Genomic DNA, 55,941 nt, shown 5'->3' with positions numbered 1-55,941 from the left:
TCGCCGCGAACCAGAACCTGAAGGCCGCGGCTGCACGTGTCGAGGAAGCGCGCGCGGCGACGCGTTCGGCGCGCTCGCAATGGTTCCCGCAGGTCGGCGCCGGCTTCGGGCCGACGCGCGAGGGGCTGTCGTCGGCGTCACAGTTCCAGCCGCAGGGCACGGGGCCGACCAACGCGACGCTGTGGCGCGCGCAGGGCACCGTGTCGTATGAAGCCGACCTGTTCGGCCGCGTCGGCCGCAACGTCGAGGCGTCGCGTGCCGACCAGGCGCAGAGCGAAGCGCTGTTCCGCTCGGTGCAGCTCGCGCTGCAGGCGGACGTCGCGCAGAACTACTTCGAACTGCGTCAGCTCGATTCCGACCAGGACTTGTACCGCCGCACGGTGGAGTTGCGCGAGCAGGCACTGAAGCTCGTGCAGCGCCGCTTCAACGAAGGCGACATCAGCGAGCTCGACGTGTCGCGCGCGAAGAACGAGCTGGCGACCGCGCAGGCCGATGCGGTCGGCGTCGCGCGGCGGCGCGCGGCGTCCGAGCATGCGCTCGCGATCCTGCTCGGCAAGGCGCCCGCGGATTTCGCGTTCAAGGAAACGCCGATCGTGCCGGTCGCGGTGAAGGTGCCGCCGGGCCTGCCGTCCGCGCTGCTCGAGCGCCGTCCGGACGTGTCGGCGGCCGAACGCGCGATGGCGGCCGCGAACGCGCGGATCGGCCTCGCGAAGTCGGCGTACTTCCCGAAGCTCGACATCACGGGGGCATTTGGGTATGAAGCGTCGACGCTCGGCAACCTGTTCCTGTGGTCGAGCCGCACGTTCCTGCTCGGGCCGTTCGCCGGTACCGCGCTGACATTGCCGCTGTTCGACGGCGGCCGTCGTGCGGCCGGTGTGCAGCAGGCACGCGCGCAGTACGACGAGCAGGTCGCGAACTACCGGCAGCAGGTGCTCGTCGCGTTCCGCGAGGTCGAGGACAATCTCGCCGACCTGCGCCTGCTCGACGACCAGATCCGCGCACAGGATGCGGCCGTCAACGCGTCGCGTCGCGCGGCGACGTTGTCGCGCACGCAGTATCAGGAAGGCGAGGTTGCGTATCTCGACGTGATCGACAGCGAACGCTCGGTGCTGCAGTCGCAATTGCAGTCGAACCAGTTGACCGGCGCGCAGGCCGTGTCGACCGTGAACCTGATCCGCGCGCTGGGCGGCGGATGGGGGCCGGCACCGACGGCGGTGGGCGATGCGGCGACGGGCAAGGCGGAGGTCGCTGCGCGGTGATGCACCGGCCCGAGACGGGCCGACTTACCGGGTAGTCGATCGAAGAACCCCGATCCGTGGCGACGCGGATCGGGTTTTTTATTGGCGGTCAGTCAGGGCGGTCAGGCCTGTTGCTCCCGTCTGTGCGTTCCGCGATCACCACCGCGTAGCGGCCGACTGCATCGGCGATGCGCTGCGCCAGTTCCGGATCGCGCACCGCGCGCGCGAGCGTGACGCCGCCCGACAGCAGCGCAAGAAACGCGATGGCCCGATCGTCATCGGGCGGGTTATCCATTCCGGCCGACACTTCGTCAACGATCTGCCGCAGTGCCTGCTCGTAAGCGTCGCGCGTTTCGTCGTCGGCGCGCATCACTTCCGGGGACAGGCTCGGCAGCGCACAGCTTTCACCGAGCTCGCAGGTGCGTCGCGGGCCGAGGTAGAACGACACGAACGGGCGCCGCCAGCGCGCGCCATGCTCGGCCTTGAACGTCGCGACGCCTTGCCGGAGCTGGGCGAGGCCATCGAGGACGACCTGCCGGAACGCTTCGCCCTTCGTTTTGAAATGGCCGTAGAACGCGCCGTTGGTGACGCCCGCCGCCTTTGTCAGCGGACCGATGCCGGAGCCGCCATACCCCTCCTCGCGGAACAGCCGGCTCGCGGCTTCGAGGATGCGCGTACGGGTTTCCTGCTTGTGCTCGACGGAATAACGCATGACAGGCTCGCTTCAGAGCGATCACTCTTTATCTTGCATAGAGAGCGATCAGTGTCTAATGTATAGAGAGTGACTGATATTTATATCACGTCACCTGACCGATGACCTGACCAGGAGAAAGTGCGATGCCGATTACGCTGACAGTATCCGAAGGGGTTTTCACGCCGGACGACGAGGGGGCGGTGTTTGCCGAGTTGACCGATGCGCTGCTGGACGTCGAGGGGCTGACCGGGAATGCGTTCCTGGCGCCGAACGTGGTGGGCACGCTCAACGTGCTGCCGCGACACCGGACCTTCGTGCATGGGCGCGCGGAGCCTGCCGCGTTCGTCGAGCTGAAGTTGCCCGCCGTGGCGCTCGTGGCGCCCGAGCGGCAGCGGCAATTCGTCGAACGGGCGACGGCGATCGTGCTGCGCCGGGCCGGCGGGCGGCTGACGGCCGCGCAAGTGTGGGTGAATGTCGTTCATGCGGTCGACGGCGGGTGGAGCATTGCCGGGCGCCGCTACGACAACGCGGCACTCGTCGATTCGATCCAGCGTGCGGCTGCTGCTGCGCTCTGATCGCAACTAACGGTCAAGCCGTCCGGTGTTGACCGACGGCGTGGCGGCGCTCGCCGCCACGCCGCATTCGCACCCCGGTGCCGCGCGTGTCGGTTCGCGTCAAAATTACTTGAACAAACGCATCCCGGCGACCTTCGAGGCCGTGACATCGAAAGTTGCCGTGTACTCGCAATCGGCGGCGTGCCCCGACCGCTCGATCAGGCAGTCGGCGAAATCGGCCTTCGCCGATGCCACGAAAGTGCGAAGCGCTTTTCGCACTGTGTCCGCACCTTCAACGACCAATTCCTTGGTCGCGATCATCGAATCGATAATGTCCTTCATCTGCTCACGCTCGACACCGTAGCAGCGACCGAGTACCCAAACGACCTCGACCAGCGCGACCTGCGAAACGTACCCCGGCCGTTCGGCCGAAAGGCTCTCCATCAGCGCTGTCGCCTTCTTCGACTGCACGACGTCATCCTGGGCGAAGTAACGAACCAGCACGTTTTCACATCCAGCCCAATCATCGCGCGGATGCTCCCTGCTCGGCGATGGCCGGGTTCATCTCTTCGAGCGACACCGGTTTCGAGGGCTTCCTCACGATGCCCTTGAGCGACGCGAGCGAGCGTGTGGCTGGATAGACCTCGTACCGGCCCGTGGTCTCGTTGTAGCTGAATTCGATCCGGTCGCCGGACCGCAAGCCAAGCCGATTCCGCACGTCGACGGGAATCGTGACTTGGCCCTTCGAAGTGATGGTTGCAGTGGTCATGGTGATGGCTCCAATTTTCCCTGCTTTAAGGTAAGGGAATGGGAAAGACAAGGTGGAGCACGCAGGTGCTCCGTGGACCAACTGGCCACGAGATCGGTCGGCGTCACTCGCCGAGGTCGATCGTGGCGACAGCATCTAGCTACTCGCGTTCGGACGCCGCCGCCACGAACGGATACCCCCTAATTTTCGTCACCCGCCACCCGCAGCGCGCGAACCAGTTCGCTCGCCGCCTTGCCGAGCCCCGTATGCTTCGGCCGCCGCAGGTACACGGGCAGCGGCAACCCGTTGCGGATGTTCGCGAACACGAGCGGCGCGAGTTCGCCGTCGGCGACGTATCGGCCGATCATGGATTCGGGCAAATTCGCCCAGCCATGCCCGGCCTTCACGAGCGCGATCGCGGTGGCCATGTCGGTCACCTTCCACGTGCGGTTGCCGATCACCGGCCGCACGTCGGTGAGCGGCCGTTCGGGATCGGCGATCACGATCTGCCTGAAGCCCGACAACCGCTCGATCGCTTCCGGTTGCGCGCATTCGGCGATCGCCGGATGGCTCGGCGCGGCGACCGCGACGAGCGTCTCGGTCCACAGCGCGTGGATCTGCTCCTGCGGATGCAGGTCGAGCCCGCCATACGCGACACAGAGATCGACGGCGCCGCGATGCAGCGCATCGATGATCACGTCCTGCGGCGCCGTGACGATGCTGATCGCGAGCGCCGGGTATTTCGCGGCGACGGCCGTCAGCGCGCGGGCGACGGGCGTGCCGTCGAGTTCGGCGGCGAGGCCGAGCCGCAACGTATCCTCGACGCCTTCCGACAGGTGCTGCGCATGCGCGCGCAGCGCGTGCAGCCGCTCGGCGATCGAGCGCGCGTCGGGCAGCAGCGCCGCCATCGCGGCGGTCGGCGTCGGTTCGCGCGTGCCGCGGTCGAACAGCACGAGGTCGAGCTCGGCCTCGAGGTTCGCGATCGCCATGCTGATCGCCGACGGCGTGCGGCCGAGCGCCCGCGCGGCCGCGGAAAACGAGCCTTTGTCGATGACGGTCAGCAGCATGTCGATGTGGTCGCTGGTCAGCATGCACTGGCCTCCTGTCAGAAAAATTGAAAGGACCTGACTTTTGCGGACGCGCTACCCGCTGATAGTCTCGCCACCTTGTTCGATAGAAGGTGGATGGTCATGCAAGGGTGGAAGAGACGCATAGTCTACGTCGTGATGTTCGAGGTGCTCGGCATTCTGATCGCATCGTCGGTGCTCGGCATGCTGAGCGGCGCGAGCGTGGCGGCGAGCGGCCTGCTGGGCGTGATGATCTCGACGACGGGTGTCACCGTCAATTTTGTGTACAACCTCGTGTTCGAGGCTTGGGAGCGCAGGAGTGCGGCGACGACGCGCACGGTCGGACGCCGTGTGGTGCATGCGATCGGCTTCCAGGTCGCGCTCGTGACGTTCCTGATCCCGCTGATCGCGTGGTGGCTCGACGTGTCGCTGCTGCAGGCGTTCCTGTACGACGCGGTGCTGATCGTGTTCTTCCCGATCTTCACGTTCACGTACAACTGGGCGTTCGACAGCGTGTTCGGGCTGCCCGATGCGGTCACGCGCAAGGCGGAGCCGGAGCCCGCCGCGTGGTAAGCCGTGCTGAAGGAATTGCGCAGGCAGGCAGATTGACGGAACGGACGCGCCGGTCACGCACGGCGGTTGATGAAGCGGCGATGCGGCACGGATCCGCATCGTCGTTGAACAGCGAGGAGAACGGGCGGCGCGGAAACCGCCCGCGAGCGTTACGCGGCGACGAACTCGTGCACGAAGCGGTTGAACACGGCGGGGCTCGCGGCGTTCATCCCGTGCGATGCGCCGGCGACGGTCTGCCGTTGCGCATTGCCGATCCATTGCGACAGCGTGTCGACGTTGTTGCGGAACATCTTCGGGCTGCGCTGGCCGTCGATCAGCAGCGTGCGGCATGCGATGTCGCCGGCCGTGTGCTGCGAGTACGCGGGCAGCGGGTCGCGCAGCTGCTTCGGCAGCGTGCTCGCGTTGTCGATCGCCATCGTGCGGAAACGCGACGTGCTCTTCTTCCATGCGCCCGGCAGGCTCACGGAATCGACGAACATCTCGAGGCCCGATTCGACGTCGCCTTGCCCGATCAGGTTCACGGCCTGCGTGCGCAGCGCGATCGCGGCGGCCGGCAGCGCGGCTTCGCGCACGCCCGGCTGTTGCAGCGGGCCGCCCGGATCGGCGAGCGTCAGCGATTCGACGAGATGCGGATGCTGGCGCGCGACGTTGAACGCAACGCTGCCGCCGCGCGAGTGGCCGACCAGGTGCACGGGGCCGAGGTCGAGCGCGTCGATGAATTCGGCGAGCTCGTCGACGTGGTTCTGCCAGCTGAACTCGTCCTGGATGCCCGCTTCGACGGCCGGCCAGTAATGGCTGAGGCTCGGCGCGATGCAGCGGTAGTGGGCCGACAGCGACGCGAGCTGCGGATCCCAGTAGCGGTAGTCGCACAGCGAGCCGTGCACGAACACCATCGGCGCGCCGCTGCCCCGCTCGACATACGGCAGGCTGATGCCTGACGAAAGCGTCGCAAATTGCAGGTCGGGGTTCGCGAGCACGGACGGCTCGATTCGCATGTTCATGACTGAAAGACTCAAAGGTGCGTCAACACGACGCAACTATGCATCACGGCGACCTGCAAGGAAAACGCATAATTTTCATCGTGACGATCAATTTTATTGATGGCTCGGCCGGAAACCCTTGTCGTGAGGGGACGGGTGTCGATGCTTTCAATCATCTGACGATTGGTCGAGGCGCCGGAAACGCCGGAAAAGGGCGTCCGGCGACCTGCGCATCCGCGCATGGCACCTTTGGAAAACGGGAAGCAGGTACGCGAGCCGCCGAAAGCGGCCCGCGCGTCAGCGCACCGTCAACGCGGGCGCGGTCTGAAGCACGACGGGGAGGTCGTTGTCGGTCGCGAACTGCATCGCGAAATCGAACGCGTCCGCACACACGGTGCGCAATTCGTCCGACACGAACAGGCATTTGACGTTGCCGTCGACGACGGGCATCGCGAGCCGCGACAGCGCGCACGGATAGCCGGGCCGCCGTTCGCCGACGAACAGCGTGATGACGCCCGCGAGGCGTTCGGGCCAGTCGCTCGGGCGGAAGGTTTTCTGCGCGTGCGTGACGCCGCGGATCAGGTGGCCAGTGACGCGGCCGTGTTCGGTGATGTCGATGCGATCCATGCTGGAGTGCGTGTCCTCGTTCGCGTCATTCGCCGCCATCGGCCGCCGCGTCGCCGCGCGCGGGAATCCGCAGGTTGCGCAGCTTGTGATAGAGCGTTTTCTTCGGCATCCCGAGCGCTTCGCTTGCGTCCGCAACATTGCCGTTGTGACGCTGCAGCATGTCCTCGATCAGCATCCGCTCGAAATACGCGAGCTGCTCCGCGAGCGTGCCGCCCGCGGCCGGCGTGCCGCCGGACGACAGCAGGCTGTCGCCGGTCAGCCCGAGCACGAAGCGGTCGGCCACGTTCTGCAGCTCGCGCACGTTGCCGGGCCACGCGTGCGTCATCAGTTCGGACACCTGTGCAGCCGTGACGACCGGCGCCGGCTGCCCGAAGCGGCGCGCGGCCGCGAGCACGAAATGCTCGAACAGCAGCGGCACGTCCTCGCGCCGCTCGCGCAGCGGCGGCAGTTCGATCTGCGCGACGTTGAGGCGATACAGCAAGTCCGCGCGAAAGCGGCCGTCGGCCGCGAGCTCGGCAAGATCGGCCTTCGACGCGGCGACCACGCGGCAGTCGACCGGAATCAGCTCGTTCGCGCCGAGCCGCTCGACCACGCGCTCCTGCAGCACGCGCAGCATCTTGACCTGCAGTGGAATCGGCATCGTCTCGATCTCGTCGAGGAACAGTGTGCCGCCGTCCGCCCATTCGATCTTGCCGATGCGTTTCTTGATCGCGCCGGTGAACGCGCCGGCTTCATGGCCGAACAGTTCGCTCTCGAAGACCTGCTCAGGCAGGCCGCCGCAGTTCAGCGCGACGAAATGCGCGTCGCGCCGGCCGCCGAAGTCGTGCAGGCTGCGCGCGATCAGTTCCTTGCCGGTGCCCGTCTCGCCGGTGATCAGCACCGACACCGACGTATCGGCGAGGCGCAGGATCTTCTTGCGCACGTCGGCCATCGCGGGCGACTTGCCGAGCACGAACGCCTCGATGCCCTGCCAGTTGTTCAGCGCCGCGCGCAGCCCCTGGACCTCGAGCGTCAGGCGGCGCTTCTCGACCGCGCGCGCGACGCGCCCCGCGATCACGTCCGACGAGAACGGCTTCTCGATGAAGTCGTACGCGCCGACCTGCATCGCGCCGACGGCCGTCGAGATGTCGGCATGGCCGCTGATCAGCACGACCGGGATCTGCGCGTCGATGGCCATCACGCGATCGAGCAGCTGCAGCCCGTCGATGCCCGGCATCCGCACGTCCGACACGATCACGACCGGCGCGCCGGGCGCGACGTGATGCAGCGCGTCGGCGGCCGACGCGAACGCGTCCACTGCGAATCCGGCAAGCGCGACCGCCTGCTCGACGCCGATCCGGACGTTTTCATCGTCCTCGACGACCAGCACCCGAATCTCATCTTCCATGCTCTGTCCTTTGCAGCGTGGCCGCCGCGAATTCGATACTGAACTGCGCGCCGCCTTCGTCGCGGTTCGTCGCGGCGATCTTCGCGCCGAACGCCTCGACGATGCGCGACGTGATCGCGAGGCCGAGCCCGAGGCCCTGGCCGCGCGGCTTGGTCGTGACGAACGGCTCGAACAGATGCGGCAGCACGTCGGGCGCGATGCCCGCGCCGCTGTCGGCCACCGTGAAGCGCACGCGGCCGGCTTCGTCCGGCCCGGCGGCCTCGATGACGATACGGCGCACGCTCGCGTCGTGCACCGCGTCGAGCGCATTGCCGAGCAGGTTCACGATCACCTGCTGCAACTGGCTCGATTCGGCCGACACGGCGGTGCCCGGCGCGATGTTCACGTCGAGCTGCACGCCTTCGTCGCGGATCCGCGCATCGTAGATGAGCCGCGCATGCGCGACGGCCTCGTTCAACGACACCGCGACGCGCTCGACGTCCGGCTTGCGCGCGAAGGTCTTCAGCTCGCCGGTGAGCACCGCCATGCTGTCGACGAGCTTGCCGATCCGTTCGAGATTGGCGAGCGCCGGCGCGGGCTGGCCGCGCTCGAAGAACGTGCGCGCGTTGTCGCACAGCGTGCGGATCGCGACGAGCGGCTGGTTCAGCTCGTGCGTGAGGCCGGCGGCCATCTGCCCGAGCACCGCGAGCTTGCCCGCATGCACGACTTCCTGCTGCGATGCGCGCAGCCGCTGCTCGGTGCGCTCGCGCTCGACGATCTCGCGCTGCATCCGTTCGTTCGCGGCCGTCAGCGCGGCCGTGCGCTGCGCGACGGTCAGCTCGAGCTGGTCGTTCGCGCGCCGCAGCGCGTCCTGCGCGTTCAGCCGCGCGACGATCGCCCGGCGGCGCTGGATCGCGTAGCCGGCGAGCAGCGCGGCGATCAGGAACGCGCCGGTGACGAACACGAAGGCCGTCTGCTGCTGGCGCCGCGCGCCCGCGATGTCGAGCAGCACCATCAGAGAATCGCCGGCCTGCGGCGCGGGGCGCGACATCACGAGATAGCGCGTGGTGCGGCCGCTGTGGCGCGTATCGGGGAAGGTGCCGAACCACGCGGCCGCGCTGCGGTCGCCGATATGGCGGTACGGCAGCGCGTCGACCGTGCGGCCCGCGTATTGCCGCGACGCCTGGATGTCGCGCTGCTGCTGCGCGGTGATCGGGCGCAGCGCGGTGAATTTCCAGGCGGGTTCGGTCGAGATCACGACCACGCCGTTGCTGTCGACGACCATCGCGGCGACGCCCGGCGCGCGCCACGCCGATTCGAGCGAATCGACGCTGATCTTCACGGCGGCCACGCCGATCGGCACGCCTTCGTCGCGCACCGCGCTGGCGAAGTAGACGCCCGGCACGCCGGTGTTGGTGCCGATGCCGAAGAAGCGGCCGCTGCCGCGCGCGAGCGCGTCCTTGAAGTACGGCCGGTACGACACGTTGGTGCCGACGAAGCTGAGCGTCTCGTTCCAGTTGCTGGCGGCGATCACGTCGCCCTGCAGGTCGATCACGTCGACCGCGCCGCTGCCCGCGTCGCGGTTCACGGCTTCGAGGTAGGTGTCGACCGTGTGCACGAGTTCGGGAGCGTCATGCGGCGCGGCTTTCAGCATCGTGCGCACGCCGTCCTGCCGCGCGACCAGGCCGGGCAGGATCTCGAAGCGGCCGAGCTCGCTCTTCAGGCTCGACGCATACAGGTCGAGCCGGTGCGCGCCGGTTTCCTCGAGCGCGTCGATCGCGCGTTCCCACGCGAAATCGACGGCCGCGGCCGCCACGCACACATACAGCACGCCGGCCGATGCCCAGCCCCACCACGGGATGCCCTTGAAGCTCTTCTGCACGTTCGCCCTCATCGAAGCCCGCAATCGTCCGCACGGCGTGACGCCCGAAACGACACCCCGAACGACGCGCGCCGCGCGCCGGCTGGGCCGGCGGCGGCGCGTGCGAAGCGGCCTGCGCGACGGTGCGCGCGGCGGCGCGTCATCCGAAGTGGGCGACCAGGATCAGCGTGACCGTGACGACGATCGCGCCGCCGATCCGCGTCGCGATCTGCGCGAACGGCATCAGCTGCATCCGGTTCGCGGCGGTCAGGATCGCGACGTCGCCGGTGCCGCCTTGCCCGCTGTGGCAGGCGTTCACGATTGCGGTGTCGATAGGGTACATCTTCATCAGGCGGCCGACCACGAAACCGGTGCCCATCAGCGTCGCGACGGTCGACACGATGGTGACGACGTTGACGATCGTGAACGCGGCGGTCAGCTTGTCCCACGGCGTCATCGCGACGCCGATCGCGAACAGCAGCGGGTACGTGACGGCGGTCGAGAAGAACTTGTAGACGACGAACGCGCCTTCCTGCAGCGGCGGCGACACCGCGCGCGCGAGCTTCACGAGCACCGCGAGGAACAGCATCGCAACCGGCGCGGGCAGGCCGAACAGCTTGTGCGCCATCAGGCCGACCAGGTACAGCGTGATCGCGGTGATGCCGGCGCCCGCGATGTGCGAAACGTCGACGTGGCCGCGGATTTCCTCGTTCTCGGGCGTCATGTCGCCCGATTCGCCGACCTGCAGGCGGCCGTTGCCGGTCAGGTGCGGGAAGCGCTTGCCGAGCATGTCGAGCGCGCCCGACAGGATGATCGCGGTCAGGCTGCCGAGCATCACCGGCGGCAGCACCATCGCGAACATTTCGCCTTGCGGCAGGTGCATCAGTTCCGAATAGCCGATCGACAGCGGAATCGCGCCTTCGCCGACGCCGCCGGCCATGATCGGCACGACGATGTACAGCAGCGTGTGGCGTGCGCCGAGGCCGAGCGCGGTGCCGACCGCCGTGCCGACGATCGCGGCCGCGACCGAGCCGGCCGCGAGCGGGATGAAGATCTTCACGAAGCCCTGGATCAGCACGCGGCGATCCATGCTCAGGATGCTGCCGACGATGATCGACGCGATGAACAGGTACAGGAAGTTGGTCGACTTCGTGAACTCGACGGTCAGGTTCAGCACCGGCTTCGGCAGCACGTGGTAGTACGTGAGCGCCGACGGCACGAAGGTCGCGAAGATCGCGGCCGCGCCGATGTTGCGCAAGAGCGGCAGGCGCTTGCCCAGTTCCGCGCAGGTGAAGCCGAAGAACGCGAGCACCGCGATCGCCATCGAGATCTCGCCGGGCACCTTGCCGGTCACCGAGAAGCCGACGATCAGCGCGAGCAGGATGAAGTAGACGGGCAGCGGAATGATGCCGATGCGGATTTCCATCAGTTTCCACCAGCCTTCCGGCCAGAAGCGCGCGCGCGGGGCGGCGACGGCGTCGGAAACCGGCTCCGGATGGGACGGGGTATGGATAGAGGTCTGCAAGACGTGTCTCCTGATGTTGGTATGCCTGCATGGCTTCGCGGCATCGTGTGCCGTCTATTACGCAACCCCCGTGCCAGAAATCCGGCCTGTCGGAATATTTTTAATGCATTGATTTATAAGGGGTTTGTTTCGTCTGCGGAAAGGGAGTCCCGGCCCGCTGGCCGAGATTTCGGAATTCGCGCGGCGCCCAGGCCGAGATTTCGGCCTGGCGGCCGGCCGGGCAGCCGGTCAGGCCGCCGATCCCGCATGGCCGCCCGCCATATCGCCGCGCGCGATTTTCTTCGCACAATCGCTTCGTAGACCGCCCCCGCGCCGCTCTCTATCATCGGCTGATCTTTTCCGATGCGTTTGACCTCTGTCCGGAGAACGCCCGTGCGTTCGCCGCGGCGTCGCTCATCCATCGATACCGTCTTTGGACAGGAGAGTGGTTTCCATGCTGCATGCCGTTTTTTCCGCCCGCTTTTCCGCCGGCCGCATCGCGCGCCTGCTGGCTGCCGCCGTGCTTGGCGTCGCCTTGCTCAATGGCGCGCACGCGGACACCGCGCCGCTGAAGGTCGGCATCTCGACCAGCCCGCAGATCGAGGCGCTGAAGGTCGCCGCGAAGGAAGCGAAGGCGCAGGGGCTCGACGTGAAGATCGTCGAGTTCACCGACTGGAATACGCCGAACGCGGCGCTCGCGAACAAGGACATCGACGTCAACTACTTCCAGCACATCCCGTTCCTCGAGAACGCGAACAAGCAGGGCGGCTACAACTTCGTGTCGATCGCGCCCGGCACGATCATGAAGATCGGCCTCTATTCGAAGAAGGTGAAAAGCTTCAGCGAGCTGAAGGACGGCGCGAAAGTCGCGATCGCGAACGATCCGGTGAACGGCGGGCGCGGGCTGCTGTTGCTGCAGCGCGCGGGGCTCATCACGCTGAAGCCGGGTGCCGACTACCGCGCGACGACGCATGACATCGTCGCGAACCCGAAGCACCTGAAGATCATCCCGCTCGAAGCGTCGCAGCTCGCGCGCTCACTCGACGACGTCGATCTCGCGCAGGGCTACCCGAGCTTCATCAAGCTCGCCGGCACGACCGACCCGAACAGCGCGCTGCTGTTCGACGGCACCGAGAACAAGATCTTCGCGATCCAGTGGGTCGTGCGGCCGGACAGCGTGAACGATCCGCGCATCCGCAAGTTCATCTCGATCTATCAGCACTCGCCTGCGGTGCGCAAGGCGCTCGACAACGCGTTCGGCTCGCTGTACGCGATCGCGTGGTGACGGAGGCGGGCATGACGACGGCGAACCGCAAGAAAATCCTGCTCAACGCGTTCAACATGAACTGCGTCGGGCACATCAACCACGGGCTGTGGACGCATCCGCGCGACCGCTCCGCGCACTACACCGATCTCGACTACTGGGCCGACCTCGCGAAGACGCTCGAACGCGGCAAGTTCGACGGGATCTTCCTCGCGGACATCGTCGGCGTGTACGACGTGTTCGGCGGCGGCCCCGACGCCGCGCTGCGCGAATCGGTGCAGGTGCCGGTCAACGATCCGCTGCTGCTCGTGCCCGCGATGGCGCAGGTCACGCGGCACCTCGGCTTCGGCGTGACCGCGAACCTCACCTACGAGCCGCCTTACCTGTTCGCGCGCCGCATGTCGACGCTCGATCACCTGACGAAAGGGCGCGTGGGCTGGAACATCGTCACCGGCTATCTCGATAGCGCCGCGCGCGGGATGGGCCTCGCGCAGCAGATCGGCCACGACGACCGCTACGAGCGCGCGGACGACTACATGGACGTCGTCTACAAGCTGTGGGAACAGAGCTGGGACGACGATGCGGTGATCCGCGACGCGCAGGCGCGCGTGTTCGCGCAGCCGGGCAAGGTGCGGCGCGTGAAGCACGACGGGCCGTTCTATTCGATCGACGCGATTCATCTGAGCGAGCCGTCGCTGCAGCGCACGCCGGTGCTGTACCAGGCCGGTTCGTCCGCGCGCGGCGTCGAGTTCGCCGGCCGTCACGCGGAATGCGTGTTCGTGAACGGGCAGAGCAAGGCCGCCGCGCGCGCGGCGACACTCGACATTCGCGCCGCCGCCGCACGGCAGGGCCGCGACCCGGCGTCGATCAAGATCTTTGCCGGCGTGAGCGTCGTGACGGCCGAGACTGAATTGCTTGCCCGCGAGAAGTTCGACGAGTACCGGCGCTATGCGAGCGCCGAGGCCGGTCTCGCGCATTTCGCGAGCTCGACCGGCATCGACTTCGCGAAGTACGGACTCGACGAACCGATTTCGTACGTGAAGACCGATTCGATCCAGTCGGCCGTCGACGCGATCTCGCGCAAGAGCACGACCGGCACGTGGACCGTGCGCCGCATGCTCGAACAGATGTCGCTCGGCGGCCGCTATGCGCCGATCGTCGGCTCGCCGTCGCAGGTCGCGGACGAACTGCAGTCGTGGATCGACGAGACCGGCATCGACGGCTTCAACCTGACGCGCACCGTGATGCCCGAGTCGTTCGAGGATTTCGTCGACTGGGTCGTGCCCGAGCTGCAGAACCGCGGCGTCTACAAGGAAGACTACGATCCCGCGCCGACGCTGCGCGAGAAGCTGTTCGGCGCGGGCCCGCGCCTGCCCGCGTGGCATACCGGCGCGCAGCACCGGCCGGGCGCCGCCGTGCACGCCGAATCCGCGCATCCCGCGCATGTCTGAACGTGACGGAGCGAAGCGATGACGCAATTGTTCGATACGCTGGGTTTCATTGAGACGTCGGCAGTACGTGCGGGAGCCGAGGCAACGGCACATGACGAAGCGGCCGCGTCGGCCGAATCGACCCGCGCCGGCGCCGCCGTATCGCTGGAGCAGGTCGGCAAGGTGTTCGCGACGCCGCGCGGCCAGGCTGCCGCGCTGCGCGACGTGACGCTCGACGTGCGGCGCGGCGAGGTTTTCGGGATCATCGGCCGCAGCGGCGCCGGCAAGTCGACGCTGCTGCGGCTCGTGAACGGCCTCGAGCGGCCGAGCTCGGGCCGCGTGCGCGTGCAGGGCGTCGACGTCGGCGCGCTCGACGAGAACGGGCTCGTCGCGTTGCGGCGCCGCACCGGGATGGTGTTCCAGCATTTCAACCTGCTGTCCGCGAAGACGGTGTTCGAGAACGTCGCGCTGCCGCTGAAGATCGCCGGCGTGCCGAAGGCCGAGCGCGTGCGCAAGGTCGAGGCGCTGCTCGACCTCGTCGGGCTCGCCGCGAAGCGCGACGCGTATCCGGCCAGCCTGTCGGGCGGGCAGAAGCAGCGCGTCGGCATTGCCCGCGCGCTCGTGCACGATCCGGAGGTGCTGCTGTGCGACGAGGCGACGTCGGCGCTCGATCCCGAGACGACGCAGTCGATCCTCGCGCTGCTCGCCGACATCAACCGTCGCCTCGGGCTGACGATCGTGCTGATCACGCACGAGATGGAAGTGATCCGCGCGGTGTGCGACACGGTCGCGGTAATCGAGCAGGGCGAAGTCGTCGAAACGGGCCCCGTGTGGCGCGTGTTCGGCGATCCGCGCCACGGCGCGACGCGCGCGCTGCTCAGCACGCTCGTGCACGACCTGCCGGCCGAACTGGCCGCGCGCGTGCAGCCGTTGCCGGCACAAGCCGCGTTGCCTGAAGGCGCGCAGGTCGTGCTCGACGTCCGCTATACGGGCGAGAGCGGCGGCGAGCCGGATGTCGGCGCGCTTGCAGTGACGCTCGGCGGCTCGGTGCGGTTCCTGCACGGCGGGATCGAGCGCATCCAGGGGCACGCACAGGGGCGGCTCGTGATCGCGGCGGCACTGCGTGCGGACGACGCCGGCCAATCGACCGCCCGCGGCGGCGCGGTTGCCGCGCTGCTCGAACGCGCGCGTCGCCACGCGAATCACGCGGAGGTGCTCGGCTATGTTTGACCTCTGGTGGCCCGAACTGCTCGACGCGATCCGCGACACGTTGTCGATGGTCGCAGCGTCGGCCGTGATTGCCGCGCTGATCGGCATCCCGCTCGCGGTGATCCTCGTGACGACCGCGCCCGGCGGCATCTACGAGCGGCGCGGCGTGAACGCGGTGCTCGGCGCGCTCGTCAACGTGTTCCGCTCGACGCCGTTCATCATCCTGCTCGTCGCGCTGTTGCCGTTCACGCGCGTGCTGATCGGCACGACGATCGGCGTCTGGGCAGCCGTCGTGCCGCTGTCGATCGCCGCGATCCCGTTCTTCGCGCGGATCGCCGAGGTGAGCCTGCGCGAAGTCGACCGCGGGCTGATCGAGGCCGCGCTCGCGATGGGTGCGAAGCGCCGCCACATCGTGTGGCACGTGCTGCTGCCCGAAGCGCTGCCCGGCATGCTCGGCGGCTTCACCATTACCGTCGTCGCGCTGATCGGCTCGACGGCGATGGCGGGCGCCGTCGGCGCGGGCGGCCTCGGCGATCTCGCGATCCGCTATGGCTACCAGCGTTTCGACACCACCGTCATGGCGACTGTGATCGTGATCCTGATCGCGCTCGTCTCGGCCGTGCAAATCACGGGCGACCGCCTGGTCCGACGCGTGACCCGGCGTACCTGAGCGACGCCACAAGCGTCTGCTCGCTTCATTCATGATCCTGAGAGAAAGAAACCTATGACCTTGCCCATCGGCGCGCCGCGCGAATGGAACGGACAATTCGAGGAAGCGCTGTTTCTCGACGTGGCGCGACGCCATCGTCCTGACTTCCCGGCGAAGCTCGCCACGCCGCCGCGCGAGCCGCGCAACGACGACGAACTGGCCGCCGTCGCCGACTACTACACGAAGATGGCGTCGCATGACCTGTTCATCGTGCAGGTCGTCGCGAAGGCGATCGACACGCTGTTCCGCGACGATCCCCATTTCCAGCTGATCCTGTCGCGCCAGCTCGGCGACGACGGCGCGCACGCGGTGATCGGCCGCGAACGCGTGACCGAACTGACGGGGCGTGATCCGCTGCCGGAAGTCGACCGGCTCGTCGCCGCGCACTGGGCGCGCATCGGCGACATCGCGGTGCGCGACATGGCCGGCTTTCTCGCGTTCGAATGGCATTACGAGCTGCACATCCTCGCGAAGCTGTGGATCCAGCGCAAGACCGGCCGCATCGGCGATTCCGCGATGCGCGAGCACGGCGAGAACCGGATCCGGCCGGACGAGGAATGGCATCGCGTGCAGATCGTCCAGTGGTGGTTCGACACGCTGAAGGCGCTGCCGGCAGCCGAGCGTGACGCGTTGATCGATCGCGTGATCGCGGCCGACGAGGAAACGCAGGCGCGGCTCGACGGTTACCTGCACGACGAGTACGCGCATACCGCACACGTGTTCGGCGCGGATATCGCCGAATACCGCGCGATCTACGACGACTGGCGGCGCGAGATCCTGTCGCGGCTGACCGGCCGCACGCTCGACGCGCTGGTGCCGCTGTCGGGTGAAGCGGTTGCGCAGGAAGCCGTCGCATGAACGATCCACGCGGCCCGGCGACCTTTGCGCCCGATACCGATGCCCCGGCCTTCGACCACGTCGCGCTGGCGCGCGCGATCGACGCGTTGCGCACCACGGCCGCCGCGCGCGACCGCGCGGGCGGTCATGCGGCGCAGGAGAAGCAGTGGCTCGCCGATGCGGGCCTGCTGACGCTCGCGGTGCCGCGTGCGTTCGGCGGGCACGAAGCCGCGTGGCCCGAGACCTACGATGCGATCCGGCAGATCGCGCGCGTCGACAGCGCGCTCGCGCATCTCGTCGGGTTCCAGTGCCTGCAGGTGGTGAGCGTCGACGTGTGGGGCAACGCCGCGCAGCGCGAGCGCTACCTGCGTGGCACGGTCGAGCAGCAATGGTGGTGGGGCAACGCGGTCAATCCGCTCGACACGCGGCTCGTGGCCACGGCCACGCCTGACGGCGGCTACCGGCTCGATGGCGTGAAGGGCTTCTGTTCGGGCACGCGCGGCTCGCAGCGGATGACGGTGTCCGCGCACGATCCGGACACCGGCCGCACCGTGTTCGGCGTGGTGCCGACCGATCGCGCGGGGATCACGGTCAACGAAGACTGGGATCCGATCGGCCAGCGCCAGACCGACAGCGGCAGCGTGCGCTTCGACGGCGTGACGCTTGCGGCGGACGAGGTGCTGCACCGTTCCGAGACGCCGCCGACCCCGCGCGCGACGCTGCGCACGCTCGTGTCGCAGCTCGTGCTGACCAACCTGTTCGTCGGGCTCGCGGAAGGCGCGCTGGCGGAAGCGCGCGACTACGTGCTGAAGCATGGCCGCCCGTGGATCCAGTCGGAGGTCGCGCAGGCGAGCGACGATCCGTACACGCTGCAGCGCTTCGGCGACATGCGGGTGCGGGCGATCGCCGCGGCGGCGCTGGCCGATCGCGCGGCCGCCGCGTTGCAGCGTGCCTGGGCGCGGCAGGATGCGCTGACCGCCGACGAGCGCGCCGAGGTGGCGCTCGCGGTATCGGAGGCGAAGATCGTCGCGCAGCGCGCGGCGCTCGAGAACGGCGAGGCGCTGTTCGACGCCTGCGGCGCACGCGCGACAGCCGCGTCGCTCGGCCTCGACCGCTTCTGGCGGAACGCGCGCACGCATACGCTGCACGATCCGCTCGACTACCGGTTGCGGGATGTGGGCCGGTTCGCGCTGACGGCCGAGTTGCCGCTGGCGTCGCTCTATACATGACGGCGTGATGCCGGAGCGGCGCGGTCCGCTCCGGACAAAACCTAACCGGCATGCTGGACGTTTGAAATGATATGTTATATCGTTGCGATACCATGTATCACTCGATGATCGTCCACTCTCCTCCCGGAATCGCCCGATGAGCCCCGCACTCTCCCCGTCTACGCGGCTTCCCGTGACCGTCCTGTCCGGCTTCCTCGGCGCCGGCAAGACGACGCTGCTCAACCACATCCTGAACAATCGCGAGGGCCGGCGCGTCGCGGTCATCGTCAACGACATGTCCGAGGTCAACATCGACGCCGCGCTCGTGCGCGACGGCGGCGCGGGGCTGTCGCGCACCGACGAGAAGCTGGTCGAGATGAGCAACGGCTGCATCTGCTGCACGCTGCGCGAGGATCTGCTGATCGAGGTCGACCGGCTCGCGCGCGACGGGCGGTTCGACCAGCTCGTGATCGAATCGACCGGCATCTCGGAGCCGCTGCCGGTGGCCGAGACGTTCACGTTCGAAGGCGAGGACGGCCGCAGCCTCGGCGAAGTCGCGCGGCTCGACACGATGGTGACGGTGGTCGACGCGTTCAATTTCCTGCGCGACTACGCGTCGCGCGACAGCCTGCAGTCGCGCGGCGAATCGATGGGCGAGGAAGATGCGCGCACGGTCGTCGATCTGCTGATCGACCAGATCGAGTTCTGCGACGTGATCGTGATCAACAAGATCGACCTGATCGATGCAAGCGCGCGCGAGCGGCTGGTCGCGCTGCTGCGTGGCTTGAACCCGCGCGCACGGATCGAGATCGCCGAATTCGGCAAGGTGCCGCTCGAGCGCGTGCTCGACACCGGCCTGTTCGACTTCGACGCGGCGTCGCGCGCGCCGGGCTGGCTGCAGGAGATGCGCGGCACGCACACGCCCGAGACCGACGAATACGGCATTCGCAGCTTCGTCTATCGCGCGCGCCGGCCGTTCCATCCGCAGCGTTTCTTCGAGCTCGTCGAAAGCGAATGGCCGGGCGTCGTCCGTTCGAAGGGGTTCTTCTGGCTCGCCACCCACCCGACAGTCGCCGGCTCGTGGTCGCAGGCCGGCGCGGTCGCGCGGCACGGGCCGGCCGGCTACTGGTGGGCGGCCACGCCGCCCGAGCGCTGGCCGCAGGACGCGGAAGCCGTCGCGCAGATCCGCGCGCGCTGGGACGAGCACGTCGGCGATGCGCGGCAGGAACTCGTGCTGATCGGCATGGACATGGACGAGCCCGCGCTGCGCGCGCGCTTCGACGCGTGTCTGCTGACCGACGCCGAGATGGCCACCGGCCCCGAACACTGGACCACGTGGGACAACCCGTTTCACGACTGGCCCTGACCTGAACGCGCTTCCTGCATCGATCCGGATGGAGAAGGCGCTCCACCGGATCCCGAGCATGAACGCACCCCTTCCCGATATTTCCCTGACCGATGCCGCGCCGGGCGGCCGCCCGCTCGAATGGGTCGGCATGCAGGGCATCGACCTGCCCGTTGCCGTGGCCGAGCCCGGCTGCCGGCGCGACGTGCATGCGCGCGCCGACGTGCAGGTCGATCTGCCTGCGCCGCACGTGAAGGGCATCCACATGTCGCGGCTGTACCGGCTGCTCGACGGGCTCGATGTTGGCGCGGCGCTGTCGCCGGCCGGCCTTCAGCGGGTGCTGCACGCGATGGTCGACAGCCATCGCGACTGCGACACGCGCAGCGCGCGGCTCCGGTTGCGCTTCGACTTGCTGGCGCGCCGCGCCGCGCTGGTGACCGACGGGCTGGCCGGATGGAAAGCCTATCCGGTCCGGCTCGACGCGACGCTGACCGGCTCCCGGTTCGAGCTGCGCGCGCAGGTGACGGTCGTCTATTCGTCGACGTGCCCGTGCTCGGCCGCGCTGTCGCGGCACTGGGTCGAGCAGGCGTTCCTGGCGGCATTCGGCCGCGACGATCGCGTGGAGCCGGCGGCAGTCGCCGCGTGGCTGAAGCGGCACGCGACGGCGGCCACGCCGCACAGCCAGCGCAGCGAAGCCGTCGTCAGCGTGGCGCTGCCCGACGATGGCGCGACGCTGGGGCTGATCGACCTGATCGATCGCATCGAGCATGCGCTCGGCACGCCGGTGCAGACGGCTGTCAAGCGCGCGGACGAGCAGGCCTTCGCGGTGCTGAACGGCGGCAACCTGATGTTCGTCGAGGATGCCGCGCGCCGGGTCCAGGCCGCGCTGGACGGCCACCATGCGACCCCGCACGTGCACGTGCGCCATCTGGAAAGCCTGCATCCGCACGATGCGGTGGCCTGGGCCGCGCCGGTGCGCGAAGGCGCCGACGCATGCTGATCCGCAAGCTGTTCCGCTTCGAGAACGCGCACGTCGTGCGCGGCTGCAGCACGCGGCGCTGCTCGCATTCGATCCATGGTCATTCGTACCGCGTCGAGCTGCTGCTGGAAGCGCACGCGCTGGATCACGGGCAGATGATCTACGACTTCGGGCTGCTCAAGGGCGACGTGCGCGACCTGATCGACGCGTTCGATCACGCCGTGACGCTGTGGTCGGATGACGACCCGTGCTATGTCGAGAGCATGCGCCGGCATTCCGAGCGCTGGGTGCTGCTGCCCGTGTCGCCGAGCGCGGAGCAGTTCTCGCGCGTGTTCTTTCGCCTCGTCGATGCGGCACTGTCCAGCACCCGCATGACGAACGGCGAAGCTGACGTGCGGCTGCATTCGATCATCGTTCACGAGACCGAGACCGGTTACGCGCAGTGCTTTCGCGACGATGCGTTCAACCCGCGCATGGGCCGCATCGACCTGGACGACATCGTGTTCGCGCCGGCCATCGCCGGACAGTGGCGCGATCCGGGCCTGTTCGAGCGGATCAAGCGCGGCCGCCCAGTTTCAAGGCAGGAATCCTGATGATCAGAAAGAACCCGCGCGGCGACCTGCCGCAGATCCACCCGAGCGCCTTCGTCGATCCGACCGCCATTCTGTGCGGCCTCGTGATCGTCGAGGAGAACGTGTTCATCGGCCCGTACGCGGTGATCCGCGCCGACGAAACGGATGCCGGCGGCCGGATCGCGCCGATCGTGATCGGTGCGCATTCGAACATCCAGGACGGCGTGGTGATCCATTCGAAGTCGGGCGCGAGCGTCACCATCGGCCAGCACACGTCGATCGCGCATCGCGCGATCGTCCACGGGCCGTGCAAGGTCGGCAACGGCGTGTTCGTCGGCTTCAACAGCGTGCTGTTCAACTGCACCATCGACGATGGCTGCGTGGTGCGCTACAACGCGGTCGTCGACGGCTGCCATCTGCCGCCGGGTTTCTACGTGCGTTCGACCGAGCGCATCGGGCCGGAAACCGATCTCGCCGCGTTGCCGCAGGTGACGGCCGACGCGAGCGATTTCTCCGAGGACGTTGCACGCACGAACAATGCGCTGGTGCTGGGCTACAAGCACATCCAGAACGAGTTCTGAGTCATGGACGAGCCCATCCGACGTGAAGCGGGCGCGAGCGACGCGCTGAAGCGACGTCACGCCGACCTGCTCGTGCATGGCGGCACCGCGATGACACCCAACGGGGCCGAGCGGACCGACATCGCGTGCGTGGGCGGCCGTGTCGTTGCGCTGGGCGCGTTGCACGGCACGTGGAGCGCCGACGTCCTGCTGGATGCCGGCGGCCTGCACGTGTTGCCGGGCGTCGTCGACAGCCAGGTGCATTTCCGCGAACCGGGCTTGACGCACAAGGAGACCCTCGAGGCCGGCACGCGCGGCGCGGTGCTCGGCGGCGTCACGACGATCTTCGAGATGCCCAACACGCATCCGCTGACGCTGACCGCGCAGGATCTGCAGGCCAAGCTGGATCTTGCGCGCGGCCGTGCATGGTGCGACTACGCGTTCTACATCGGCGGCTCGGCCGCGAACGCCGAACGGCTGCCGGTACTCGAAAACCTGCCGGGCTGCGCGGGGGTGAAGGTCTTCATGGGCAGTTCGTTCGGTGACCTGCTGGCCGACGACGAAGCCGTGTTGCGCCGGATCGTGCGCAACGGGCGGCGGCGCATGGCCGTGCACGCGGAAGACGAGGCGCGGCTGCGCGAACGCCGGGGGCTAGTCGAAGCGAGCGGCGACGTGCGGGACCATCCTCGCTGGCGCGACGAGGAAAGCGCGCTGGCCGCGACGCGGCGCATCGTCGGGCTGGCTGCCGAGACGGGCCGCCGGCTGCATGTGCTGCACGTGTCCACCGCCGGCGAAATGGCGTTCCTCGCGCGGCACCGGCATCACGTGACGGTCGAGGTCACGCCGCATCACCTGAGCCTGTACGCGCCCGATTGCTACGAGCGGCTCGGCACGTTCGCGCAGATGAATCCGCCGGTGCGCGAGCGGCATCATCAGGACGCGCTGTGGCAGGCCGTTCGCGATGGCGTGATCGACGTGATCGGCAGCGATCACGCGCCGCATACGCGCGACGAAAAACGCCGGCCCTATCCGCAGTCGCCGAGCGGGATGACCGGCGTGCAGACGCTGCTGCCGTTGATGCTCGATCACGTGCATGCGGGCCGCCTGAGCCTCGCGCGGCTGGTCGACCTGACGAGCGCCGGGCCGGCGCGGATCTTCGGCATCGCGGGGAAAGGGCGCATTGCGGCCGGCTACGATGCCGATTTCAGCATCGTCGACCTGCGTGCTCGTCGCATCATCCGGGACGAATGGATTGCCAGCGTGAGCGGCTGGACACCCTATGACGGGTGCGCGGTCACAGGCTGGCCAGTGCATACGGTCGTGCGCGGGCAGGTCGTGGTGCGCGATGGTGCGCTGAACGGGGAGCCGGCAGGGCAGGCCGTGACGTTTCTGGATGCGGCAGAGTAGCGACGCGCTCCCCCTTCAGTGCGTGCGGTTCCGGATAAGCACGTAAGCCCTCCCCGAAGGTGCCTGCACGACCGAGGTGTCGTCGGCGATCGTGCCGTCGGACTTGCTGACGGCCGGCTGGCCCGGTGCAGGTGTAAAGACCCATGCGCCGGGATACTTTTCGCGAAGCCCGCGCCGGACGGACGAAACCCGGGTTCCGGCGGGGTAGGTGATGTCGCCGACGCGTGCGGCGCGCGCCAGGGTGGTGGAGTCGAACGCGAGCACGCGATGTTGCCGGTCGAGATTCAGCGTCGGGTGCCGCAAAGACAGCCTGTCCAGCTCGAACACGAAGCCTTCGGCGACATCGACGCGCCAATAGTCGTTGTCGTGCAGGCCGTCGCCATAAGTGGTCGTGCTCCTCCTCAGGGTCGAGCCGGCCGGGATGACCGAGTCGCCTGCCCGGTTGCCTTCGCCCAGACGGCACAGCCAGAGCGTTTTGATTCGCGCATCGTTGCGCAGGACGATCCTCATCGGTTCGCCGCCGGCATCGCACGTCCAGCCGTCGAGTGTCCGGGGTCCGGTGATGACAAGCGCCAGCGCCGTGAGCATGGTGGGGTGCTGGTTGTTCCACGGTGCTTCGTCGTCGAATTCCGACCCGGCCGTCAGCGCCGCGGCGGATATTCCGTAGACGCTGACCGCGTGCGGAAATTCGGCGGCCGTAAGCGACGACATGTCTCCCGCGGTATAGAGCGACAGTCTGGTCGCGGGCGGCATGTCGATACCCAGCAGGCGGGTGGACTTTTCGAGTACCGGATGCTTCGCGGCCTCCGTCTTTCTGGATTCCAGCTCGATCTGCAGATAGCCGACGGCCAGCGCAACAAACAGGCTGCCCGCCCAACACAGCACGCCGAGCAAAACGGACCAGCGGATCCGATGCGCGCCAAACGCTCGCCGTGCGCGTGGAAACACGGCCAGCGCGACGGTCCAGACCAGCACCGATACGGCGGCCAGAAACGAAATGCCGAGAACGATGAAGAAGGTGCCGGAGAAAATCGGAGCGGGAATCATTGGAGCAGCGAGTGCCCGGATGGAATTGTCATTGGCGTTGCCCCGGCGCCCGGGGGAAGACCGGCATCGTCAACGGAAGGTTGCCACGGGCCGTCTGGCCCGGCAGCAAACGACCTTGCACCGTCCGGCACGGATGGCGCCCATTGTAGTGTGCAAATGCAATTGTCCGACGGGAGCGAGGCGTGAGTCATATGCACCTCGTTGCTGCCGTGCATTGCGCCCGACGAGCAACTGGCCGTGACGTTTCTGGATGCCTAGATCGGCAGGCGAACCGTCTGCTTGATGCGCTTCAGCGGAATCTCGGTTTCGACGTTGCGGACGCCTTCGATCTGCGTGAGCGTCTCCATCTGGAAGCGCTGGTAGTCGTCGAGATCGCGCGCGATCACGCGCAGCAGATAGTCGTAGCTGCCGGCCATCAGGTGGCATTCGAGTACTTCGGGCGCTTGCTCCATCTCGCGTGCGAAGTGTTCGACCGTCTTCTTGTCCTGGCGCTCCAACGTGACGCGCACGAACGCGGTGAATCGCAGGTCGACGGCAGCCGGGTTCAAGAGTGCGACATATGCGTCGATCACGCCTTGTTCCTCGAGCAGATGAACGCGGCGCAGGCATGGCGTGGGCGACAGCCCGGCCTGTTGCGCGAGTTCGGCATTCGTCTGGTTCGAATTCCGTTGCAATGCACGCAGAATGCGCCGGTCGATCGCGTCCAGTTTGATTGGCATTTTTTGCTACCAGAAGCTTGAAAACTAGAGATTAGCTCCAAATCGCGGATTTCACGTAGCCAAATACGCATCCAATCTCCACGGAAGGGCACCGATAATCTGAAGACCGGCCGGGCGATTCTCGTCTGCCGGCTATCCCTTCAGGAGCGCTCCCATGTCACATCTATCCTGGCTGCCATTCATCGCAACGTCGCTTCTGATCATCGTCACGCCGGGTCAGGACATGGTGCTCGTGATGTCGCGCACGCTGTCCGGCGGCACGCGCGCGGGCCTCGTGACGGCCGTGGGCGTCAGCGTCGGGCTGCTCGTTCATACGATGCTCGCGATGCTCGGTCTGGGCGCGCTTCTTCAGGCATCCGAATGGCTGTTCACGGCGCTGAAGGTGATCGGTGCGCTGTATCTGTTGTACCTTGGCATCACGTTGCTGCGGTCGTCGGGCGAACTGACGCTCGCGAGCGGCCGCGACGGTGCGCAGGCATCGCGGCTTCGCACGTTCGCGCAAGGCGCGCTGTCCAACGTGTCGAATCCGAAGGTTGCGCTCTTCTATCTGGCGTTCCTGCCGCAATTCGTGCCGGCGGGCACCGCGCATCCGATGCTGTCGCTGTTCGTGCTGGGCGCGACGTTTGCCGGCCTGACGTTTCTCGTCAAGGGGCCGGTCGCGTTGTTCGCGGGCCTGCTGTCTGCATCGATCCGCCGCAATCCGCGCATCCTGACGCGCATGCATCGCGTCAGCGGGATGGTGCTGCTGGGGCTCGGCGTGAAGCTGGCGCTCGAGCGCCGCTGATCGCGGCCGCGGCGCCGGCGCGCCTGCCGGCTTTATTCCGCCGGCAACGCGTCCGCCAGCGCCCGCATTGCGTCCACCGTCTCCGGGTTCGCCGGAAAGAACGCCTCGATCGCGAGTTCCGACAGCGTCACGTCGACCGGCGTGCCGAACACCGTCGTCGTGCTGAAGAACGTCAGTTCGCCGGCCGCCGTGCGCAGCCGCAGCGGCACGGCGATCTCCGCGAAGTCGGTGCGCGCGTGCGTGTCGTCGGGCTGGCCGGCCGGCGCCGGATACGCGGCGAGTTCGTCACGCAGCGTGTGCAGCGTGCGGTCGCCGCTCGCATCGATCTGCCGCTGCAACCGATGCAGGATGTGCGCGCGCCATTCGTGCCAGTTGACGATCTGCGACGCGAGCCCGTCCGGATGCAGGCTTAGCCGCAGCACGTTGACGGGCGGCTGCAGCAACGCCGGGTCGGCCTGCGCGACCAGCGCACCGAGCATCCGGTTCGCCGCGAGCAGCGTCCAGTGGCGGTCCACGGCGAGCGCCGGATAAGGCTCGTGGCCGCGCAGCACGGCTTCGACCGCATGGCGCGCGGCATCCAGTTGCGGATCCGAAAACGGCCGTTCGCGGAACAGCGGCGCGAAGCCGGCCGCGACGAGCAGCGCATTGCGCTCGCGCAGCGGCACGTCGAGACGCTCGGCGAGATGCAGCACCATCTCGCGGCTCGGCTGCGCGCGACCCGATTCGACGAAGCTGAGGTGGCGCGCGGAGACGTCCGCGTCGAGCGCAAGCGCCATCTGGCTCAGTCGCCGGCGTTGCCGCCACGTGCGCAGCAGCGGGCCGATGCCTGGCGCGCGGCCGGCGGACGGGGAGGGCGAATGGAGGGCGGCGGTCGGGTTCATGTGGCAGATGATAGGCAATCCCGCGCACCTTGGGCATTACCTCGGACGTAAGCATCGCGCCGTTCCCCGGGCGTGTCACCGCGCTGCGTTACCATAGCCCCCGTGCCAACTGAGAGACGACGCCGGACCCGCGATTGAAAACGCCTGGGCCGGTGCCGTGCATATTTACGACAAGGCATTCCAGGGGAATCCAACAATGAAAAAACTTGCCGTCCGGCTCGCCTGCGTGGCGACGCTCGCATTCGCCGCGACCACCAGCCACGCGCAGACCGAAGCTGCACAGGTGGAAATGAGGGCCGCCGCCGCGGCCGCCAACGACGCGGTCGTGAAGGGCCCGACCGACATCGACGTAAAACACGAAGCCGTGCTGAAGCTGAAAGCCGGCGAATCGTTCGTGCCGGCTGCCGAAGCCGGCCGCTACCTGCGTTCGATGGGCAACTCGATCGACGAATCCAAGCTGGTCGGCCTCGTGCTGCCCGACGATCCCGATGCCGACTGGATCTCGGTCGTGTCGTTCGAGCCGAGCGGCTATATCCGCGACGACGACGCGAAGGACTGGAAGCCCGACGAGTTGCTGAAGAGCCTGCAGTCCGGCACCGAGGAAGACAACCCGGGGCGCAAGGAGCGCGGTCTTCCGGAGACCGAGGTGGTCGGCTGGGCGAAGGCGCCCGCGTACGACGCGGCCACGCACCGGCTCGTGTGGTCGGCGATCATCCGCGACAAGGGCGCGGCCCCGAACGCCGAGAACGACGGCGTGAACTACCGGACGCTCGTGCTCGGCCGTGACGGCTACCTGTCGCTGACGATGGCGTCGACGCTTGCCGACCTGCCGAAGTACAAGGCGTCGGCCGACGAGCTGCTGTCGAACATCCGCTTCAACGACGGCAAGCGCTATGCCGATTTCAACAAGTCGACCGACCACGTCGCCGAGTACGGCCTCGCGGCGTTGATCGTCGGCGTCGGCGCGAAGAAGCTCGGCCTGCTCGCGCTGATCGGCGCGTTCGCGGTGAAGTTCTTCAAGATCGGCGCGGTCGCGCTGCTGGCCGGTGGTGCGGCACTGAAGCGCTTCTTCGGGCGCAAGCCGAAGGCGGCCGCGGTGCCGGCCGTTGCAGAGGCATCCAGCGTATCCGATGCGTCCGGCACGGAGCGTAAGGAATGACGAAGCTGTTGCTGCTGATCTTCGGCGGCCTCAAGCTCGGCAAGGTGCTCATGTCGGCGGGCACCATGCTGGCGTCGATCGCGGTCTACGCGCTGTTCTACGGCTGGCGGTTCGCCGCCGGTTTCGTGGCGCTGCTGCTGGTGCACGAGGCCGGCCACTACATCGCCGCGCAGCGGCGCGGGCTCGACGTCGGGCTGCCGACCTTCATCCCGTTCGTCGGCGCGTGGATCCAGCTGAAGGAGATGCCGCACGACGCGGAAACCGAAGCGTACGTCGGGCTCGCCGGGCCGTTCGTCGGCACGCTCGGCGCGCTGGCCTGCTACGCGGCCGCGCGCCACACCGACAGCAACCTGCTGCTCGCGCTGTCGTACACGGGCTTCTTCCTGAATCTGTTCAACATGATTCCGCTGTCGCCGTTCGACGGCGGCCGGATCACCGCGGTGCTGTCGCCGCGCATCTGGTTCGCGGGCGTGCCGGTGCTGATCGCGCTGTTCGTGTACCGCCCGAGCCCGTTGCTGATCGTGATGGCGATCCTCGCGCTGCCGCAACTGAAGCGTGCGTGGCGCTACGACCCCGACGCGCCGGAGAACCGCGTGTACTACGCGACGTCGATCGAGACGAAGACGACGTACGCGCTCTGCTACGTGGGCCTGCTCGCGTTCCTCGCGCTGATGACGTCCGGCGTGCACGACATGCTGCGCGTCGCGCATTCGTCGATCTGACAGCGGATATCTGAGGTCGAATGCAACAACGTCGGCCGTTTTCATGCGGCCGCCGTCGTTTTGTCTTGAAGCCGAACGTCAGGCGTCGCGATGACGCAGTTCGACGCGTTTGATGTCCTTCACGATCACGAGATAGCTGAACACGGTGACGAGCGCGTTCAGCCCGACGAACACGAGCGCGCCGTTGAACGCGCCGCTCGCGCCGACGAGGTAGCCGATCGCGATCGGCGCGATGATGCCGGCCGTGTTGCCGAACATGTTGAACAGGCTGCCCGACAGGCCGATCGCTTCCTTCGGCGCGGTATCCGCAACGACGGCCCAGCCCAGCGAGCCGATCCCCTTGCCGAAGAACGACACGGCCATCAGCACGATCACCAGTACTTCGCTGTCGACGTAGTTGCAGCCGATGATGACCATCGACAGCGCCATCCCGCCGACGATCGGGATCTTGCGCGCGAGCGTGAGCGACACGCCGCGGCGGATCAGCCCGTCCGACAGCATCCCGCCGAGCACGCCGCCGAGGAACCCGCAGATCGCGGGCAGCGACGTCATGAAGCCGGCCTTCAGCAGCGACATGCCGCGCGCCTGCACGAGATAGATCGGGAACCACGTGAGGAAGAAGTACGTGAGCACGTTCACGCAGTACTGGCCGAGGTACACGCCGATCAGCATCCGGTTCGACAGCAGCTGGCGCACGTAGTGCCAGCCGGCCACGCGGCTGCTTTCGGAGCGCGCGCCGTTGCTGCTGCGTGCAGCGGTGCGCACGAGGCCGCCGCCTTGCTCGATATGCTCGAGTTCCGCGCGGTTCACGGCCGGATGGTCGGCCGGATCCTTCATGACCCGCAGCCACAGGAACGCGAGCGCGATGCCGGCGAGGCCGAGCCACAGGTACACCTGGTGCCAGCCATACGCATGCGTGAGCCACGCCATCAGCGGCGAGAACACCACGGCCGCGAAGTACTGCGCGGCGTTGAAGATCGCCGACGCGGTGCCGCGTTCGGCGGTCGGGAACCAGCTCGCGACAACCTTCGCGTTCGCCGGAAAGGCCGGGGCTTCGGCGATGCCGACCGCGAAGCGCATCGCGAACAGCGCGGCGACCGCGAACGCGGCGCTGCCGCCGAGGCCGATCGTGCTCTGCAGCAGCGTGAACGCCGACCACAGGAAGATGCTGGCCGCATACACGCGCCGCGCGCCGAAGCGGTCGAGCAGCCAGCCGCTCGGCAGTTGCGCGAGCACGTACGCCCAGCTGAACGCCGAGAAGATGTAGCCCATCGTCACCGGATCGATGCCGAACGCCTTGCGGATCGGCGTGCCGGTGATCGACAGCGTTGCGCGGTCCGCATAGTTGAGCGTCGTGACGACGAACAGCATCGCCAGGATCCAGTAGCGCACGGCGGTCCGGCGCGCGGTGCGCGCGAGGTCGAGCGGAAGCTCGCGAGAAGGGGTTTGATTAGGCACTTTAATGTATGTCGTCGTATGACTTGGCGACAGTTTATTGGCAATAATCAGACGCAGAAACCTCGGGTTTTCCCTCTGGATGGTGGCGTGAAAGGGTAAAAATCCCAGATATTGGCCGGTGAAATAAGGATTTTGCGCGTGGCGGCACCCGCCCGACAATTGACGTGAATATTGATGCTCAGTGGGCGGACATCATATCTGTTGAGCTACAATGAACGATCTATTTTCGAACCACGGAGCACACCCCATGCAACTGACTGGAGAGATGCTGATCGGCGCCGAAGCGGTCGCCGGCTCGGCCGGTACCTTGCGCGCGTTCGACCCGTCGAAGGGCGAGCCGATCGACGCGCCGGCGTTCGGCGTTGCGGCGCAGGCGGACGTCGAGCGCGCATGCGAACTCGCGCGCGATGCGTTCGACGCGTACCGCGCGCAGCCGCTCGCGGCCCGCGCGGCGTTTCTCGACGCGATCGCGGATGAAATCGTCGCGCTCGGCGACGTGCTGATCGAGCGCGCGCACGCCGAAACGGGCCTGCCCGTCGCGCGGCTGCAGGGCGAGCGCGGCCGCACCGTCGGCCAGCTCCGGCTGTTCGCGCGCGTCGTGCGCGACGGGCGCTTCCTCGCCGCGTCGATCGATCCCGCGCAGCCGGCGCGCACGCCGCTGCCGCGTTCGGACCTGCGGCTGCAGAAAGTCGGGCTTGGGCCCGTCGTCGTGTTCGGGGCGAGCAATTTCCCGCTCGCGTTCTCGGTGGCCGGCGGCGATACGGCGTCGGCGCTCGCGGCCGGCTGCCCGGTGATCGTGAAGGCGCACGAGGCGCACCTCGGCACGTCCGAGCTGGTCGGCCGCGCGATCCGCGCCGCCGTCGCGAAAACCGGCATGCCGGCCGGCGTGTTCTCGCTGCTGGTCGGCCCCGGCCGCGTGATCGGCGCGGCGCTCGTCAGCCATCCGGCGGTCCAGGCGGTCGGCTTCACGGGGTCGCGGCAGGGCGGCATGGCGCTCGTGCAGCTCGCGAACGCGCGCCCGCAGCCGATTCCCGTTTACGCGGAAATGAGCAGCATCAACCCCGTCGTGCTGTTCCCGGCGGCGCTTGCCGCGCGCGGCGACGCGATCGCGACGGGCTTCGTCGATTCGCTGACGCTGGGCGTCGGCCAGTTCTGCACCAACCCGGGCCTCGTGCTCGCGATCGACGGCCCCGATCTCGACCGCTTCGAAACCGTCGCCGCGCAGGCGCTCGCGAAGAAGCCGGCCGGCGTGATGCTCACGCGCGGCATCGCCGATGCGTATCGCAACGGCCGCGGCAAGCTGGCCGAACTGCCGGGCGTGCGCGAAATCGGCGCGGGCGAGGCGGCGCAGACCGACTGCCAGGCCGGCGGTGCACTGTACGAAGTCGGTGCGCAGGCATTTCTCGCCGAGCCGGCGTTCAGCCATGAGGTGTTCGGGCCGGCGTCGCTGATCGTGCGTTGTCGCGATCTCGACGAAGTCGCGCGCGTGCTCGAAGCGCTCGAAGGCCAGCTGACGGCCACGCTGCAGATGGACGCCGACGACAAGCCGCTCGCGCGCCGGCTGCTGCCGGTCCTCGAACGCAAGGCGGGCCGTCTGCTGGTCAACGGCTACCCGACCGGCGTCGAGGTGTGCGACGCGATGGTGCACGGCGGGCCGTTCCCGGCCACGTCGAATCCGGCCGTCACGTCGGTCGGCGCGACGGCGATCGAGCGCTTCCTGCGGCCCGTGTGCTACCAGGATTTCCCGGACGATCTGCTGCCGGAAGGGTTGCAGGAAAGCAATCCGCTCGCGATTCCGCGGCTGCGGGACGGGAAGGCGGAGTAATCGGCCCGCACGGCTGATGGCGTCATGACGGCGGTCAATGCGCCGATTGCGTGCCTGAAATCGGAAAGGCGGAGGTAGCCGGTCGGCTGCTTCCGCCTTTTTTGCGTGCTTCGGAAGCTGTCGGAGAACGGGTGCATGCCACCCCGGCAGACTTTCGCCGCCCCCGCTTTTCTCCTACAGTACCGAAGCCCCGGGTCGACCGACCTGCGGGCGAAGCCTGAGAGATCCAGAAAAAGTCTAAAAGGGTACCGAATCCATGAATATCAACAAACGTGGCGACCACCTGTTCGCGGCCGGATTGTGGAAAGCGATCGGCGACGTCGCGAAATCCGTGCGCACCCAGATCGGCCAGTACAGCGAAGGACGCGTGCTCGCGAATGCACTGCTGGAATTCCAGCGCGACCTGGGCGGCAGCGAATTCGACATCACGATCAACCAGGGGCGGCTCGTCACGGGTTCCGACGCGCATTCGCTCGTGTTCGGTCAAGCCGTTCGCCGTTTCCGGCAGGACATGGAAGCGCTGGTGTTCGCGCTCCAGTACCGGCGCGGCATCGATGAACGCGATCCGGGCTTGCGCACCGAAGCGTTGATGCAGGCGAACAGCCAGCTCGCGACCGCGAAGCAGTCGGCGACGATCACGGTCGGCCGGTTCTTCGACGCGGTCGTTGACCGTGACGTACTGGGGCAGATCCTTGGCAGCGAATCGAATTCGCGCGCGCGATCGGGTGCGCAGGACCAGATCGAGGCGACACGCGTCAAGCTGGGGAACGTGCGTTACCGGATCGTCGGGGTCATCGCGCAGATGTGACGGTGGCGACACGCATTGCGGCGGATGCGTGCGTCATCGCGGAAAGCGCGCAAAAGGTCGCGGCCGGCGAATGCCGGCCGCGATGTAGCACTGCCGGCGCGCGGTGCCAATGAAGACATGCGCCGCCGACGAACACCGCTTATTGCGGCCCCATCTTCTTGATCAGCACGTCGAGCTCCGCCGCTTCTGCATCGGTGAGATCGACGAGCGGCGCACGCACTGGGCCTGCGTCATGGCCGACGAGCTTCGCGCCCGCCTTCACGATGCTGACCGCATAGCCCGCGCGGCGATTGCGGATCTTCAGGTACGGCAGGAAGAATTCGTCGATCAGGCGGCCGACCGTGACGTGGTCGTCCTTCGCGATCGCTTCGTAGAATGCCATCGCCGTCTTCGGGATGAAGTTGAACACCGCCGACGAATACACCGGCACGCCGAGCGCCTTGTATGCGGCCGCATAGACTTCGGCCGTCGGCAGGCCGCCGAGGTACGCGAAACGGTCGCCGAGGCGGCGGCGGATCGTCACCATGCTTTCGATTTCGCCCACGCCGTCCTTGAAGCCGATCAGGTTCGGGCAACGATCGGCGAGGCGCTCGAGCATGTCGGCGTTCAGCTTCGAATTCGCGCGGTTGTACACCACGACACCGATCTTCAGCGCACGGCACACCTGCTCGACGTGGTCGGCGATCCCTTCCTGGCTGGCTTCGGTCAGGTAATGCGGCATCAGCAGCACGCCGCTCGCGCCGAGGCGCTCGGCCTCCTGCGCATATTCGATCGCGACGCGCGTCGCGCCGCCCGCGCCGGCGAGGATCGGCACCTTGCCCTTGCAGGTTTCCGTCGCGACACGGATCACGTCCGAATACTCGCGCTGCGTGAGCGAGAAGAATTCACCGGTGCCGCCGGCCGCGAACAGCGCGCTCGCACCGTACGGCGCGAGCCATTCCAGGCGCTCGGCATAGGTGGACGGGCGGAAGCTGCCGTCGGCGTCGAAATCCGTCAGCGGAAACGACAGCAGGCCGTGGGAAATGATCTGTTTGAGTTCTTGCGGTGAGGTCATGGTTGGGTCGTCCGTCTAGCGCGAGTGCTGGGTTCGTTGGGAACGGCATACGAGCCACATTGGCGATGTCGTTGTATGTCATCGTACAACGAGGGGAGGGGCGACGCAAGCGGTTTGCGGGTCGATAAATAGTAGGGTCTTTCCGGATAAGGGTTTACGCAGCATCGCCGAGCAAGGTCGAATGTCGTATGATGACTAACGATATGGCCGATAGCCTCCAGGAATTCCGATGACTGCTTCCCCGCTCTATATCCGTGTGCATCCGGACGACAACGTCGCGATCGTCGTCAACGACGGCGGCCTGCCCGAGGGCGCGACGTTCGCCGACGGGCTGACGCTGCGCGAAGGCGTGCCGCAGGGGCACAAGGTTGCGCTGGTCGATCTCGCGGCCGGCGACCCGATCGTCCGCTACAACGTGGTGATCGGCTATGCGCTGGTCGAGCTGCGCCGCGGCAGCTGGGTCAACGAACGCACGATGCGCATGCCCGAGCCGCCGGGGCTTGACGACCTGCCGCTCGCAACCCGCGCCGCGCCGCCGCTGCCGCCGCTCGAAGGCTATACGTTCGAGGGCTTCCGCAATGCCGACGGCTCGGTCGGCACGCGCAACATCCTCGCGATCACGACGACCGTGCAGTGCGTGTCGGGCGTCGTCGAGCACGCGGTGAAGCGGATCAAGGCCGAGCTGCTGCCGCGCTACCCGAACGTCGACGACGTGGTCGGGCTCGAGCACACGTACGGTTGCGGCGTGGCGATCGACGCGCCCGACGCCGACATCCCGATCCGCACGCTGCGCAACATCAGCCTGAATCCGAACTTCGGCGGCGAGGTGATGACCGTGAGTCTCGGCTGCGAGAAGCTGCAGCCGGAGCGCCTGCTGCCGCCCGGCACGATTCCGGTCGCGGCCGACGGTGCGACCGACAACGGCGGCGTGGTGTGCCTGCAGGACGCCGCGCACGTCGGCTTCAACTCGATGATCGACTCGATCATGACGATGGCCGAATCTCATCTCGAGCGGCTCAACCGCCGCCGCCGCGAGACGTGCCCGGCATCGGATCTCGTCGTCGGCGTGCAGTGCGGCGGCAGCGATGCGTTCTCGGGGCTCACCGCGAACCCGGCCGTCGGCTTCGCGGCCGACCTGCTGGTGCGCGTGGGCGCGACGATCATGTTCTCCGAGGTGACGGAAGTGCGCGATGGGGTCGCGCAGCTCACGTCGCGCGCGGCGAACGAGGACGTGGCGCGCGAGATCATCCGCGAGATGGACTGGTACGACCGCTACCTGCAGCGCGGCCGCGTCGACCGCAGCGCGAACACGACGCCCGGCAACAAGAAGGGTGGCCTGTCGAACATCGTCGAGAAGGCGATGGGCTCGATCGTGAAGTCGGGCAGCGCGCCGATCGCCGGCGTCGTGCGTCCCGGCGATCGCGCGAAGCAGAAGGGGCTGCTGTACGCGGCGACACCCGCGAGCGACTTCATCTGCGGCACGCTGCAGCTCGCGGCCGGGATGAACCTGCACATCTTCACGACCGGCCGCGGCACGCCGTACGGTCTCGCGCAGGTGCCGGTGATCAAGGTCGCGACGCGCAGCGACCTCGCGCGCCGCTGGCACGACCTGATGGATCTCGACGCGGGGCAGATTGCAACCGGCGCGGCCACGATCGAGGACACCGGCTGGGCACTGTTCCGGCTGATGCTCGATGTCGCGAGCGGCAAGCGCCGCACGTGGGCCGAGCGGTGGAAGCTCGCGAATGCGCTGACGCTGTTCAATCCGGCGCCGGTGACCTGACACGCGCGGCCGTTGCCGCCGGACGAAGCGGGCGCCCGAGGGCGCCCGTTTTCATTGCGGTGGAGCACGTGTCGGCTGGATGTCCACGATGAGGAGAACTGATGCATGGCGGCCCACGTCCGGCGTGCGGAGCAGCCATGGGCTCGAAGCGACCGGCGCGATTTCCTTACCCCGCACGTAATCGACTGCCCGCGCGCGGCCGGCGACGATGACTGCACGCGAACACGCAACACGCCACGTTCGCGACATCGTCCTCTCATCGACACTAGGAGCCTCGCCATGAACACCGCCCAATCCGCTTCTTCCGTTCACGCCGACCTGATCGACCGCTACTTCGACGCCTGGAACGAACCCGACGTCGCGCGCCGCCGTGCGCTGATCGACGCGACCTACGCGAGCGACGCGGCCTATCGCGATCCGCTGATGGCCGGCGACGGCCACGCGGGCATCGACGCGATGATCGCGGCCGTGCAGGCGCGTTTCCCCGCATTCCGCTTCCGCCGCACGACCGACGTCGACGGCTTCGGCCAGCACCTGAGGTTCTCGTGGGCGCTCGTGTCGCCCGACGGCGCGGCGATCGTGAAGGGCTCGGACTTCGGCACCGTTGACGCGTCGGGCCGCCTCGCGTCAGTGACGGGTTTCATCGACGAAATGCCGGCCGCGGCGTCGTGACGCGAGCGACGCATGCGCAGCGGCCACCGGGATCGGGTAACGTTATGCGATTCGTTCCTGATCCCGGAGACTAGCCGACATGCTGAAGAATCTCGACCCGCTGCTGCACGCCGACATCCTGCACACGCTGCGCGCGATGGGCCACGGTGACGAAATCGCGATCTGCGATGCGAATTTCCCGGCGGAATCCGTCGCGGAGCACACGGTGGTCGGCCGCGCGTTGCGGATCGACGGCGCCGATTCGGCGCGCGTCGCGCGCGCGGTGCTGTCCGTGCTGCCGCTCGACACGTTCGTCGACACCCCCGCGTGGCGGATGGAAGTCGTCGGCGATGCGGCGGCGGTGCCGCCCGTGCAGCGCGAAGTGCAGGCCGAGATCGACCATGCGGAGGGGCGCGCGGTGCCGCTCGCGGGCATCGACCGGTTCGCGTTCTACGAGCGCGCGCAGCAGGCCTACGCGGTGATCGTCACCGGCGAGCTGCGCGGCTACGGCTGCTTCATCTTCAAGAAGGGCGTGTTGTTGAGCGACGCGGGCTAAACGCCTTTTCATCCCGCCGCCTTCGGGCCGCGCGGCCGCCGCCGTGTAAAGATTTGCTACAACCTTTTTCTTGGACACGGCCGAAACTCTGTCTATGCTGGCCCATTTGCCGCGGGCCCCGCAGGGTCGCGCGGCGCCGAACCACCCGGGTGTGCCCCGAGCGGCCGGCCGAATTGCATACGAGGAGAGAGGCATGACGCGTTCCGTCGATTCCGGCGTCATTTTTTTCGCGCGCCTGGCGCTGGCGGCGTTGTTCCTGTGGGGCGGCGTGATGAAGCTGCTCGGCTACGGGGATTTCATCGGCTACCTGCATGGGCTGAACGTGCCGTATCCGCAGGTGATCGGGCCGATCGTCGTCGCGATCGAGGGGCTCGGCGGGCTGCTGCTGATCGTCGGCTACAAGGTGAAGCCGCTCGCGCTGCTGATGGCGTTCTACACGGTCGCGACCGCGATGGTCGGGCACAATTTCTGGGACGCGACGGACGCCGCGGTCCAGCACGACATGGTGATCCATTTCTGGAAGAACATCGCGATCGCCGGCGGTTTCCTGCTGCTGTTCGTCACCGGCGCCGGCGGCGCGAGCATCGACGGCCTGCGTCGGCCGAGTACGACGTACGGCAGCCTGCGCTGATCGCACGCACGCCGTTGCGCTGAAGCAAAACAAAAGGGCCGAATCCCGCGGGATTCGGCCCTTTGTTCATGGAGCGCGTGCATTCGGTCATTCAACGCGGTGCTGGACGCCACCGCACGCGCATCGTCGCCGCTCAGTGCGGCGAATCCTCCTTCGCATCCTTCGAGAACTGCACGGCGATCGCGCCGACCACGCAGATCGCCGCGACATACACCACCGGTGCGAGCGGATTCGACTTCATCATCAGCGACACGATCACCGGCGTGAGGCCGCCGAAGATCGCATACGCGACGTTGTACGAGAACGAGATGCCCGAGAAGCGCACGACGGCCGGGAAGCTCTTGACCATCACGAACGGCACCGCGCCGATCGTGCCGACCATGAAGCCCGCGATTCCGTAGTAGAGCGGCAGCGTCGACGCGTCGGCCGCGACTTGCACGAACAGCAGGTAGTAGCACGCGGCCAGCCCGATGCCGCCGATGCCGAGCACGCGCTTCGCGCCGATCCAGCCCGCGAGCGAACCCGCGGTGATGCAGCCGGCCGTCAGGCACAGCGTCGCGACGCTGTTCGCGAACAGCGTCGTCGCGGGTGTCAGGTGGAACTGCTTCTGCAGCAGCGCGGGCGTCATCAGGATCACGACGACGATCGCGGCCGACAGCATCCACGTGAGCAACATCGACACGATCACCGCGCGGCCGTGGTCGCGCAGCACGGCCTTCAGCGGAATCTCGGCCGCGAGCGCCTTCTTCGCCTTCATCTCGGCGAACACCGGCGTCTCGTGCAGCCAGCGGCGCAGGTACACCGAGAACAGGCCGAACACGCCGCCGAGCAGGAACGGGATGCGCCACGCGAACGCGCCGACTTCGGCGCTCGAGTAGCGGCTGTTGATGCCGGCGGCCACCAGCGAGCCGAGCAGGATGCCGGCCGTCAGGCCCGCGGTCAGCGTGCCGCACGCATAGCCGATGTGGCGCGACGGCACGTGCTCGGACACGAACACCCATGCGCCCGGCACTTCGCCGCCGACGGCCGCGCCCTGCAGCACGCGGAACAGCAGCAGCAACACCGGCGCGAGGATGCCGATCGTGTCGTAGGTCGGCAGCAGGCCCATCAGCAGCGTCGGCACGGACATCATCAGCACGCTCAGCGTGAACATCCGCTTGCGGCCGAACAGGTCGCCGAAGTGCGCCATGATCACGCCGCCGAGCGGACGCGCGAGATAGCCGGCCGCGAAGATGCCGAACGTCTGCAACTGGCGCAGCCAGTCGGGAATGTCGTGCGGGAAGAACAGTTGCCCAATCGCCGGCGCGAAGAACACGAAGATGATGAAGTCGTAGAACTCGAGGGCGCCGCCGAGTGCGGCAAGGCCAAGGGTCTTGTAGTCGCTGCGCGTGAGCGCGCGTTCGGCGGCGCGAGGCACGCCGCTCAATTCGGAAGCTTGCATGGTCAGGACGATTGGTTTTCGAATAGTGTTGTCGGTGCTGCGTCTCCAGGGCCCGCTTTTCGGCATGGACTGACAAGGCGCGGCTTGCGTCGTCGAAGCGTGCCGCGTGCCGGGTGAGGCACGAAACACGCGCCGCCGCACCGGGATGGGGCGCGGCGGAGACGAAGCGTCAAAGCGGGTGGGGGGATTCTACAGGAGCGCGAAATGCACGCGCGTGGGTGCGCGCCGAGGAACGGTTCGGACCGTGAAGCCGAAGCAGACGCAGAAGCGCGCGCGGCGCGGGCGGCCGGTGAGCCGCTGACGCGCCGCGCGGGGCAGGGTTTTGCGTATCAGTTGCCGGCGATCGTATCGACCGGCTTGAACGCGCCGTGCTCGACCTTGTAGATCGTCACCGGCGCATCCCTCAGGTCGCCTTTCGTGTCGTACGCGATGCTGGGGGCCGACACGCCCTTGACCGACACCTTGCCGAGATACGGCGTGTACACCTTCGGGTCGGTCGAGTTCGCGTCCTTCATCGCGGTGAGCAGCGCGATCGTGCCGTCGTACGAGTACGGCGAGTAGGTGACCACGTCTTCGTTGAAGCGCGCCTTGTAGCGTGCCGCGTAGCCGGCGAAGCCCGGCATCTTCTCCTTCGGCAGCCCGCCCATGTAGACGATCGCGCCTTCGGCCGCGTCGCCGCCGACCTTCAGGAACGTCGGCGAGCGCGACATCTCGCCCGTCACGAACGCCGACTTCATCCCGAGCTGGCGCATCTTGCGGATCATCGGCGACGATTGCGCGTCGCCGCCGCCGTAGAAGATCGCGTCCGGGTTCATCCCCTTGAGGTTGGTCAGGATCGCGGAGAAATCGAGTGCCTTGTCGTTCGTGAAATCGCGCTTGATGATCGTGCCGCCCGCCGCTTCGACGGCCTTCGCGAATTCGTCGGCGATGCCCTGGCCGTAGGCCGTGCGGTCGTCGATGATCGCGATGCGCTTGAAGCGCAGCGTCTTCACCGCGTACGTGCCGACGATGCGGCCCGCCTGCGCGTCGCTCGTCAGCAGCCGGTAGGTCGTCTTGTAGCCGCGCGCCGTGTATTGCGGCGACGTGGCCATCGAGATCTGCGGCAGCCCCGCGCGATCGTACAGGTCGGACGCGGGAATGCTCGTGCCCGAGTTGAAGTGCCCGATGATCCCGCGGACGTTGTCGTCGATCAGCCGCTGCGCGACGGTCGTGCCGGTGCGCGGGTCGGCCTGGTCGTCCTGCGAGTCGAGCTGGAACGTGACGGGCTTGCCGCCGATCGTCGGACGCGTCGCGTTGAAATCGGCGATCGCGAGCTGCACGCCCTTCTGCATGTCCGTGCCGTAGTTCGACTGCGGGCCGGTCAGCGGTGCGGCGAAACCGATCTTGACGACGTCGGCGGCCATGGCGTGCGCGCCCGACAGTGCGCAGGCAGCGGCCAGCGCGACGTGCGATACCTTCAGCTTCACTTTCACTTCCCCTTGATGGCGTGGTTGGGCCGCCGCCGGCTGGCGGGCCGGCGCCGGTAAACCGGGCGAGACGGTTCGGTCGGCAGGCCGATGCGAGGGCCATGCGTGCGTGCCGCGTGCTGCCCGGGCTGTGCCGGAATCGGCGCACCTGATGGCCGATTCCGCAGGCCATGCATGCCGATTGCTGCCGCGGCGTGAGGTCGTCTCGTGACCGTGAAGCGAAGTCTAGATAGCGAAAATGCGTGCGTCTTGCGCGTTCGATGCGCGGCCGGCGACGATATCGGCATATCGTCGATAACCCTGATATATGCCGAAATCGTCACGCCGAATGCGCAAACGCGCCAAGACGCTGCACGTTCGCATTTTTATGCTGGCGAGTTCGGGCGTACGGTGCCGGTGTGCGAATGCGCAGTCCGCGCGTGGCGTGTCGGCACCGACGCACGCGGGGTGGCTGCGTCGACACAAGCGGATTCGCGGCGGGCCGCCGCACGCTCGACGCAGTGGTTGCGCGCGCAACCTATGTCGCATGACGATGCCGGCCGATCGGCGGTACGTTGCGACGGCCGCCGCCAACTTGCCCGCCTTTGCGATCGGCGCGACGCGATCGAAGGGGCGCTTCTATAATCGACGCCATCTGCCACTCGCATTGCGGTTGCCGGGATGACGCCCTTGCTTGCCGTACCGCCCATGAGCCTGTCCGAACCGTTGCGCTACCAGCCCGACAACGCCGATTTCGGCGCGATGCTTGCGCACTTCCGCCTGCTCGAACCGGTGTTCGATGCACTGCCGGACGTCGCGTTCTTCGTGAAGGATGCGGGCGGCCGCTACGCGATCGTCAATCGCACGCTGGCGATGCGCTGCGGCTACAAGGACAAGCGCGACCTGCTCGGCAAGACGGCCGACGAAGTGTTTCCGCGCCGCTTCGGCCGCAGCTATTTCGAGCAGGACATGGCGACGATCAACGCCGGCCAGCAACTGGTGGACCAGCTCGAACTGCACCTGTATCCGGGCCGTCAGCCGGGCTGGTGCCTGACCTGCAAGGAGCCGCTGCGCGACGCCGCGGGCAGGGTGGTCGGCCTCGCGGGCATCTCGCGCGACCTGAAGGCGCACGAGGGATCGCACCCGGCGTACAGCCGGCTCGCCGACGTCGTCCAGCACATCCAGGATCACTACGTGCAGCCGCTGAACCTGAAGCAGCTCGCGCAGATGGCGGGGATGTCGGTCGCGCAGCTCGAACGCTACTTCCACAAGGTGTTCCACCTGACGCCGCGCCAGGTGCTGCTGAAGACGCGGCTCGACGCGGCCACCGCGCTGCTCGTCACGCACGACAAGGTGACCGACGTCGCGGCGCTATGCGGCTATACGGATCACAGCGCGTTCACGCGCCAGTTCAAGGCGACGGTCGGCGTCACGCCGACGGAATACCGGTTGATGCTGCAGGAGCGGGCAGGGTGACGCGACACGCCGGCAGGGCCGGCGAGTCGCTGGGAATCGGGGTGATGCGGGAAAACGCGAAAGGGATGAAAACGGCGGCTCAGCGGTAGCCGAGCCCTTTCAGGACGGCGGTGCCGTCTTCGGTCAGCCGGAAGCTGGGTGCCGTTTCGGTGTCGAGCTTGACCATCTCGACGAGACCGGCTTCCTGCAGCGCAGGCAGTTCGGGTTTGGCATTGGCGCCGATCGGTGCGTGCAGCAGCACGAGCAGCGTCGCGATTTCATGATGACTGAGCAGGCGGCGCAGCATCGTCTTCTTTGCAGGGGGCGCGGCCGGGCGGCCCGCGGGTGCTTCTACGGCGCTCATCGCTTTCCTCCTTTTCGAGATAACCATCGGGTACTGGCTGCGGATGGTGCCGTCGAAGACTTAAGCGATTCTTAAAACCGCACGGGGCGACGGGATGCTGCGCTGCGGTATGGGTTACGGGATGTAACGCCATATGGGAAGCGGTTTCCGGCCCGATCGCGGCGAGCCGCGCGGGCGGGGGCGCGGCCGAGCGATTCACCACGATGGTGCGCGCAGGACGCGGCCCTTTGAAGCAGCCGCGGGCCGCGAATGTGATGCGCCCCTTGAATCCCGGTCGGCTTCCTTCCGTTACTTCCTGCGCTGCGCCTGTGCGGCGAGCCGCACGGCCGCATTCGTCGCGCCGTAGCCGTCGTATCCGCCGCGCCGCTCGACGATCTCGAGCGAGAAGCGGTTGTCGACCAATTCTGTATACGCGTGCAGGAATTCGCCGCCGTGCTCGTCGCGGTCGTACAGCAGGTGATGCGTGCTCAGCGTGTCGATCAGCTCGTCCGGCAGCGCGTAGCGCGCGGCGAGATCGTCGTAGTAGTTCGGCGGAATGCGCAGGAACGGAATGCCGTCGGCCGCGAACGCGGCGATCGTCTTCACGATGTCGTCCGTGCGGAACGCGACGTGGTTCAGCCCCGTGCCGTGGTAGCGGTCGAGCGATTCGGCGACCGCCGTGTGCCGGTCGACCGACGCGTTCAGCGCGATCCGCACCGAGCCGTCGGCGCTGCGCACCGCGCGGCTGCGCATCAGCCCGTACGGGTCGGGCACGAGCCAGCTGCGTTCCGCCTCGAAGCCGAATGCCGTCTTGAAGAACAGGATCCACGTATCGAGCGCATCGGCCGGCAGCGCAAGGCATACGTGGTCGATACCCGTGAGCGGGCCGACTTCGCTCGGGCCGTCGATGTCGGTCAGCACGAAATCCGATTCGTACAGCGTCGGCGCGTTCGGCGCTTCGTCGACGAAGTATTCGAGGCTGCCGTCCGGCGCCTGCACGCTCGGCAGCACGCGCTCGTTCGGCCCGACGCGGCCGGAGAACGGCGCATAGCCGAAGCCGGCCGCGCGTTCGAACGCCACTTTCGCGTCGTCGACACGGAATGCCGATGCGCACAGCGACAGCCCGTGCTGCTGGAAGAACGCATCGGCGAACGAGTCGCGCTCCGCATTCAGCACGATCGACGCGGCGCCGTGCTGGAACAGCGTCACGTCCTTCGAGCGATGGCGGCCCGCGAGCCGGAAGCGCATCCGGCCGAGCCATTCACCGACGGTCGCCGCCGCCTGCGCGTCGACCGCGAATTCGATGAACTGGAACCCGACGTGCGCCGGCGGCGCGGGCGGCGCGAACAGCGGTTGGCCGGCGGCCGGTGCGCGGCCGTCCTGCGCGAGCCGCTCGCGCGTCAGTTCTTCCAGATAAAGCAGCGAACGATGCCCGTCGGCGGCGGTGATCGCGGTCGGCGCGGCGCGGAAGCCGTCGTTGAAGATCTCGAGCGACAGCGGCCCCGTATAGCCCGACTGGATCACGCGCGCGGTGAAGCGTGCGAGGTCGAAGTCGCCCTGGCCCGGGAACGAGCGGAAATGGCGGCTCCATTCGAGCACGTCCATCACGAGCTTCGGCGCATCGGCGATCTGCACGAACGCGATCCGGTCGCCGGGGATGTCCGCGATCGCGTCCGGCGAATCGTCGAGCGACAGCGTGTGGAAGCTGTCGAGCGCCAGGCCGAGGTGCGGGCTGTTCACGGCATTCACGAGTTTCCACGCATGGCCGTAGCGCTTCACGACGCGGCCCCACGCGAGCGCTTCGTACGCGGCGACCACGCCGGCCTGCCGCGCGGCTTCGGCGAGCGCGCCGAGCTGGTCGACGAGCAGCCCGTCATTCGCGATCGTGTCGGCCGACACGTTGCTGCACACCAGGATGCGGTCGGTGCCGAGCCCATGCATCACGTCGAACTTGCGCTTGATCCGGTCGAGGTTGCGGGCGAGCTGGGCCGCGCTTACCCCCTCGAAGTCGCGAAACGGCTGGAACAGCACGATGTCGAGGCCGAGATCGGCGGCCATGCGCCGGACGTCGGCCGGCGATCCATCGAAGTAGACGAGGTCGTTTTCGAAGATTTCGACGCCGTCGAAGCCTGCGGCCTGGACGGCGGCGAGTTTCTCGGCGAGCGTGCCGGACAGTGACACGGTGGCGATCGAGCGCTGCATGGGCGATTCCTGAGGATGAGCGGGCATGGCGTCGGCCGAACCGACCCTGAATGAACCAGTCATTGAGTTCCTGACGGGCGCCATATCCCGAATTTACTAGGCTGGTGATGCATATTGTACAAACTAACTAGGTGGTACAAATTAGCGAAAACCCGAAAAGACAGCCCGCTTGCACGGGCGCACACTAGCGCCACATTCCGATGTCTTCGGGGCGGCGCCGATCGTGGTCCGCCCCTGTTTCAGGAGCAGAAACACGATGAGCAAGCACAAGGTGCTCGTGCTGAACGGCCCGAACCTGAATTTGTTGGGCACACGCGAGCCCCATATTTACGGCGCGGAAACGCTCGCCGATGTCGAGCAGCGCTGCCGTACGGCGGGCGAGGCGCTCGGGCTGGAAATCGACTTCCGCCAGTCGAACGCCGAGCACCAGCTGATCGACTGGCTGCATGCCGCGCGTCATGACACGCACGGCATCGTGATCAACCCGGCCGCCTATACGCATACGTCGGTGGCGCTGGCCGATGCGCTTTCCGCGATCGCGAAGCCGGTGATCGAAGTGCATATCTCGAACGTGCATCGCCGCGAGGCGTTCCGGCACCATTCCTATGTGTCGGCGCTCGCCGAAGCCGTGATCTGCGGCTGCGGCACCGAAGGCTACGTGTTCGCGCTGCAGCGTCTGGCGACGCTGTTCGCGCAGGGAGCCGCGCGATGAGCCGCCCGTCGTTTCTGATCGGCCTGATCGGCCAGGGCATCGGCGGCTCGCTGTCGCCCGCGATGCACGAGGAAGAAGGCTTCCGCCAGGGGTTCGGCTATGTCTACCGGCGCATCGATCTCGACGTGCTGGGCGTGACCGTCGACGCGCTGCCGCAACTGCTCGACGCCGCGCAGCGGATGGGCTTCAACGGGCTGAACATCACGCATCCGTGCAAGCAGCGCGTGATCGAGCACCTCGATGAATTGTCGGACGATGCGCGCGCGCTCGGCGCGGTGAACACCGTGCTGTTCAAGGACGGCAAGCGGATCGGCCACAACACCGACTGGTCGGGTTTCGCGAAATCGTTCCGCCGCGGGTTGCCCGGCGCGTCGCTCGAACGCGTCGTCCAACTCGGCGCGGGCGGCGCGGGCGCGGCCGTGGCGCACGCAGCGCTGCAGATGGGCGCGGCCGAACTGACGATTTTCGATGTCGACGGTACGCGCGCCGCCGCGCTCGCGGCCGAGCTGCAGCAGCGCTTCCCGGCGGCCCGCGTCGTGCAGGGCGACGATCTCGCGGCCTCGATGCGCGCCGCGACGGGCCTGATCCACTGCACGCCCACCGGCATGGCCAAGCATCCGGGCCTGCCGCTGCCGGCCGAACTGCTCGACGCGGGCATGTGGGTGGCCGACATCGTGTACTTCCCGCTCGAAACCGAACTGATCCACGCGGCGCGCGCGGCCGGTTGCGCCACGCTGCCGGGCGGCGGGATGGCCGTCTACCAGGCGGTCGACGCGTTCGAGATCTTCACCGGACGCACGCCCGACGCCGAGCGGATGTTCGAACACTTTCAGTCGCTCGTCGCGCGCTGACCCCTTCCATAAAGAGAGACCAGGAGACGACCATGCAGCACACCACCCACACGAGCGCCGCGCCGGCGCAGGCGTCCGGCACCGTCCGGCGCACTTCGGCGCGCTACAAGATTCTCGCGCTGCTCGCGATCGGCACGATGATCAACTATCTCGACCGCACCGTGCTGGGGGTGGCTGCGCCTCAGCTCACCAAGGAGCTCGGCATCAACGCGGCCGTGATGGGCATCATGTTTTCCGCATTTTCGTGGACGTATGTCGCGATGCAGGTTCCCGGCGGCCTGTTCCTCGACCGCTTCGGCAGCAAGATCACCTATTACTGGTCGATGACGCTGTGGTCGTTGTGCACGTTCCTGCAAGGCTTCGTGCCGGGCGTCGCGACGCTGCTCGCGTGCCGGCTCGGCCTCGGGGTGACGGAAGCGCCGTGCTTCCCGACCAACAGCCGCGTCGTCGCGACGTGGTTCCCGCAGAACGAGCGTGCGATGGCGACGGGGACCTACACCGTCGGCGAGTACATCGGCCTCGCGTTCTTCAGCCCGGTGCTGTTCGCGCTGATGGGGGCGTTCGGCTGGCGCTCGCTGTTCTGGGTCGTCGGCGCGGTGGGTATCGTGTTCGGCCTGGTCTGGTGGAAGTTCTATCACGAGCCGCGCAACCATCCGGGTGCGAATTCGGAGGAGCTGGCCTATATCGAGGCGGGCGGCGGTCTCGTACACGGTGCGCGCAAGAGCGGCGACAAGGGCGACAAGCCGGCGCAGGCCAAGTTCAGCTGGTCGATGGTCGGCAAACTGGTGAAGAAGCGCCAGCTCGCGGGCATCTGCCTCGGCCAGTTCGCCGGCAACTCGACGCTCGTGTTCTTCCTGACCTGGTTCCCGACCTACCTCGCCACCGAACGCCACATGGGCTGGCTGAAGATCGGCTTCTTCGCGGTGATGCCGTTCATCGCCGCGTCGGTCGGCGTGATGTTCGGCGGGATCTTCTCCGACTGGCTGCTGCGTCGCGGCAAGTCCGCGAACCTCGCGCGCAAGCTGCCGATCATCGCGGGCCTGCTGCTCGCATCGACGATCATTCTCGCGAACTACGTGCAGAGCAACGAAGCCGTGATCGCGATCATGTCGGTCGCATTCTTCGCGCAGGGGATGGCCGCCCTTGGCTGGACGCTCGTGTCGGACATCGCGCCGGACGGCCTGCTCGGCGTCACGGGCGGCATCTTCAACTTCGCGGCGAACCTGGCGGGCATCGTCACGCCGCTCGTGGTCGGCTTCATCGTCGCGTCGACCGGCTCGTTCGTCGGCGCGCTCGTGTTCATCGGCGTGATCGCGCTGGTCGGTGCAGCGTCGTACATCTTCGTGGTCGGCGACATCAAGCGGATCGAGCTGTAAGCACCGGCTCCACGCAGATCCTGTGCGTTAGCCCGGCAGCCGCAAGGCCGCCGGGCTTTTTTGCGTGGTACGGCGCTTATGCGCGCTGCACTGCGATGCCGAGCGATTCGACCGCCTGCGCAATGGCCGCGACCGCGCGGCGGATATCGTTCGAGTCGATCGCGCCGATGCAGCCGACACGGAACGTCTCGAGCTGCGTGAGCTTGCCCGGATACAGGATGAAGCCCGCGTCGCGCACCGCGTCGTAGAAGCGGCGGAAATCGTAGGCCGGGTGGTCGGGCGCGTGGAACGTGACGATCACCGGCGCCTGCACGCTCGGATCGAGGAACGGCGTGAAGCCGAGCGCGTGCATCGACTCGACCAGCGTCCGGCAGTTGTCCACATAGCGCGCGCCGCGCGCCGGCTGGCCGCCTTCGGCGAGATACTGGTCGAGCGCGGCGCGCAGCGCGGCGATCACATGCGTCGGCGGCGTGAAGCGCCACTGGCCCGTCTTGCGCAGGTACGCATATTGATCGTGCAGATCGAGCGCGAGCGACGGCGAGTTGCCTTCGCTCGCGTCGAGCGCGTCGCGTCGCACGATCGCGAACCCCATCCCCGGCACGCCTTCCAGGCATTTGCCGCTCGCCGAGATCAGCGCATCGATGCCGCTGCCGGCCAGCGTGATCGGCAGCGCGCCGAACGAGCTCATCGCGTCGACGATCAGCCGCTTGCCGTGGCGCCGGCACACGGCGGCGATGTCGTCGAGCGGGTTCAGGATGCCGGCGCTCGTCTCCAGATGCACCTGCGCGACGTGCGTGATGCGTGGCTCGCGTGCGAACGCGGCTTCGAGCGCGGCCGGATCGACGGCCGCGTCCTCGCCGAACGGCAAGGCGATCGCTTCGATACCGAGCCGGCCGAGGATCTTCAGGATGCGCGCGCAGTACGCGCCGTTGTCGGGCACCAGCACGACGCCGTCACGCGGCACCAGCGTGCCGAGCGCGGCTTCGACCGAGAACGTGCCGCTGCCCTGCATCGGCACGCACACGTATTCATCGCCGCCGTGCGCGATCGCGACGAGATCGGCGCAGACGCTGGCCGTCAGTTGATTGAACGCGGCATCCCACGAGCCCCAGTCGTGTTGCATTGCGTGGCGGGTTGTGGCGGACGTGGTGAGCGGGCCAGGCGTAAGAAGAATCGGATCGGACATGGTTTTCCTCTGCAAAGATCGGAAGAAACGCCGGGCGGCATTTCTGAATGACTTGCATGATATTGGCAAAATGTGTCATTTTTTGGAAATTGCCGCATTCGTCACGGGTTTGTCATCGAACGCTGTGATCCTTCGCTTGCCGCGCGAAACCTAACCTCGGCGCGGTAGCGAGGCGGGCCGTCGCTCGGCCTTGCCCGGAGATAACAGGAGAGCCGGATCGTGCCCCGGCCATTTGGTGTTCCGCCTACGGAGAAGTCAGATGACACTGCAGAAACCCTCGCGCGCCGCTGCCGGCGCGTTCCGCAAGCTTGCGCTGGCCGCCAGCGTCGCCGGCCTGATGGGCGCCGCGCTGCCCGCACATGCGGCGAACGCGGTCGTGCTGTATACGGCAGACGGCCTTGAGAACCTCTATCGCGATGTACTGCCGGCTTTCGAGAAGAAGGAAGGCGTCAAGGTCAACATCGTGACGGCGGGCAGCGGTGAAGTCGTCAACCGCGCGAACATCGAGAAGAACTCCCCGAAGGCCGACGTGATCGTCACGCTGCCGCCGTTCATTCAGCAAGCTGGCCAGATGGGCCTGCTGCAGCCGTACCAGAGCGTGAACTACAAGAACGTGCCGGCCATCGCGAAGGCTGAAGACGGCACGTGGGCAACGTTCGTGAACAACTACTTCTCGTTCGCGATCAACCCGGACGTCGTGAAGAGCCAGCCGAAGACGTTCGCCGACCTGCTCGCGCCGGCCTACGCCGGCAAGGTCGCGTACTCGAACCCGGCCACCGCCGGCGACGGGATGGCCGTGCTGATCCTGACGACGTCGCTGATGGGCGAGGACAAGGCGTTCGACTACCTCGCGAAGCTGTCGCAGAGCGTGAAGTTCCACACGAAGGGCACGGGCTACCTGAACGTGCTGCTGTCGCGTAACGAAATCAGCGTCGCGAACGGCGACCTGCAAATGGACCTCGACGATGCCGAACACGGCGCGCTGTCCGTCAAGCCGATCTTCCTGGCCGCGAAGGAAGGCGACCAGCCGACCACGTTCCAGCTCCCGTACGGCATCGGCCTGATCAAGAGCGGCCCGAACCAGGACGCCGGCAAGAAGCTGATCGACTACCTGATGTCGACGGACGTGCAGTCGAAGGTGCCTGACATGTACGGCATCCCGGGCCGCACGGACGTGCCGCTGGCCGGCAAGAACGGCGAAGCGGTCAAGAAGGCGATCGCGGGCGTGAAGCTGATCCCGGTCGACTGGACCCAGGTGATGGCGAAGAAGCCGGTGTGGATCGAGCGCTGGAAGAAGGACGTGATCGGCAGCTCGGGCAAGCAGCTCGACGTCGTCAAGCCGAAGTGATCGGCGCACGCCGCCTGTATTTGTGAGCAAGAGGATGAACCCGGTGGAAACCGCCCTGACCCATCCCGGCGCATTCGGCGCCGCCGAACCGCAGGCTACGCTGCGGTCCGGCGCGCCGGGCGGCGTGCAGATCGAACACCTGAGCGTGCGCTACGGCGCACGCACGGTGCTGGAAGATCTGTCGCTGTCGATCGGTGCCGGTGAATTTCTGACCGTGCTCGGCAAGAGCGGCTGCGGCAAGACCACGCTGCTGCGCTTCATCGCCGGGTTCGTGAAGGCCGACGGCCTGACCGGCACGCTGACCGTTGCCGGACGCGACCTGACCTATGCGCCGCCGCACAAGCGCAATCTTGGTCTGCTGTTCCAGAATTACGCGCTGTTCCCGCACCTGACGGTGTTCGAGAACGTCGCATTCGGGCTGCGCGCACGCGGCATGGCGTCGTCGGAAGTGACGCGCCGCGTCGCCGATGCGCTGAAGCTCGTGCAGCTCGGCGATGCGGGCCATCACCTGCCCGCGCAACTGTCGGGCGGGATGCAGCAGCGCGTCGCGCTGGCGCGCGCGCTCGTGATCGAGCCGGACGTGCTGCTGCTCGACGAGCCGCTGTCGGCGCTCGACGCCAACCTGCGCGCCTCGGTGCGCAGCGAACTGAAGGCGCTGCACGAGCGCCTGCCGAACCTGACCGTCGTCTGCGTCACGCATGACCGCGACGATGCACTCGTGCTGTCCGATCGCGCGCTGCTGATGCGCGACGGCCACATCGCGCAACTCGGCACGCCGCAGCAGCTGTACGACGCGCCGCAGGACGGCTACGTCGCACGCTATCTCGGCCCGGCGAACCTGCTGCCGCCGCACGTGATCTTCCCGCTCGGCGATCCGCGCCACGAAGTGCGCGGCAAGGTGGCCTGCGTGCGCCCCGAGCGCCTGACCCTGATGCCGCCCGCCGCAGGCGGGCTGCACGGCACGGTGTCGTCGGTCGAATGGCAAGGCGCGGACCTGTCGATCGCGGTCACGATCGATGCGGCGCCCGACGAGCCGGTGCGCGTCACGATGCAACGCGGCCGCGGTGCGGCTCCCGAGCGCGGTGCGCGCGTTTCCCTGCATTGCGAGGCAGACGATGTCGTCCTTATCGAGCCCTGAAGCCGGCCTGCCGCCGCACGTGCTCGCGTCGGCCGCTGCGCACGCTGCCGCCGCGCGGCGCCGCAAGCGCATGGGCGACCTGCACCTGGCCGCGCTCGCGATCGTCCTGCTCGGACCGCTCGTCGTCTATCCGCTGGTGCGGCTCGTGCTGCTGAGCGTGTCGGGCGACCATGGGCTGAGTTTCGCCGCGTACCGCACGTTCTTCGGCAACCCCGATACGCGCAGCGTGCTGCTGACCACACTCGGCGTGCTGTTCGCGAGCGCCGGCACCGCGTCGGTGCTCGGCGTGCTGCTGGCCGCGCTGCTGTTCTTCAAGCCGTTTCCGGGCGCGTCGCTCGTCACGCGTTTCCTGGAACTGTACGTCGCGTTCCCGTCGTTCCTCGTCGCGTTCACGCTGATCTTCCTGTACGGCTCGCAAGGCTCGATCAGCATCGCGCTGCAGCACCTGTTCCATCTCGAGAATCCGCCGCTCGATTTCCTGTTCGGCATCGGCGGCGTGATTCTCGCGCAGACCGTGTTCTATACGCCGTTCGTCGTGCGCCCGACGCTCGCGTCGTTCGCGACGCTCGACCTGCGGCTGATCGAAGCCGCGCGCAGTCTCGGCGCGTCCGGCTGGATGCTGGCACGTCGCGTCGTGCTGCCGATCGCGTGGCCGGGCATCGCCGCCGGTACCGTGCTGTGTTTCCTGCTGACGCTGAACGAATTCGGGATTCTGCTCGTGCTCGGCAGCGCGCGGCTCGTGACGCTGCCGGTTGCGATCTACAGCAGCGCGACGGTCGACCTGGACCTGCCGACCGCGTCGGCAGGCGCGGTCGTGATGCTCGCGCTGTCGCTGGCGCTGTATGCGGTTTATCGCCGGGTGAACCGGCGTGCGACGGGAGGGAACGATGTCCGCTGAATTCCGTATCGGGCAAGCCGTGCCGCGCCACCAGATCGGCTGGGGCGACACGGTGCTCAAGCATGCGTCGCGCGCGGCGCTCGCGCTGGCCGCGTTCGCGTGCTTCTGGCTGTTCGTGTTGCCGGTCATCGTCGTCGCGCTGTCGAGCGTGTCGACGCAGTGGTCGGGCACGATTCTGCCGGCCGGCTACAGCCTGCGCTGGTTCGAGCGGCTCGGGTCGCCGGAATACGATGCGCTGCTGACGAGCCTGGAAATCGGCTTCGGCGTGTCGGCGGTCGGCACGATTCTCGGGCTGTGGCTCGCGCTGGCGCTCGAGGGACGTGACCGGCGCGGCCTTGGCGCGGTGGTCGACGCGCTCGTGATGGTGCCGAACGGTGTGCCTAGCGTTGTACTGGGGCTCGCGGTGCTGATCGCGTATCACCAGAAGCCGGTCGACCTGTCGAGCTCGGCGGCGATCGTCGTGCTCGTGCAGCTCGCGCTGATCTTGCCGTTCTGCTATCGCTGCGCGGCCGCCGCGCTGCGTCCGGAACTGACCGTGCTGCGCGAAGCGGCGGCAAGCCTCGGTGCCCCGCCCGCGATGGTGCTGCACCGCGTGCTGCTGCCGCAGCTCGTGCCGGTGCTGCGCGCGAGCCTCGCGCTCGGTTTCGCGCTGTCGCTCGGTGAGCTCGGCGCGACGCTGACGGTTTATCCGCCCGGCTTCGCCACCGTGCCGATCGTCGTGATCGGCCAGGTGGAGCGCGGGTATTACCTTCCGGCATCGGCACTGTCGCTGCTGATGCTCGGCGCGTCGCTCGCGGCGCTGCTACTGATCGCTGCGCGCGTGCCGCGCGGCAAGCGGGTGGCATCATGAACGCCGCGTTCGCCTTGCGCCAGCCTGGTGAAGCGTCGGCGGCCGGCGCATCGACGGGGCTCGCGGGACGTTCCGTCGACGTCAACGGCCGGCATTACCGGCTGCCGGTCGAGCCGACCGTCGTCGTCTGCGTCGACGGCTGCGAGTACGACTATCTCGAACGGGCGGTGGCAGCGGGCGTCGCGCCGTTCATCGGCCGGATGATCGCGGAAGGCACGGCCTGGCGCGCCGACTGCGTCGTGCCGACCTTCACCAACCCGAACAACCTGTCGATCGTCTGCGGCGTGCCGCCGTCGGTCCACGGGATCTGCGGCAACTATTTCTGGGATCCGGCCGCCGACGGCGGGCGCGGTGCCGAAGTCATGATGAACGACCCGGCCTACCTGCGGGCCGGCACGCTGCTCGCGGCGGCGTCCGACGCCGGTGCGCGGGTCGCCGTCGTGACGGCGAAGGACAAGCTGCGCCGGCTGCTCGGCTGGCAGCTGAACGGCATCTGCTTTTCGGCCGAGAAGGCTGCGCAGGCGAATCTCGCGGAAAACGGGATCGTCGACGTACTCGACTGGGTCGGCCTGCCGTCGCCGGACGTCTATAGCGCGGCGTTGTCCGAATTCGTGTTCGCGGCCGGCGTGCGGCTTGCGCAGACGCGCCAGGTCGACCTGATGTACCTGTCGACCACCGATTACGTACAGCACAAGTGCGAGCCGGGGAGTGCCGGCGCGAACGCGTTCTACGCGATGATGGATGGCTACCTTGCGCAGCTCGACGCGCTCGGCTGGGCGATCGGCCTCACGGCCGACCACGGGATGAACGCCAAGCACGATCCCGCGACGGGCCGGCCGAACGTCATCTATCTGCAGGACGCATTCGACGGCTGGTACGGCGCGCAGGCCGCGCGCGTGATCCTGCCGATCACGGATCCGTACGTCGTGCACCACGGCGCGCTTGGCTCGTTTGCGACCGTCTATCTGGCGCCTGGCGTGGACCGCGCCGAGGCGATGTGGCGCGTCGGCGGCCTCGACGGCGTCGAGCTCGTGCTCGACAACGCGGAAGCCGCCGCCCGTTTCGAGCTGCCGGCCGACCGGATCGGCGATCTCGTCGTAATCGGCCGCCGTGACATGACGCTCGGCACGCGCGAGCGCGAACACGATCTGTCGGGCCTCACGGTGCCGCTGCGTTCGCATGGCGGCGTGTCGGAGCAGGAAGTGCCGCTGCTGTTCAATCGCCGTATCGAGCCGGCCGATCCCGCGCGTCGCCCGCGCAACTTCGACGTGTTCGATTTCGTGCTGAACCGGGTCGCGACATGATGGCTCATCCCCGACACGATCACCCGGCGTTTCGTGCAGAGGCGCTGCGCTGGTGCGGCACGCGCGCGACGCGGGAACGCACGCTCGACGTCATGGACCCTTACACGGGCACGCGCGTCGGGACGGTGCCGCTGGCGAGCGTCGACGATGTGCGCGCGGCATTCGACTATGCGATGGCGTACCGGCCGAAGCTCACGCGGTACGAGCGTTCGCAGATCCTCGAGCGTGCGGCCGCGCTGCTGCGCGAGCGCACCGAGGAAGCGTCCGACCTGATCACGCTCGAATCGGGGCTGTCGAAACAGGACTCGCGCTACGAGATCGGCCGCGTGGCCGACGTGTTGAAGTTTGCGGCGGTCGAGTCGCTGCGCGACGACGCGCAGAGTTTCTCGTGCGACCTGACGCCCCACGGCAAGGCGCGCCGCGTGTTCTCGCAGCGGCAGCCGCTCGACGGTGTGATCGTCGCGATCACGCCGTTCAATCATCCGATGAACCAGGTGGCGCACAAGATCGCGCCGGCGATCGCGACCAACAACCGCGTGATCGTGAAGCCGTCGGAGAAGGTGCCGCTGTCGGCGTTCTACCTGGCCGACCTGCTGTATGAAGCCGGGCTGCCGGAGCCGATGCTGCAGGTGCTGACCGGCGATCCGCGCGAGATCGCGGACGAACTCGTCACGCATCCGCATGCGTCGCTGATTACGTTTACGGGCGGCGTGGCGATCGGCAAGGCGATTGCCGCGCGGGCCGGCTACCGCCGCATCGTGCTGGAACTGGGCGGCAACGATCCGCTGATCGTGCTCGACGATGCCGATCTCGACCGCGCGACGTCGCTGGCCGTGCTCGGCTCGTACCGGAATTCGGGCCAGCGCTGCACGGCCGTCAAGCGGATGCTGGTGCAGCGTTCGATCGCGCCGGCGTTTACCGAGTTGCTCGTCGAGAAGACGCATGCATGGAAGTACGGCGATCCGTTCGATCCCGCGAACGAAATGGGCACGGTGATCGACGAGGAAGCGGCGCGGCTGTTCGAGGCGCGAGTGGAAGAGGCGGTCGCGCAGGGAGCGCGCCTGCTGACCGGCAACGTGCGGCGCGGCGCGCTGTATGCGCCGACCGTGCTCGACAACGTCGATCCGTCGATGACGCTCGTGCGCGAGGAGACCTTCGGGCCGGTCTCGCCGGTGATCACGTTCGACACGATCGACGACGCGATCCGGATCAGCAACGGGACGGCGTTCGGGCTGTCGTCGGGCGTCTGTACCGACAGCACGGCGGCGGTCGTGCGGTTCGTGAACGAGCTGAACGTCGGCACGGTGAATGTATGGGAAGTGCCCGGCTACCGGATCGAGCTGTCACCGTTCGGCGGGATCAAGGATTCGGGGCTCGGTTACAAGGAAGGCGTTCAGGAGGCGATGAAGAGCTTCACGAACCTGAAGACGTTTTCGCTGCCTTGGGAGTGAATGAATGGCATTGACGGTGGAAGAGATCCACGGGCTGTATCGCGAGCATGGCCATGTGGCCTATAGCGGCGAGCCGGTCACGCAGCTCGAGCATGCATTGCAGAGCGGATTGCTGGCCGAAGAGGCGGGGGCGGACGAAGCGCTGGTCGCGGCGGCGTTCCTGCATGACCTCGGGCATCTGCTGAATCGCCAGGGCGAGACGCCGAGCGCGCGCGGGATCGACGATCTGCATCAGTATTACGTGCTGCCGTTCCTGCGGCCGCTGTTTTCCGACGCGGTGCTGGAGCCGATCCGGCTGCACGTCGACGCGAAGCGCTGCCTGTGCCGCACGGACGCCGGCTACTTCGAGAGCCTGTCGCCGGACTCGGTGCGCAGCCTCGCGCTGCAGGGCGGCATCTTCAGTGAAGAGGAGACGGCGGCGTTCCTGCAGCGCCCGTTCGCGGAGGACGCGCTGCGCCTGCGCCGCTGGGACGATACGGCGAAGGAGGAAGGCAAGGCGACGCCGGATCTCGATCACTATATGGAGATCGTCGCGCGCCAGGTGCGCGCGGCCTGACGGTTGGGCTGCTTCCATATAAGGCCCCGCACGCGGCAGCGTGCGGGGCCTTATATTTTTTGAGAAACCCCTTGCGCAGATCGAAGAGGCTGCCTACAATCACGCCTCTTTCGCGCTAACGGAAACGCGGCGCGGGAGAAGGGAAGCAGGGCGGGTGGTGCGCAGCAGTCTGAAGCGCGCAGCTGGCCTGGAAGTTGAGCCCCGCAGTCGCAACGATGCAGTAAAAAAGTTGTTGACGAACTGCGAAACACGGTTCATAATCTCGCTTCTCTGCTGCTGAAAACGCAGCGCTGCTGGGAAACACGAAGTTCCTCGCAGAATGCTCTTTAAAAATTAACAGCCGATAAGTGTGGGCGCTTGATGAAAGCGAGCTGATCCTCGGATCAGATAGCGAAAGTATCAAGAGTCTCACACTAAAGTAAGTCAGGTTTATGAAGTGATTCATATTCCTGTCAGCTTTGAGTGAGCGACCGGTTCTTAACTGAACCGAAAACAGTAACAGGTTTAAACTGAAGAGTTTGATCCTGGCTCAGATTGAACGCTGGCGGCATGCCTTACACATGCAAGTCGAACGG

Annotated in this window: 52 protein-coding genes, 1 rRNA gene and 1 pseudogene (1 of these 54 only partly in view); 35 read left to right on the top strand and 19 right to left on the bottom strand. The window is 67.4% G+C overall.

The features are described from left to right. Positions 1–1,259 carry the 3' portion of a multidrug efflux transporter outer membrane subunit OpcM gene (gene opcM, locus QZM35_RS24255; RefSeq protein WP_089428987.1) on the top strand. It extends 277 nt beyond the left edge of the window, so 1,259 of the gene's 1,536 nt are visible here — the last part of the coding sequence; its start codon lies off the left edge, out of view; it ends in the stop codon at positions 1,257–1,259. Between the two features lie 88 nt (positions 1,260–1,347). On the opposite strand, the gene QZM35_RS24250 is transcribed toward opcM, so the two are convergent. Beyond that, entirely contained in the window at positions 1,348–1,950 is a 603-nt protein-coding gene (locus QZM35_RS24250) for a TetR/AcrR family transcriptional regulator (RefSeq protein WP_174974142.1), read from the bottom strand. 125 nt (positions 1,951–2,075) lie between these two features. On the opposite strand from QZM35_RS24250, the gene QZM35_RS24245 reads away from it, so the two are divergent. After that, a complete protein-coding gene (locus QZM35_RS24245) occupies positions 2,076–2,507 on the top strand; it encodes a Tautomerase enzyme (RefSeq protein ID WP_301776960.1) in 432 nt (143 codons plus the stop codon). 105 nt (positions 2,508–2,612) lie between these two features. Here QZM35_RS24245 and QZM35_RS24240 read toward each other — a convergent pair. The 3 genes and pseudogenes from QZM35_RS24240 to QZM35_RS24230 all read right to left on the bottom strand — a co-directional run bounded on the left by QZM35_RS24240 (position 2,613) and on the right by QZM35_RS24230 (position 4,325). Further along, positions 2,613–3,013 (bottom strand): annotated as a pseudogene (locus tag QZM35_RS24240) (PIN domain-containing protein). Further along, a complete protein-coding gene (locus QZM35_RS24235; RefSeq protein ID WP_301776959.1) occupies positions 3,010–3,255 on the bottom strand; it encodes an AbrB/MazE/SpoVT family DNA-binding domain-containing protein in 246 nt (81 codons plus the stop codon). Before QZM35_RS24235 ends, QZM35_RS24240 begins: the two are co-directional and overlap by 4 nt. A gap of 179 nt (positions 3,256–3,434) precedes the next feature. Beyond that, positions 3,435–4,325, bottom strand: coding sequence for a LysR family transcriptional regulator (locus tag QZM35_RS24230; protein WP_301776958.1), 891 nt, complete (start codon positions 4,323–4,325; stop codon positions 3,435–3,437). Positions 4,326–4,424: 99 nt separating this feature from the next. Between QZM35_RS24230 and QZM35_RS24225 the strand changes: the two genes are divergently transcribed. Then, positions 4,425–4,874, top strand: a complete 450-nt coding sequence (locus QZM35_RS24225) for a PACE efflux transporter (RefSeq protein ID WP_089429227.1) — start codon at positions 4,425–4,427, stop codon at positions 4,872–4,874. A gap of 149 nt (positions 4,875–5,023) precedes the next feature. Here the strand turns inward: QZM35_RS24225 and QZM35_RS24220 are convergent, their stop codons facing one another. The 5 genes from QZM35_RS24220 to QZM35_RS24200 form a co-directional block, all read right to left on the bottom strand. Then, on the bottom strand, positions 5,024–5,875 hold the full coding sequence (locus tag QZM35_RS24220; RefSeq protein WP_089428992.1) for an alpha/beta fold hydrolase: 852 nt from the start codon (positions 5,873–5,875) through the stop codon (positions 5,024–5,026). Between the two features lie 276 nt (positions 5,876–6,151). Next, positions 6,152–6,481, bottom strand: a complete 330-nt coding sequence (locus tag QZM35_RS24215; protein ID WP_089429228.1) for a DUF3579 domain-containing protein — start codon at positions 6,479–6,481, stop codon at positions 6,152–6,154. Between the two features lie 25 nt (positions 6,482–6,506). After that, a complete protein-coding gene (locus tag QZM35_RS24210; RefSeq protein WP_046546168.1) occupies positions 6,507–7,868 on the bottom strand; it encodes a sigma-54 dependent transcriptional regulator in 1,362 nt (453 codons plus the stop codon). Continuing rightward, a complete protein-coding gene (locus tag QZM35_RS24205) occupies positions 7,858–9,741 on the bottom strand; it encodes an ATP-binding protein (protein WP_089428994.1) in 1,884 nt (627 codons plus the stop codon). The genes QZM35_RS24210 and QZM35_RS24205 overlap by 11 nt, the downstream gene beginning before the upstream one ends. A gap of 127 nt (positions 9,742–9,868) precedes the next feature. Next, positions 9,869–11,233 (bottom strand): 2-hydroxycarboxylate transporter family protein, encoded by a 1,365-nt coding sequence (locus QZM35_RS24200; protein ID WP_089433376.1) that lies wholly within the window; start codon positions 11,231–11,233, stop codon positions 9,869–9,871. 433 nt (positions 11,234–11,666) lie between these two features. Between QZM35_RS24200 and QZM35_RS24195 the strand changes: the two genes are divergently transcribed. The 11 genes from QZM35_RS24195 to QZM35_RS24145 all read left to right on the top strand — a co-directional run bounded on the left by QZM35_RS24195 (position 11,667) and on the right by QZM35_RS24145 (position 22,732). Beyond that, entirely contained in the window at positions 11,667–12,497 is an 831-nt protein-coding gene (locus QZM35_RS24195; protein ID WP_089433375.1) for a MetQ/NlpA family ABC transporter substrate-binding protein, read from the top strand. A gap of 11 nt (positions 12,498–12,508) precedes the next feature. Continuing rightward, positions 12,509–13,927 carry an LLM class flavin-dependent oxidoreductase gene (locus QZM35_RS24190; protein ID WP_089429229.1) on the top strand — a complete coding sequence of 473 codons (1,419 nt, stop codon included), beginning with the start codon at positions 12,509–12,511 and terminating at the stop codon, positions 13,925–13,927. An 18-nt stretch (positions 13,928–13,945) separates the two neighbouring features. Further along, positions 13,946–15,136, top strand: a complete 1,191-nt coding sequence (locus tag QZM35_RS24185) for a methionine ABC transporter ATP-binding protein (RefSeq protein ID WP_301776957.1) — start codon at positions 13,946–13,948, stop codon at positions 15,134–15,136. Beyond that, positions 15,129–15,785, top strand: coding sequence for a methionine ABC transporter permease (locus tag QZM35_RS24180; RefSeq protein WP_046546161.1), 657 nt, complete (start codon positions 15,129–15,131; stop codon positions 15,783–15,785). Before QZM35_RS24185 ends, QZM35_RS24180 begins: the two co-directional genes overlap by 8 nt. Positions 15,786–15,839: 54 nt before the next feature. After that, positions 15,840–16,682: a hypothetical protein gene (locus tag QZM35_RS24175; protein WP_301776956.1), complete on the top strand. Its 843-nt coding sequence runs from the start codon at positions 15,840–15,842 to the stop codon at positions 16,680–16,682. Continuing rightward, positions 16,679–17,890, top strand: a complete 1,212-nt coding sequence (locus QZM35_RS24170; RefSeq protein WP_301776955.1) for an acyl-CoA dehydrogenase family protein — start codon at positions 16,679–16,681, stop codon at positions 17,888–17,890. The genes QZM35_RS24175 and QZM35_RS24170 overlap by 4 nt, the downstream gene beginning before the upstream one ends. A gap of 136 nt (positions 17,891–18,026) precedes the next feature. Next, positions 18,027–19,235, top strand: coding sequence for a zinc metallochaperone GTPase ZigA (zigA, locus tag QZM35_RS24165; protein WP_301776954.1), 1,209 nt, complete (start codon positions 18,027–18,029; stop codon positions 19,233–19,235). A gap of 58 nt (positions 19,236–19,293) precedes the next feature. Continuing rightward, complete coding sequence (gene folE2 / locus QZM35_RS24160) at positions 19,294–20,214, top strand: GTP cyclohydrolase FolE2 (RefSeq protein WP_301776953.1); 921 nt, start codon at positions 19,294–19,296, stop codon at positions 20,212–20,214. Next, the gene (locus QZM35_RS24155; RefSeq protein ID WP_174974160.1) at positions 20,208–20,786 is read left to right on the top strand and encodes a 6-carboxytetrahydropterin synthase; all 579 of its coding nucleotides are present in this window, start codon (positions 20,208–20,210) and stop codon (positions 20,784–20,786) included. Before folE2 ends, QZM35_RS24155 begins: the two co-directional genes overlap by 7 nt. Further along, the gene (locus QZM35_RS24150) at positions 20,786–21,346 is read left to right on the top strand and encodes a carbonate dehydratase (protein WP_089433370.1); all 561 of its coding nucleotides are present in this window, start codon (positions 20,786–20,788) and stop codon (positions 21,344–21,346) included. Before QZM35_RS24155 ends, QZM35_RS24150 begins: the two co-directional genes overlap by 1 nt. Positions 21,347–21,349: 3 nt before the next feature. Further along, positions 21,350–22,732 carry a dihydroorotase gene (locus QZM35_RS24145; RefSeq protein ID WP_301776952.1) on the top strand — a complete coding sequence of 461 codons (1,383 nt, stop codon included), beginning with the start codon at positions 21,350–21,352 and terminating at the stop codon, positions 22,730–22,732. 15 nt (positions 22,733–22,747) lie between these two features. Here the strand turns inward: QZM35_RS24145 and QZM35_RS24140 are convergent, their stop codons facing one another. Continuing rightward, positions 22,748–23,779 (bottom strand): hypothetical protein, encoded by a 1,032-nt coding sequence (locus QZM35_RS24140; protein WP_301776951.1) that lies wholly within the window; start codon positions 23,777–23,779, stop codon positions 22,748–22,750. A 254-nt stretch (positions 23,780–24,033) separates the two neighbouring features. Then, positions 24,034–24,498 (bottom strand): Lrp/AsnC family transcriptional regulator, encoded by a 465-nt coding sequence (locus tag QZM35_RS24135; protein WP_089433368.1) that lies wholly within the window; start codon positions 24,496–24,498, stop codon positions 24,034–24,036. A gap of 154 nt (positions 24,499–24,652) precedes the next feature. On the opposite strand from QZM35_RS24135, the gene QZM35_RS24130 reads away from it, so the two are divergent. Next, complete coding sequence (locus QZM35_RS24130) at positions 24,653–25,282, top strand: LysE family translocator (RefSeq protein WP_301776950.1); 630 nt, start codon at positions 24,653–24,655, stop codon at positions 25,280–25,282. A gap of 32 nt (positions 25,283–25,314) precedes the next feature. On the opposite strand, the gene QZM35_RS24125 is transcribed toward QZM35_RS24130, so the two are convergent. Then, complete coding sequence (locus QZM35_RS24125; protein ID WP_174974164.1) at positions 25,315–26,163, bottom strand: helix-turn-helix domain-containing protein; 849 nt, start codon at positions 26,161–26,163, stop codon at positions 25,315–25,317. 196 nt (positions 26,164–26,359) lie between these two features. On the opposite strand from QZM35_RS24125, the gene QZM35_RS24120 reads away from it, so the two are divergent. Both QZM35_RS24120 and QZM35_RS24115 read left to right on the top strand, forming a co-directional pair. Further along, positions 26,360–27,322, top strand: coding sequence for a DUF2167 domain-containing protein (locus QZM35_RS24120; RefSeq protein ID WP_089433365.1), 963 nt, complete (start codon positions 26,360–26,362; stop codon positions 27,320–27,322). After that, the gene (locus tag QZM35_RS24115; RefSeq protein WP_089462013.1) at positions 27,319–28,044 is read left to right on the top strand and encodes a site-2 protease family protein; all 726 of its coding nucleotides are present in this window, start codon (positions 27,319–27,321) and stop codon (positions 28,042–28,044) included. Before QZM35_RS24120 ends, QZM35_RS24115 begins: the two co-directional genes overlap by 4 nt. Positions 28,045–28,122: 78 nt before the next feature. On the opposite strand, the gene QZM35_RS24110 is transcribed toward QZM35_RS24115, so the two are convergent. Continuing rightward, entirely contained in the window at positions 28,123–29,502 is a 1,380-nt protein-coding gene (locus QZM35_RS24110; protein WP_301776949.1) for an MFS transporter, read from the bottom strand. Between the two features lie 247 nt (positions 29,503–29,749). Here QZM35_RS24110 and QZM35_RS24105 point away from each other — a divergent pair, with 247 nt between their 5' ends. Further along, on the top strand, positions 29,750–31,327 hold the full coding sequence (locus tag QZM35_RS24105) for an aldehyde dehydrogenase (NADP(+)) (protein ID WP_301776948.1): 1,578 nt from the start codon (positions 29,750–29,752) through the stop codon (positions 31,325–31,327). A 256-nt stretch (positions 31,328–31,583) separates the two neighbouring features. Next, positions 31,584–32,135 (top strand): hypothetical protein, encoded by a 552-nt coding sequence (locus tag QZM35_RS24100; protein WP_089429010.1) that lies wholly within the window; start codon positions 31,584–31,586, stop codon positions 32,133–32,135. A gap of 139 nt (positions 32,136–32,274) precedes the next feature. On the opposite strand, the gene kdgD is transcribed toward QZM35_RS24100, so the two are convergent. Next, entirely contained in the window at positions 32,275–33,189 is a 915-nt protein-coding gene (kdgD, locus tag QZM35_RS24095; RefSeq protein ID WP_089433361.1) for a 5-dehydro-4-deoxyglucarate dehydratase, read from the bottom strand. A 229-nt stretch (positions 33,190–33,418) separates the two neighbouring features. On the opposite strand from kdgD, the gene garD reads away from it, so the two are divergent. From garD to QZM35_RS24075, 4 genes are all read left to right on the top strand, one after another. Then, the gene (gene garD, locus QZM35_RS24090; protein ID WP_301776947.1) at positions 33,419–34,972 is read left to right on the top strand and encodes a galactarate dehydratase; all 1,554 of its coding nucleotides are present in this window, start codon (positions 33,419–33,421) and stop codon (positions 34,970–34,972) included. A gap of 279 nt (positions 34,973–35,251) precedes the next feature. After that, complete coding sequence (locus tag QZM35_RS24085; RefSeq protein WP_089429013.1) at positions 35,252–35,644, top strand: nuclear transport factor 2 family protein; 393 nt, start codon at positions 35,252–35,254, stop codon at positions 35,642–35,644. Between the two features lie 79 nt (positions 35,645–35,723). Continuing rightward, on the top strand, positions 35,724–36,179 hold the full coding sequence (locus QZM35_RS24080) for an RbsD/FucU family protein (protein WP_089429014.1): 456 nt from the start codon (positions 35,724–35,726) through the stop codon (positions 36,177–36,179). A 193-nt stretch (positions 36,180–36,372) separates the two neighbouring features. Next, entirely contained in the window at positions 36,373–36,810 is a 438-nt protein-coding gene (locus QZM35_RS24075) for a DoxX family protein (RefSeq protein ID WP_069260786.1), read from the top strand. 133 nt (positions 36,811–36,943) lie between these two features. On the opposite strand, the gene QZM35_RS24070 is transcribed toward QZM35_RS24075, so the two are convergent. Then, entirely contained in the window at positions 36,944–38,251 is a 1,308-nt protein-coding gene (locus QZM35_RS24070; RefSeq protein WP_089429015.1) for an MFS transporter, read from the bottom strand. A 329-nt stretch (positions 38,252–38,580) separates the two neighbouring features. Beyond that, positions 38,581–39,717 (bottom strand): branched-chain amino acid ABC transporter substrate-binding protein, encoded by a 1,137-nt coding sequence (locus QZM35_RS24065; RefSeq protein WP_301776946.1) that lies wholly within the window; start codon positions 39,715–39,717, stop codon positions 38,581–38,583. Between the two features lie 660 nt (positions 39,718–40,377). On the opposite strand from QZM35_RS24065, the gene QZM35_RS24060 reads away from it, so the two are divergent. Continuing rightward, positions 40,378–41,172 carry an AraC family transcriptional regulator gene (locus tag QZM35_RS24060; RefSeq protein WP_089429017.1) on the top strand — a complete coding sequence of 265 codons (795 nt, stop codon included), beginning with the start codon at positions 40,378–40,380 and terminating at the stop codon, positions 41,170–41,172. Positions 41,173–41,251: 79 nt separating this feature from the next. Here QZM35_RS24060 and QZM35_RS24055 read toward each other — a convergent pair whose 3' ends face one another. Beyond that, positions 41,252–41,515 carry a hypothetical protein gene (locus QZM35_RS24055; protein ID WP_039367795.1) on the bottom strand — a complete coding sequence of 88 codons (264 nt, stop codon included), beginning with the start codon at positions 41,513–41,515 and terminating at the stop codon, positions 41,252–41,254. Positions 41,516–41,803: 288 nt separating this feature from the next. After that, positions 41,804–43,696, bottom strand: a complete 1,893-nt coding sequence (locus QZM35_RS24050; RefSeq protein ID WP_301776945.1) for a bifunctional sugar phosphate isomerase/epimerase/4-hydroxyphenylpyruvate dioxygenase family protein — start codon at positions 43,694–43,696, stop codon at positions 41,804–41,806. Positions 43,697–43,952: 256 nt separating this feature from the next. On the opposite strand from QZM35_RS24050, the gene aroQ reads away from it, so the two are divergent. Genes aroQ through QZM35_RS24035 form a run of 3 tightly spaced genes read left to right on the top strand, consistent with a single transcriptional unit; the run spans position 43,953 to position 46,635 of the window. Next, positions 43,953–44,408, top strand: coding sequence for a type II 3-dehydroquinate dehydratase (gene aroQ, locus QZM35_RS24045; RefSeq protein WP_089429019.1), 456 nt, complete (start codon positions 43,953–43,955; stop codon positions 44,406–44,408). Next, on the top strand, positions 44,405–45,259 hold the full coding sequence (locus QZM35_RS24040; RefSeq protein ID WP_301776944.1) for a shikimate dehydrogenase: 855 nt from the start codon (positions 44,405–44,407) through the stop codon (positions 45,257–45,259). The genes aroQ and QZM35_RS24040 overlap by 4 nt, the downstream gene beginning before the upstream one ends. A 32-nt stretch (positions 45,260–45,291) precedes the next feature. Continuing rightward, positions 45,292–46,635: an MFS transporter gene (locus QZM35_RS24035; RefSeq protein WP_089429021.1), complete on the top strand. Its 1,344-nt coding sequence runs from the start codon at positions 45,292–45,294 to the stop codon at positions 46,633–46,635. Positions 46,636–46,711: 76 nt separating this feature from the next. On the opposite strand, the gene QZM35_RS24030 is transcribed toward QZM35_RS24035, so the two are convergent. After that, entirely contained in the window at positions 46,712–47,821 is a 1,110-nt protein-coding gene (locus tag QZM35_RS24030) for a 2-aminoethylphosphonate--pyruvate transaminase (protein WP_089433359.1), read from the bottom strand. A gap of 259 nt (positions 47,822–48,080) precedes the next feature. Here QZM35_RS24030 and phnS point away from each other — a divergent pair, with 259 nt between their 5' ends. The 8 genes from phnS to QZM35_RS23990 all read left to right on the top strand — a co-directional run. Then, positions 48,081–49,169 (top strand): 2-aminoethylphosphonate ABC transporter substrate-binding protein, encoded by a 1,089-nt coding sequence (gene phnS / locus QZM35_RS24025; RefSeq protein WP_089429023.1) that lies wholly within the window; start codon positions 48,081–48,083, stop codon positions 49,167–49,169. A 34-nt stretch (positions 49,170–49,203) separates the two neighbouring features. Then, positions 49,204–50,307 (top strand): 2-aminoethylphosphonate ABC transport system ATP-binding subunit PhnT, encoded by a 1,104-nt coding sequence (gene phnT, locus QZM35_RS24020; protein ID WP_174974178.1) that lies wholly within the window; start codon positions 49,204–49,206, stop codon positions 50,305–50,307. Next, positions 50,285–51,205, top strand: a complete 921-nt coding sequence (locus tag QZM35_RS24015) for a 2-aminoethylphosphonate ABC transporter permease subunit (protein ID WP_069252528.1) — start codon at positions 50,285–50,287, stop codon at positions 51,203–51,205. The genes phnT and QZM35_RS24015 overlap by 23 nt, the downstream gene beginning before the upstream one ends. Beyond that, positions 51,195–52,055: a 2-aminoethylphosphonate ABC transport system, membrane component PhnV gene (gene phnV / locus QZM35_RS24010; RefSeq protein ID WP_301776943.1), complete on the top strand. Its 861-nt coding sequence runs from the start codon at positions 51,195–51,197 to the stop codon at positions 52,053–52,055. The genes QZM35_RS24015 and phnV overlap by 11 nt, the downstream gene beginning before the upstream one ends. Further along, on the top strand, positions 52,052–53,359 hold the full coding sequence (gene phnA / locus QZM35_RS24005) for a phosphonoacetate hydrolase (protein WP_301776942.1): 1,308 nt from the start codon (positions 52,052–52,054) through the stop codon (positions 53,357–53,359). Before phnV ends, phnA begins: the two co-directional genes overlap by 4 nt. Beyond that, on the top strand, positions 53,356–54,810 hold the full coding sequence (gene phnY, locus QZM35_RS24000) for a phosphonoacetaldehyde dehydrogenase (protein ID WP_301776941.1): 1,455 nt from the start codon (positions 53,356–53,358) through the stop codon (positions 54,808–54,810). The genes phnA and phnY overlap by 4 nt, the downstream gene beginning before the upstream one ends. Positions 54,811–54,814: 4 nt before the next feature. Continuing rightward, positions 54,815–55,366 carry a phosphonate degradation HD-domain oxygenase gene (locus QZM35_RS23995; RefSeq protein WP_089475711.1) on the top strand — a complete coding sequence of 184 codons (552 nt, stop codon included), beginning with the start codon at positions 54,815–54,817 and terminating at the stop codon, positions 55,364–55,366. 506 nt (positions 55,367–55,872) lie between these two features. Then, positions 55,873–55,941 (top strand): 16S ribosomal RNA (locus tag QZM35_RS23990); the annotation flags it as partial.

The sequence above is a fragment of the Burkholderia sp. AU45274 genome, from assembly GCF_030482505.1.
Classification (GTDB): Bacteria; Pseudomonadota; Gammaproteobacteria; order Burkholderiales; family Burkholderiaceae; genus Burkholderia.
Note: the sequence above shows the minus strand (reverse complement) of the source record. Positions and strands in the feature narration are given on the sequence as shown.

Bases quoted from the DNA above. Each gene is read 5' to 3' on its own strand.
- QZM35_RS24040 (WP_301776944.1), top strand. From the start codon at position 44,405: ATGAGCCGCCCGTCGTTTCTGATCGGCCTGATCGGCCAGGGCATCGGC.
- QZM35_RS24060 (WP_089429017.1), top strand. From the start codon at position 40,378: ATGACGCCCTTGCTTGCCGTACCGCCCATGAGCCTGTCCGAACCGTTG.
- QZM35_RS24180 (WP_046546161.1), top strand. From the start codon at position 15,129: ATGTTTGACCTCTGGTGGCCCGAACTGCTCGACGCGATCCGCGACACG.
- phnV (WP_301776943.1), top strand. From the start codon at position 51,195: ATGTCCGCTGAATTCCGTATCGGGCAAGCCGTGCCGCGCCACCAGATC.
- QZM35_RS24155 (WP_174974160.1), top strand. From the start codon at position 20,208: ATGCTGATCCGCAAGCTGTTCCGCTTCGAGAACGCGCACGTCGTGCGC.
- aroQ (WP_089429019.1), top strand. From the start codon at position 43,953: ATGAGCAAGCACAAGGTGCTCGTGCTGAACGGCCCGAACCTGAATTTG.
- phnS (WP_089429023.1), top strand. From the start codon at position 48,081: ATGACACTGCAGAAACCCTCGCGCGCCGCTGCCGGCGCGTTCCGCAAG.
- garD (WP_301776947.1), top strand. From the start codon at position 33,419: ATGACTGCTTCCCCGCTCTATATCCGTGTGCATCCGGACGACAACGTC.
- QZM35_RS24245 (WP_301776960.1), top strand. From the start codon at position 2,076: ATGCCGATTACGCTGACAGTATCCGAAGGGGTTTTCACGCCGGACGAC.
- QZM35_RS24225 (WP_089429227.1), top strand. From the start codon at position 4,425: ATGCAAGGGTGGAAGAGACGCATAGTCTACGTCGTGATGTTCGAGGTG.
- QZM35_RS24130 (WP_301776950.1), top strand. From the start codon at position 24,653: ATGTCACATCTATCCTGGCTGCCATTCATCGCAACGTCGCTTCTGATC.
- QZM35_RS24105 (WP_301776948.1), top strand. From the start codon at position 29,750: ATGCAACTGACTGGAGAGATGCTGATCGGCGCCGAAGCGGTCGCCGGC.
- QZM35_RS24050 (WP_301776945.1), bottom strand. From the start codon at position 43,696: ATGCAGCGCTCGATCGCCACCGTGTCACTGTCCGGCACGCTCGCCGAG.
- kdgD (WP_089433361.1), bottom strand. From the start codon at position 33,189: ATGACCTCACCGCAAGAACTCAAACAGATCATTTCCCACGGCCTGCTG.
- QZM35_RS24170 (WP_301776955.1), top strand. From the start codon at position 16,679: ATGAACGATCCACGCGGCCCGGCGACCTTTGCGCCCGATACCGATGCC.
- phnT (WP_174974178.1), top strand. From the start codon at position 49,204: ATGAACCCGGTGGAAACCGCCCTGACCCATCCCGGCGCATTCGGCGCC.
- QZM35_RS24150 (WP_089433370.1), top strand. From the start codon at position 20,786: ATGATCAGAAAGAACCCGCGCGGCGACCTGCCGCAGATCCACCCGAGC.
- QZM35_RS24215 (WP_089429228.1), bottom strand. From the start codon at position 6,481: ATGGATCGCATCGACATCACCGAACACGGCCGCGTCACTGGCCACCTG.
- phnA (WP_301776942.1), top strand. From the start codon at position 52,052: ATGAACGCCGCGTTCGCCTTGCGCCAGCCTGGTGAAGCGTCGGCGGCC.
- QZM35_RS24190 (WP_089429229.1), top strand. From the start codon at position 12,509: ATGACGACGGCGAACCGCAAGAAAATCCTGCTCAACGCGTTCAACATG.
- QZM35_RS24135 (WP_089433368.1), bottom strand. From the start codon at position 24,498: ATGCCAATCAAACTGGACGCGATCGACCGGCGCATTCTGCGTGCATTG.
- QZM35_RS24100 (WP_089429010.1), top strand. From the start codon at position 31,584: ATGAATATCAACAAACGTGGCGACCACCTGTTCGCGGCCGGATTGTGG.
- QZM35_RS23995 (WP_089475711.1), top strand. From the start codon at position 54,815: ATGGCATTGACGGTGGAAGAGATCCACGGGCTGTATCGCGAGCATGGC.
- folE2 (WP_301776953.1), top strand. From the start codon at position 19,294: ATGAACGCACCCCTTCCCGATATTTCCCTGACCGATGCCGCGCCGGGC.
- QZM35_RS24205 (WP_089428994.1), bottom strand. From the start codon at position 9,741: ATGAGGGCGAACGTGCAGAAGAGCTTCAAGGGCATCCCGTGGTGGGGC.
- QZM35_RS24120 (WP_089433365.1), top strand. From the start codon at position 26,360: ATGAAAAAACTTGCCGTCCGGCTCGCCTGCGTGGCGACGCTCGCATTC.
- QZM35_RS24035 (WP_089429021.1), top strand. From the start codon at position 45,292: ATGCAGCACACCACCCACACGAGCGCCGCGCCGGCGCAGGCGTCCGGC.
- QZM35_RS24195 (WP_089433375.1), top strand. From the start codon at position 11,667: ATGCTGCATGCCGTTTTTTCCGCCCGCTTTTCCGCCGGCCGCATCGCG.
- QZM35_RS24220 (WP_089428992.1), bottom strand. From the start codon at position 5,875: ATGAACATGCGAATCGAGCCGTCCGTGCTCGCGAACCCCGACCTGCAA.
- QZM35_RS24145 (WP_301776952.1), top strand. From the start codon at position 21,350: ATGGACGAGCCCATCCGACGTGAAGCGGGCGCGAGCGACGCGCTGAAG.
- QZM35_RS24125 (WP_174974164.1), bottom strand. From the start codon at position 26,163: ATGAACCCGACCGCCGCCCTCCATTCGCCCTCCCCGTCCGCCGGCCGC.
- QZM35_RS24015 (WP_069252528.1), top strand. From the start codon at position 50,285: ATGTCGTCCTTATCGAGCCCTGAAGCCGGCCTGCCGCCGCACGTGCTC.
- QZM35_RS24115 (WP_089462013.1), top strand. From the start codon at position 27,319: ATGACGAAGCTGTTGCTGCTGATCTTCGGCGGCCTCAAGCTCGGCAAG.
- QZM35_RS24185 (WP_301776957.1), top strand. From the start codon at position 13,946: ATGACGCAATTGTTCGATACGCTGGGTTTCATTGAGACGTCGGCAGTA.
- QZM35_RS24080 (WP_089429014.1), top strand. From the start codon at position 35,724: ATGCTGAAGAATCTCGACCCGCTGCTGCACGCCGACATCCTGCACACG.
- QZM35_RS24085 (WP_089429013.1), top strand. From the start codon at position 35,252: ATGAACACCGCCCAATCCGCTTCTTCCGTTCACGCCGACCTGATCGAC.
- zigA (WP_301776954.1), top strand. From the start codon at position 18,027: ATGAGCCCCGCACTCTCCCCGTCTACGCGGCTTCCCGTGACCGTCCTG.
- QZM35_RS24230 (WP_301776958.1), bottom strand. From the start codon at position 4,325: ATGCTGACCAGCGACCACATCGACATGCTGCTGACCGTCATCGACAAA.
- QZM35_RS24140 (WP_301776951.1), bottom strand. From the start codon at position 23,779: ATGATTCCCGCTCCGATTTTCTCCGGCACCTTCTTCATCGTTCTCGGC.
- QZM35_RS24075 (WP_069260786.1), top strand. From the start codon at position 36,373: ATGACGCGTTCCGTCGATTCCGGCGTCATTTTTTTCGCGCGCCTGGCG.
- QZM35_RS24235 (WP_301776959.1), bottom strand. From the start codon at position 3,255: ATGACCACTGCAACCATCACTTCGAAGGGCCAAGTCACGATTCCCGTC.
- QZM35_RS24070 (WP_089429015.1), bottom strand. From the start codon at position 38,251: ATGCAAGCTTCCGAATTGAGCGGCGTGCCTCGCGCCGCCGAACGCGCG.
- QZM35_RS24055 (WP_039367795.1), bottom strand. From the start codon at position 41,515: ATGAGCGCCGTAGAAGCACCCGCGGGCCGCCCGGCCGCGCCCCCTGCA.
- QZM35_RS24030 (WP_089433359.1), bottom strand. From the start codon at position 47,821: ATGTCCGATCCGATTCTTCTTACGCCTGGCCCGCTCACCACGTCCGCC.
- phnY (WP_301776941.1), top strand. From the start codon at position 53,356: ATGATGGCTCATCCCCGACACGATCACCCGGCGTTTCGTGCAGAGGCG.
- QZM35_RS24250 (WP_174974142.1), bottom strand. From the start codon at position 1,950: ATGCGTTATTCCGTCGAGCACAAGCAGGAAACCCGTACGCGCATCCTC.
- QZM35_RS24175 (WP_301776956.1), top strand. From the start codon at position 15,840: ATGACCTTGCCCATCGGCGCGCCGCGCGAATGGAACGGACAATTCGAG.
- QZM35_RS24210 (WP_046546168.1), bottom strand. From the start codon at position 7,868: ATGGAAGATGAGATTCGGGTGCTGGTCGTCGAGGACGATGAAAACGTC.